Source organism: Streptomyces hundungensis, from assembly GCF_003627815.1.
Taxonomy (GTDB): domain Bacteria; phylum Actinomycetota; class Actinomycetes; order Streptomycetales; family Streptomycetaceae; genus Streptomyces; species Streptomyces hundungensis_A.
Genome location: NZ_CP032698.1, coordinates 6970108 through 7027778, shown reverse-complemented (window position 1 = coordinate 7027778; position 57671 = coordinate 6970108). Strand labels below are relative to the sequence as shown.

At 71.9% G+C, this 57671-nt stretch carries 50 protein-coding genes and 1 pseudogene (2 of these 51 only partly in view); 10 read left to right on the top strand and 41 right to left on the bottom strand.

All coding sequences use genetic code 11. The annotated features are described in order from the left end of the window. Positions 1-1241, bottom strand: the 5' portion of a protein-coding gene (locus DWB77_RS31225) for an alginate lyase family protein (RefSeq protein ID WP_120725270.1). The gene continues 37 nt to the left of window position 1, outside the view; 1241 of the gene's 1278 nt are visible here — the first part of the coding sequence; it begins with the start codon at positions 1239-1241; its stop codon lies off the left edge, out of view. Positions 1242-1518: 277 nt separating this feature from the next. Between DWB77_RS31225 and DWB77_RS31220 the strand changes: the two genes are divergently transcribed. Next, positions 1519-2898, top strand: a complete 1380-nt coding sequence (locus DWB77_RS31220) for a uracil-xanthine permease family protein (RefSeq protein WP_120725268.1) — start codon at positions 1519-1521, stop codon at positions 2896-2898. A 197-nt stretch (positions 2899-3095) separates the two neighbouring features. After that, positions 3096-3860 (top strand): DUF5995 family protein, encoded by a 765-nt coding sequence (locus DWB77_RS31215; protein WP_120725266.1) that lies wholly within the window; start codon positions 3096-3098, stop codon positions 3858-3860. 52 nt (positions 3861-3912) lie between these two features. Here the strand turns inward: DWB77_RS31215 and DWB77_RS31210 are convergent, their stop codons facing one another. From DWB77_RS31210 to DWB77_RS31195, 4 genes are all read right to left on the bottom strand, one after another. Next, on the bottom strand, positions 3913-5604 hold the full coding sequence (locus DWB77_RS31210; RefSeq protein WP_120725264.1) for a flavin monoamine oxidase family protein: 1692 nt from the start codon (positions 5602-5604) through the stop codon (positions 3913-3915). Positions 5605-5751: 147 nt separating this feature from the next. Next, entirely contained in the window at positions 5752-6549 is a 798-nt protein-coding gene (locus DWB77_RS31205; protein WP_120725262.1) for a carbon-nitrogen hydrolase family protein, read from the bottom strand. A gap of 796 nt (positions 6550-7345) precedes the next feature. Beyond that, entirely contained in the window at positions 7346-7801 is a 456-nt protein-coding gene (locus tag DWB77_RS31200) for an Lrp/AsnC family transcriptional regulator (protein WP_120725260.1), read from the bottom strand. Positions 7802-7811: 10 nt separating this feature from the next. Continuing rightward, a complete protein-coding gene (locus tag DWB77_RS31195; protein ID WP_120725258.1) occupies positions 7812-9281 on the bottom strand; it encodes an amino acid permease in 1470 nt (489 codons plus the stop codon). A gap of 360 nt (positions 9282-9641) precedes the next feature. Between DWB77_RS31195 and DWB77_RS31190 the strand changes: the two genes are divergently transcribed. After that, positions 9642-10721, top strand: a complete 1080-nt coding sequence (locus DWB77_RS31190) for a GDSL-type esterase/lipase family protein (protein WP_120725257.1) — start codon at positions 9642-9644, stop codon at positions 10719-10721. Here DWB77_RS31190 and DWB77_RS31185 read toward each other — a convergent pair. The 3 genes from DWB77_RS31185 to DWB77_RS31175 form a co-directional block, all read right to left on the bottom strand. Then, entirely contained in the window at positions 10718-12199 is a 1482-nt protein-coding gene (locus tag DWB77_RS31185) for a GuaB1 family IMP dehydrogenase-related protein (RefSeq protein ID WP_120725255.1), read from the bottom strand. The genes DWB77_RS31190 and DWB77_RS31185 overlap by 4 nt on opposite strands. An 89-nt stretch (positions 12200-12288) precedes the next feature. Further along, entirely contained in the window at positions 12289-12633 is a 345-nt protein-coding gene (locus DWB77_RS31180) for a barstar family protein (RefSeq protein ID WP_120725253.1), read from the bottom strand. Continuing rightward, positions 12630-13052, bottom strand: coding sequence for a ribonuclease domain-containing protein (locus DWB77_RS31175; protein ID WP_120725251.1), 423 nt, complete (start codon positions 13050-13052; stop codon positions 12630-12632). The genes DWB77_RS31180 and DWB77_RS31175 overlap by 4 nt, the downstream gene beginning before the upstream one ends. Before the next feature lie 71 nt (positions 13053-13123). Here DWB77_RS31175 and DWB77_RS31170 point away from each other — a divergent pair, with 71 nt between their 5' ends. The 3 genes from DWB77_RS31170 (at position 13124) to DWB77_RS31160 (ending at position 17156) form a co-directional block, all read left to right on the top strand. Then, positions 13124-14695, top strand: coding sequence for an ATP-dependent DNA ligase (locus DWB77_RS31170; RefSeq protein WP_120725249.1), 1572 nt, complete (start codon positions 13124-13126; stop codon positions 14693-14695). A gap of 85 nt (positions 14696-14780) precedes the next feature. Beyond that, positions 14781-16067, top strand: a complete 1287-nt coding sequence (locus tag DWB77_RS31165; protein ID WP_246033938.1) for a glutamine synthetase family protein — start codon at positions 14781-14783, stop codon at positions 16065-16067. Continuing rightward, the gene (locus DWB77_RS31160; RefSeq protein ID WP_246033689.1) at positions 16068-17156 is read left to right on the top strand and encodes an amidohydrolase; all 1089 of its coding nucleotides are present in this window, start codon (positions 16068-16070) and stop codon (positions 17154-17156) included. A gap of 38 nt (positions 17157-17194) precedes the next feature. Here the strand turns inward: DWB77_RS31160 and DWB77_RS31155 are convergent, their stop codons facing one another. The 4 genes from DWB77_RS31155 to fmt all read right to left on the bottom strand — a co-directional run bounded on the left by DWB77_RS31155 (position 17195) and on the right by fmt (position 21749). Then, the gene (locus DWB77_RS31155; RefSeq protein ID WP_120725247.1) at positions 17195-18244 is read right to left on the bottom strand and encodes a sugar-binding transcriptional regulator; all 1050 of its coding nucleotides are present in this window, start codon (positions 18242-18244) and stop codon (positions 17195-17197) included. A gap of 102 nt (positions 18245-18346) precedes the next feature. Further along, positions 18347-19030, bottom strand: a complete 684-nt coding sequence (gene rpe, locus DWB77_RS31150; protein ID WP_120725245.1) for a ribulose-phosphate 3-epimerase — start codon at positions 19028-19030, stop codon at positions 18347-18349. A 278-nt stretch (positions 19031-19308) separates the two neighbouring features. Beyond that, positions 19309-20766, bottom strand: a complete 1458-nt coding sequence (locus DWB77_RS31145) for an RsmB/NOP family class I SAM-dependent RNA methyltransferase (RefSeq protein ID WP_120725244.1) — start codon at positions 20764-20766, stop codon at positions 19309-19311. Positions 20767-20804: 38 nt separating this feature from the next. Next, positions 20805-21749 carry a methionyl-tRNA formyltransferase gene (gene fmt / locus DWB77_RS31140; RefSeq protein ID WP_120725242.1) on the bottom strand — a complete coding sequence of 315 codons (945 nt, stop codon included), beginning with the start codon at positions 21747-21749 and terminating at the stop codon, positions 20805-20807. Between the two features lie 336 nt (positions 21750-22085). Here fmt and DWB77_RS31135 point away from each other — a divergent pair, with 336 nt between their 5' ends. Continuing rightward, a complete protein-coding gene (locus tag DWB77_RS31135; RefSeq protein ID WP_120725240.1) occupies positions 22086-22625 on the top strand; it encodes a hypothetical protein in 540 nt (179 codons plus the stop codon). Between the two features lie 155 nt (positions 22626-22780). On the opposite strand, the gene DWB77_RS31130 is transcribed toward DWB77_RS31135, so the two are convergent. From DWB77_RS31130 to pyrR, 14 genes are all read right to left on the bottom strand, one after another. Then, positions 22781-24928, bottom strand: coding sequence for a primosomal protein N' (locus DWB77_RS31130; protein ID WP_120725238.1), 2148 nt, complete (start codon positions 24926-24928; stop codon positions 22781-22783). Positions 24929-25041: 113 nt separating this feature from the next. Continuing rightward, entirely contained in the window at positions 25042-26250 is a 1209-nt protein-coding gene (gene metK / locus DWB77_RS31125; protein WP_120725236.1) for a methionine adenosyltransferase, read from the bottom strand. A gap of 220 nt (positions 26251-26470) precedes the next feature. Further along, positions 26471-27748, bottom strand: a complete 1278-nt coding sequence (gene coaBC / locus DWB77_RS31120) for a bifunctional phosphopantothenoylcysteine decarboxylase/phosphopantothenate--cysteine ligase CoaBC (protein ID WP_246033688.1) — start codon at positions 27746-27748, stop codon at positions 26471-26473. 132 nt (positions 27749-27880) lie between these two features. Beyond that, complete coding sequence (gene rpoZ / locus DWB77_RS31115; protein ID WP_005319902.1) at positions 27881-28153, bottom strand: DNA-directed RNA polymerase subunit omega; 273 nt, start codon at positions 28151-28153, stop codon at positions 27881-27883. A gap of 96 nt (positions 28154-28249) precedes the next feature. Beyond that, entirely contained in the window at positions 28250-28843 is a 594-nt protein-coding gene (gene gmk / locus DWB77_RS31110; RefSeq protein ID WP_120725234.1) for a guanylate kinase, read from the bottom strand. A 38-nt stretch (positions 28844-28881) separates the two neighbouring features. Continuing rightward, positions 28882-29205, bottom strand: coding sequence for an integration host factor (locus DWB77_RS31105; RefSeq protein WP_053724505.1), 324 nt, complete (start codon positions 29203-29205; stop codon positions 28882-28884). A gap of 372 nt (positions 29206-29577) precedes the next feature. Next, positions 29578-30411 carry an orotidine-5'-phosphate decarboxylase gene (gene pyrF, locus DWB77_RS31100; RefSeq protein ID WP_120725232.1) on the bottom strand — a complete coding sequence of 278 codons (834 nt, stop codon included), beginning with the start codon at positions 30409-30411 and terminating at the stop codon, positions 29578-29580. Beyond that, on the bottom strand, positions 30408-31520 hold the full coding sequence (locus tag DWB77_RS31095; protein ID WP_120725230.1) for a quinone-dependent dihydroorotate dehydrogenase: 1113 nt from the start codon (positions 31518-31520) through the stop codon (positions 30408-30410). Before DWB77_RS31095 ends, pyrF begins: the two co-directional genes overlap by 4 nt. A gap of 81 nt (positions 31521-31601) precedes the next feature. Further along, positions 31602-34910 (bottom strand): carbamoyl-phosphate synthase large subunit, encoded by a 3309-nt coding sequence (gene carB / locus DWB77_RS31090; protein ID WP_120725228.1) that lies wholly within the window; start codon positions 34908-34910, stop codon positions 31602-31604. Further along, positions 34903-36045, bottom strand: coding sequence for a glutamine-hydrolyzing carbamoyl-phosphate synthase small subunit (gene carA, locus DWB77_RS31085; protein ID WP_120725227.1), 1143 nt, complete (start codon positions 36043-36045; stop codon positions 34903-34905). The genes carB and carA overlap by 8 nt, the downstream gene beginning before the upstream one ends. Next, complete coding sequence (locus tag DWB77_RS31080; RefSeq protein ID WP_120725225.1) at positions 36042-36632, bottom strand: hypothetical protein; 591 nt, start codon at positions 36630-36632, stop codon at positions 36042-36044. Before DWB77_RS31080 ends, carA begins: the two co-directional genes overlap by 4 nt. Further along, positions 36629-37915: a dihydroorotase gene (locus DWB77_RS31075; RefSeq protein ID WP_120725223.1), complete on the bottom strand. Its 1287-nt coding sequence runs from the start codon at positions 37913-37915 to the stop codon at positions 36629-36631. The genes DWB77_RS31080 and DWB77_RS31075 overlap by 4 nt, the downstream gene beginning before the upstream one ends. 2 nt (positions 37916-37917) lie before the next feature. Further along, positions 37918-38901: an aspartate carbamoyltransferase catalytic subunit gene (locus DWB77_RS31070; RefSeq protein ID WP_120725221.1), complete on the bottom strand. Its 984-nt coding sequence runs from the start codon at positions 38899-38901 to the stop codon at positions 37918-37920. Between the two features lie 93 nt (positions 38902-38994). Then, the gene (gene pyrR, locus DWB77_RS31065; protein ID WP_120725219.1) at positions 38995-39597 is read right to left on the bottom strand and encodes a bifunctional pyr operon transcriptional regulator/uracil phosphoribosyltransferase PyrR; all 603 of its coding nucleotides are present in this window, start codon (positions 39595-39597) and stop codon (positions 38995-38997) included. Between the two features lie 296 nt (positions 39598-39893). Between pyrR and DWB77_RS31060 the strand changes: the two genes are divergently transcribed. Continuing rightward, the gene (locus DWB77_RS31060; RefSeq protein ID WP_014044812.1) at positions 39894-40394 is read left to right on the top strand and encodes a transcriptional regulator BldD; all 501 of its coding nucleotides are present in this window, start codon (positions 39894-39896) and stop codon (positions 40392-40394) included. A 171-nt stretch (positions 40395-40565) separates the two neighbouring features. Here DWB77_RS31060 and nusB read toward each other — a convergent pair whose 3' ends face one another. From nusB to DWB77_RS30985, 14 genes are all read right to left on the bottom strand, one after another. Then, complete coding sequence (gene nusB, locus DWB77_RS31055) at positions 40566-40994, bottom strand: transcription antitermination factor NusB (protein WP_120725217.1); 429 nt, start codon at positions 40992-40994, stop codon at positions 40566-40568. Positions 40995-40996: 2 nt separating this feature from the next. Further along, the gene (efp, locus tag DWB77_RS31050) at positions 40997-41563 is read right to left on the bottom strand and encodes an elongation factor P (RefSeq protein WP_120725215.1); all 567 of its coding nucleotides are present in this window, start codon (positions 41561-41563) and stop codon (positions 40997-40999) included. 69 nt (positions 41564-41632) lie between these two features. After that, entirely contained in the window at positions 41633-42739 is a 1107-nt protein-coding gene (locus DWB77_RS31045) for an aminopeptidase P family protein (protein WP_120725213.1), read from the bottom strand. Positions 42740-43269: 530 nt separating this feature from the next. Beyond that, the gene (locus DWB77_RS31040; RefSeq protein WP_120725211.1) at positions 43270-44187 is read right to left on the bottom strand and encodes a Pro-rich N-terminal domain-containing protein; all 918 of its coding nucleotides are present in this window, start codon (positions 44185-44187) and stop codon (positions 43270-43272) included. Between the two features lie 130 nt (positions 44188-44317). Continuing rightward, the gene (gene aroQ / locus DWB77_RS31035) at positions 44318-44767 is read right to left on the bottom strand and encodes a type II 3-dehydroquinate dehydratase (RefSeq protein ID WP_053724517.1); all 450 of its coding nucleotides are present in this window, start codon (positions 44765-44767) and stop codon (positions 44318-44320) included. Next, positions 44764-45858 carry a 3-dehydroquinate synthase gene (gene aroB, locus DWB77_RS31030; RefSeq protein WP_120725209.1) on the bottom strand — a complete coding sequence of 365 codons (1095 nt, stop codon included), beginning with the start codon at positions 45856-45858 and terminating at the stop codon, positions 44764-44766. Before aroB ends, aroQ begins: the two co-directional genes overlap by 4 nt. Continuing rightward, the gene (locus DWB77_RS31025; protein ID WP_281280052.1) at positions 45855-46373 is read right to left on the bottom strand and encodes a shikimate kinase; all 519 of its coding nucleotides are present in this window, start codon (positions 46371-46373) and stop codon (positions 45855-45857) included. Before DWB77_RS31025 ends, aroB begins: the two co-directional genes overlap by 4 nt. Next, entirely contained in the window at positions 46370-47554 is a 1185-nt protein-coding gene (aroC, locus tag DWB77_RS31020) for a chorismate synthase (RefSeq protein ID WP_120725207.1), read from the bottom strand. Before aroC ends, DWB77_RS31025 begins: the two co-directional genes overlap by 4 nt. Before the next feature lie 193 nt (positions 47555-47747). Beyond that, positions 47748-48590, bottom strand: a complete 843-nt coding sequence (locus DWB77_RS31015) for a shikimate dehydrogenase (RefSeq protein ID WP_120725205.1) — start codon at positions 48588-48590, stop codon at positions 47748-47750. Continuing rightward, entirely contained in the window at positions 48571-50304 is a 1734-nt protein-coding gene (mltG, locus tag DWB77_RS31010) for an endolytic transglycosylase MltG (protein ID WP_120725203.1), read from the bottom strand. The genes DWB77_RS31015 and mltG overlap by 20 nt, the downstream gene beginning before the upstream one ends. 101 nt (positions 50305-50405) lie before the next feature. Continuing rightward, positions 50406-50870, bottom strand: coding sequence for a Holliday junction resolvase RuvX (gene ruvX, locus DWB77_RS31000; protein ID WP_120725201.1), 465 nt, complete (start codon positions 50868-50870; stop codon positions 50406-50408). Beyond that, positions 50870-53539: an alanine--tRNA ligase gene (gene alaS, locus DWB77_RS30995; protein ID WP_120725199.1), complete on the bottom strand. Its 2670-nt coding sequence runs from the start codon at positions 53537-53539 to the stop codon at positions 50870-50872. Before alaS ends, ruvX begins: the two co-directional genes overlap by 1 nt. Continuing rightward, positions 53539-53895, bottom strand: a complete 357-nt coding sequence (locus DWB77_RS30990; RefSeq protein ID WP_120725197.1) for a DUF6167 family protein — start codon at positions 53893-53895, stop codon at positions 53539-53541. Before DWB77_RS30990 ends, alaS begins: the two co-directional genes overlap by 1 nt. Positions 53896-53902: 7 nt before the next feature. Next, entirely contained in the window at positions 53903-54343 is a 441-nt protein-coding gene (locus DWB77_RS30985; protein WP_120725195.1) for a DUF948 domain-containing protein, read from the bottom strand. Between the two features lie 176 nt (positions 54344-54519). Here DWB77_RS30985 and DWB77_RS30980 point away from each other — a divergent pair. After that, positions 54520-56677, top strand: a pseudogene (locus DWB77_RS30980) (ATP-binding protein). Between the two features lie 29 nt (positions 56678-56706). Here DWB77_RS30980 and rpsD read toward each other — a convergent pair. Continuing rightward, on the bottom strand, positions 56707-57321 hold the full coding sequence (gene rpsD, locus DWB77_RS30975; protein WP_120728451.1) for a 30S ribosomal protein S4: 615 nt from the start codon (positions 57319-57321) through the stop codon (positions 56707-56709). A 225-nt stretch (positions 57322-57546) separates the two neighbouring features. On the opposite strand from rpsD, the gene DWB77_RS30970 reads away from it, so the two are divergent. Further along, positions 57547-57671: the beginning of a DUF2470 domain-containing protein gene (locus tag DWB77_RS30970; protein WP_120725191.1), read on the top strand. The gene runs 556 nt beyond the window's last position; the window shows 125 of its 681 coding nt (coding positions 1-125); it begins with the start codon at positions 57547-57549; its stop codon lies beyond the right edge, outside the window.

Below are 57671 nucleotides of genomic sequence, written 5' to 3'. Positions count from 1 at the left end.
CGCAGGGCCCACAGGTCGCCGCCGGGCGGCGCCTGGAGCCGAGGAACGGCCGCCTTCGCCGCCCGGTCCCCCGCGTCGGCGGCGGCATGGACGACATCGCTCGCCGCGTACCGATGGAACTCCAGCTCCGGATGGGTCCAGGCGGCCGCTGCCGTGGCGGCGGGCAGCACATAGCGGACGGCCTCGAACAGGCTCTGCCCCTGCGGCCCTCGATAGGTCCAGAGGTGGACGCCGACCTGGTTCCCGATGGCCGCGAGCCGGGTGTAGGCGACGAGGTCGAAGGTCGAGTAGTGCCAGCTGCGGGTCCTGGACAGCTCCTGCGGCTGGCTGCCGTCGGCCGCGATCTGCGGGTCGATGCGCAGCTTCTCGGCGCCGAGCACGGTCCTGCGGGCCAGGCCCCGGTCGCCGGTGGCCAGGGCGAGGGCGGCGATCTGGAGGTCCTGGAAGGTGCCGTGGTTGTTCGCGGCCGCCGACTCCTCCTTGCCGAACGCCGAGTTGACCTCCCAGTCCAGGAACGCCTTGTTCCAGGCGAGCATGGCGGAGCTGTCGCCGGCCGACCAGCCGGGCGCCCCGGTGTCGAGCACGGCGATCGCGTCGAGGACGCTGGAGTACTGCTGGGAGAAGTCGATGATGCCGATGGCCCGGCCGTCGTACGTGCAGGGGATGAACTGGCCGTGGTCCAGGTTCGGGTTCATTCGCGTGGCAGGGTCCAGGAACCAGGTGCGCAGGATGGCGGAGGCGTGCTCGGCGTACTGCCTCCTGCCCGTGTAGTACCAGGCCAGGCTCAGGCTGGTGACCGAGTTGAACACCTTGCCGAGATCGGGCCGGTCGGTGCCGGTGTCGACCTCGGGATTGCGCTGCCCGTCCTTCTGGACGTAGGGACAGCCCCAGGGGTTGGCTGCGGTCTTCGGCTGCGAAGGCCACCAGTACGGCGCCTGGCTGAGGTAGTCGTGCACGTCGCCGCCCGGGGCGGGCTTCGGTTTGTCGACCACGGTCCAGGGCCCCTGGCCGAGCCATCCGTCGGCGGTGGCCGTCAACTGGCTCAGCGCTGCCCGCAGTTGGGGATCGCCGTGGTCGAGGCGCCGCTTGGTGTCCTGGAGCCGCCTGCCGTCGAGGACCACGGTGCGGGGGGCCTTGGCGGTGGCCGGGGCGGCGTACGAGGTCGCGGGTACGAGCGCGGAGGCGATCGCCACCGCGAGGGACAGCACGGCGACGAGCCCGCGCCGGGGTCGTCCACTCATCGGGCACTCCCATCGGGTAGGACAGCGGGGGCAGCGGAGGACCGCTGACGAAAATCACCGGCAGGGTCGGCACGTCAATTCAGCTACATGAACGAGATTCACTCACCGGGCCGTGCGAGCGTAGGGCTCGCTGCTCCGCCTGACAATGCCCTCAACGCCGATTCACGGATGGGACCTTCGGCCCGGTCCGCTTCGGTGCGTGGCCCCGTGATCCGGCATTAATATTTGGCCTGAACTTTTCGCGGTAACGATCCCCTACGGACGAACTGGAGCGACCATGCGTCTCGGCGTGCGCTGGACCCTGCACGGCGACGGGCGGACCCCCGCTCCCGGAGCCGTCGTACGCCCCGACGAACGGCTCTCCTGGCCGCGCACGATCGGGCTCGGCGCCCAGCACGTAGTCGCGATGTTCGGCGCCTCGTTCGTCGCCCCGGTCCTGATGGGCCTCGACCCCAACCTCGCGATCATGATGTCCGGCATCGCGACGGTCATCTTCCTGCTCGCCACCAAGGGCCGGGTGCCCAGCTACCTCGGCTGTTCGCTCTCCTTCGTCGGCGTCGCCGCCGCCATCCGGGCCACCGGAGGCACCAGCGCCACCGTGACCGGCGCGGTCTTCGTGGTGGGCGTGGTGCTCTTCTTCGCGGGCCTCGCGGTGCAGCGGTTCGGCGCGCGGATCATCCACGCCGCGATGCCGCCCATCGTCACGGGCGCCGTCGTCATGCTGATCGGCTTCAACCTGGCGCCGGTGACCGCCGCCACGTACTGGCCCCAGGACCAGTGGACGGCGTTGATGGTGATGCTGTTCACCGGTCTGGCCGTGGTGTGTCTGCGTGGTTTCTGGTCCCGTGTCGCGATCTTTCTCGGGCTGATCTTCGGATACGGCGTCTCCTGGCTCCTGGACCGCGTCTTCGGGAAGATCCACTCGGTGCACGGCGGCACGGAGGCCGTCGACCACTGGCGCCTGGACCTGTCGGGCTTCGCCAAGGCCGACTGGATCGGACTGCCGAGCTTCCACGCGCCCAGCTTCGAATGGTCGGCGATCCTCGTCGCGCTGCCCGTCGTCATCGCCCTGATCGCGGAGAACGCGGGCCACGTCAAGGCCGTCGGCGAGATGACCGGCGCCGACCTCGACGACAAGCTGGGCACCGCCATCGCCGCCGACGGCGCCGCCTCCATGCTCTCCACGGCCGTCGGCGGCCCGCCGAACACCACGTACTCCGAGAACATCGGCGTCATGGCCGCCACCCGCGTCTACTCCACGGCCGCCTACTGGGCCGCCGCCGGATTCGCGCTGCTCTTCGGCGTGTGCCCCAAGTTCGGCGCGGTCGTCGCGGCGATCCCGGGCGGTGTGCTCGGCGGCATCACCGTCATCCTGTACGGCATGATCGGCCTGCTCGGCGCCCAGATCTGGATCAACGCCAAGGTCGATCTGCGCAACCCGCTGAACCTGGTGCCGGCCGCCGCGGGCATCATCATCGGCATCGGCAACGTGACCCTGAAGTTCAGCGAGAACTTCCAGCTCAGCGGCATCGCCCTCGGCACGATCGTGGTGATCACCGGCTATCACGTGCTGCGCGCCTTCGCGCCGGCCCACCTCAAGGAGCAGGAGCCGCTGCTCGATTCGGGCACCTCGTCCTACGAGAAGGACCAGGCCTGAGCGGCTGCTCGCCGTAAGCACCCGGACCCGCTCGGACGTCCCGCCGTGCGGCGGAGCCCGGGCGGGAGCTCGCCCCGCCTGACCGTCCATAGCCGCTCGGCGCGCCAACGGGGGCTCCGCACCGCGCCGTTCATCCGTTTTGGTCATGCCCTCTTACGGCGGTGCTCGCCGCGGCGGCCAACTGGGACGCTGCCCCCATGACGCAGACCGCATGGAGCGAGACCGGACACCTTGCGCACACCCATCGGTTCGCCGCGCCGCTGGACCCGGTGGTCCGGCGGATGCGGGCCCTGCGGGCCGATCTGCCGCCCCGGGACGGCATCGCGGTCTTCAACCGCGTCTATCTGACAGTGACCGAGGAGATCTCCCGGCTCCTCGCGCACGGCGCCTTCGCCGACCCGCGGGCCGCGGCCACCCTGGACGTGCTCTTCGCCGGGCGCTACCTCGCGGCCGTGGAGGGCACGTCCTTCGGCCGTCGGCCACCGGACTGCTGGCGGCCGCTGTTCCAGTACCGGCGCCATCCGGGGGTGCGGCCCCTCCAGTTCGCCCTGGCCGGGATCAACGCGCACATCGGGCACGACCTGACGCTCGCGGTGGTCGACAGCTGCCGAGCCCTGGAGTGCGAACCGGCTTTTCTGGAGCGGGACTTCGACCGCGTCGGCGACACCCTGACGCTGCTGGAGGAACGCATCCGCGAGGAACTCATGCCCGGGCCCGACCTGTTCCAGGTGGCCGACCCCATGACCCATCTCCTTGCGTCCTGGAGCCTGGAGCGGGCGCGGGACGCCTCCTGGTCGGCGGCGAAGGTGCTGTGGCAACTGCGCGAACTCCCCTCCCTGGCCCGGGAGTTCACCGAACGCCTGGACGCGGGCGTGGGGCTTGTGACCCGGTGCCTGCTGACGCCGCTCGCGGCCTCGGCGCACGCTTCGGCCCGTCCGGCGTGGGAGGACGACCACTGGTGAGGCACGGCCGGGCACCCCGGGGCAGAGCCCCCGGGTGCCCGGCCGCGAACACCTAGTCCTCCGGAAGCTCGACCGGGGCGATCTCGTCGTACAGGTCGCCCGGCCCCGGGTTGGACGCGTCCGTGGTGCCACCGAAGTGGTGCATGACGCCCCACACCGCGTTGAGCGCGGTCTGCACGGCGCCCTCGGCCCAGCCGGCCGTCCAGGAGATGTCGTCGCCCGCGAGGAAGATCCCCCGCTTGTCCTCGGGCAGCGAGTCCTGCATGAAGTGCGTGAACAGACGGCGCTGGTAGCGGTAGTGGCCGGGCAGGTTCGCCTTGAACGCGCCCATGAAGTACGGCTCGTTCTCCCACGACACCGTGACCGGGTTGCCGATGATGTGCCGCCGGATGTCGACCTTGGGGTAGATCTCGCCGAGCGACTTGAGCATGACCTCCATGCGCTCGCTCGCCGACAGCGGGAGCCACTTGAGGCTGTCGTCGCACCACGTGTAGGAGAGGCAGATGACGGCGGGCTTGTCGGGGCCGTTGTCGAGCAGATACGTGCCGCGCGTCATCCGGTCGGTGAGCGTCATCGACATGACGTCACGGCCGGTCTCCTCGTCCTTGTCCAGCCAGAACGGCCGGTCCACCGGCACGAACAGCTTGGAGGACTCCATGTAGTGGGTGCGCTCGATCGCCGTCCAGTGGTCGATCGGGAACAGCGAGTCGTCGCAGGCGATCTTGGACAGCAGCATCCAGGACTGCGCGGTGAAGATCGCCGCGCGGAAGGTGCGGATGTCGCCGTCCGCGTCCGTCACGGTGATGCGGTTGCCCGCCGTGCGGTGCAGCCGGGTCACGGCCGGCCTGGGCGCGCCGTCATGGAGCGAGGAGAGCGAGGTGCCGGGCGCCCAGTGCACGAGCTTCTCGGGCTCGCGCTCCCACAGCCGCAGCGGCAGCTGCTGGGAGCCGCCGACGATGCCGCGGTGGAGGTCGTCGGCCTCCGTGTAGACGACCCGCAGGATCTCCAGGATGGAGTTCGGGAAGTCGGTGTCCCAGCCGCCGGTGCCGAAGCCGACCTGGCCGAAGATCTCGCGGTGCCGGAAGGACTTGAAGGCCTCCGAGTCGCAGAGGAAGCCGTAGAAGGTCTGGTTGTCGAACTTCTCGACGAGCTTGGCCCAGATCTCCCGGATGCGCGGGATGTCGCGCTCGCGGATCGCCTGGTTCATGTCGGAGAAGTCGGCGCCCTCTTCGAGACAGGCGTTCCAGGCGTCCATGACCTCGCGGTACACGGCGGGCAGCTCGTCGACCGAGGTCGCGTAGTGGGACTCGCCCTTGAGGTCGACGACCGTCGAGGGGGTGTCGGACGCGAGCGGGTTGGGGAACGGCTTGGTCTCCAGGCCCACCAGGTCGATGTAGTGCTGGAGCGCGGTGGAGCAGGGCGGGAACCGCATGGCGCCCATCTCGGCGGTCAGCTCCGGGTCGCAGCCGGGGAAGCCGACGGTGCGCAGCCGGCCACCGATCTGGTCGGCCTCGTACACGACGGGCTTGAGGCCCATCTTCATCAGCTCGTACGCGGCGACGACGCCGGAGAGGCCGCCGCCGATGACCGCGACCTCCGCGCCGTGCTCGGTCGCGGGTATCTGGCCGAGCCCGGCCGGGTGCGCCAGGAAGTCGTCGTACGCGTAGGGGAAGTCCGGCCCGAACATCGTGACGGGCGGCTGCTCGTCGATGTGCTGGACGGCGGTGGGCACCGTGGACGTCATGGGGTACGGACTCCTTGCGCAGTACGGAAGTTGAGGGGGGCAGGACCTCGGCCCGGGCTCGGGGGTCGGAGCTCGGGGATCAGGGCCGAGGGCTGGGGAGAAGGCTGGAAGCTCAGCGGTCGGGGCTCAGGGCTCAGGGCTCAGGGCTCAGACGAGGGAGGCGTAGAGGCCCGGGCGGCGGTCGCGGAGGTAGGGGTTGTTCGCGCGCGAGGCGGCCAGGAACTCGGGGTCGACGTCGCCCACGACCAGCTCGGTGCCCCGACCGGCGCGGGCCCGCGCGGCCCCGTCCGGCCCGGCCAGGCAGCTCAGGCCGACGAACTCGAACTCGCCCTCGGGGCCGGTCCGGTTGACGTACGCGACGTAGAGCTGGTTCTCGAAGGCGCGGACCGGGACGAGGGACTCCGCGACGAACTGGAAGGGGTGCATCTGGGCGGTGGGCACCAGGAGGAGGTCGGTGCCGGCCAGCGCGTGGGCCCGTACGTTCTCCGGGAACTCCACGTCGTAGCAGATCATCATGCCCACCCGCAGGCCGTTCAGGTCGGCCTGGACGACCGGCTGGTCGCCCGGCGTGAACGCCTCCTGCTCGAAGCAGCCGAAGAGGTGGGTCTTGCGGTAGTTCGCCAGGCGGCTGCCGTCGGGGCCGATGAGCTGGGCCGCGTTGTAGACGGCGTCGCCGTCGCGCTCGGGGTATCCGTAGACGACCGCGAGGCCGTGACGGACCGCGATTTCGGCGATCGCCCGCGCGGAGGGGCCGTCGGCGGCTTCGGCGAGCTTGGCCACGTCGTCGCCGATGGCGTACCCGGTGAGGAACAGCTCGGGGCAGACGATCAGACCGGCGCCGGTCGCGGCCGCCCGCCCGGCCGCCTCGTCCAGCGCCTTCAGGTTCGCGGCTACGTCCGAGAGACTGCCGGAGCTCTGGAGCAGGGCGGTGCGCAACGCGGGCATGGGCAGTCCTCGGCAGTGGCTGAAGTGCGGGGTGGGGTCACTAGACGGTACGTTCCGGCGCTTGGCCGGGACAAGGCGGGAGCGTTGCGCGTGGCCGCGCGATTCGTTGCGCAGGATCGGCGAATCCCGGCGATTCATTGCGCTGGGCCGTGCGGCGCGGGGCGGTCCTGGGGGTGTGGGTCGCGGGCTGCGGGCCGGGGGGCGGGCTGGGTGCGGGGTGCTTGCGCAGTTCCCGCGCCCCCATGAAACCCGTTGGCGGCTGCGGGCCGTGCGCGGCTGGTCGCGCAGTTCCCCGCGCCCCCAAAGGCCCTGGTCGGCTGCGGGCCGTGCCCGCTTCTGGCGCAGTTCGCCGCGCCCCCAAAGGCCCTGGTCGGCTGCGGGCCGTGCCCACGTCTCGCACAGTTCCCCGCGCCCCCAAAGGCCCTGGTCGGCTGCGGGCCGTGCCCACGTCTCGCACAGTTCCCCGCGCCCGCCCTGGCAGGGTCGGGTGTCGGACAGTGCGGGCGTCTGCGGGGCGTCGGGCTTTCGGCCCTGGGGCCGATTTTGCGCTTGCGGCTCGGTGGGGGCTGGTCGCGCAGTTCCCCGCGCCCCTAACTACGCTGCGCCGGCCCGCATCGGCCACCTCAGCCCGTCCGGCGATTGAGGACGAGCGCCGTTCAGGCGCGATACGGGGTCTGGGGCGGAGCCCCAGGGAGCCCGGAGCCGTCCAACCCTGCGCCTACGGGCGGGTGGGCGGGCAAAGGGGCTCGGGGTCTGGGGCGAAGCCCCAGGGGGGCCGGGGCCGCAGGTGGGCCCGTCAGGCTGGGGAGCCTGAGGTGTAGCGGCGTAGGAGGGGCGAGAGGACCAGTACGGACTTCGTACGCTCCACGTACGGCTCCCCCGCGATCCGCTCCAGAACCCGCTCGAAGTGCCGCATGTCCGAGGCGAAGACCTGAATGATCGCGTCCGCCTCACCGGTGACGGTGGAGGCGGACGCGACCTCGGGGTACCGCTCAAGACCCCGCCGGATCGCATCCGGCGAGGTGTTGCGACGGCAGTAGATCTCGATGAACCCCTCGGTCTCCCAGCCCAGCGCCGCCGGATCCACCCGTACGGTGAAGCCGGTGATGGCCCCCTCGGCCCGCAGCCGGTCGACGCGCCGCTTGACGGCCGGCGCGGACAGGCCGATCAGCGAGCCGATGTCGGCGTAGGAGCGCCGGGCGTCTTCGGCGAGCGCGTGGACGATGCGTTCATCGAGGTCATTGAGTCGCACTGCGGGTGGATCACTTCTGTGAGGCGGTGGCCAGCCTGGAACGGCGGTAGCCGTATCCGAAGTAGATCACGAGACCGGCGGCCATCCAGTATCCGAAGTACTCCCAGGTGACCCCGGAGAGGTTCCACATGAGGTAGCCGCAGCTGAGGAAGCCCAGGATGGGGACGAGCCAGCCGAACGGCACCCGGAAGGTGCGCGGCATGTCGGGGCGCGTCCTGCGCAGGATGATGACCGCGACGTTGACCAGCGCGAAGGCGAAGAGCGTGCCGATGCTGGTGGCGTCGGCGAGGTTGCCCAGCGGGACGGCGGCCGCGAGCACACCGCAGAACAGCGAGACGGCGACGGTGTTGGCGACCGGGGTGCCGCTGCGCGGGCTGACCTTGGCGAACACCTTGGGGACGAGGCCGTCGCGGGACATCGCGAACAGGATGCGGGTCTGGCCGTACAGCACGGTCAGGACGACGCTGGCGATGGCGATCACCGCGCAGGCGGCGAGCAGCGTGCCCCAGAAGGAGTGCCCGGTGACGTCCTTCATGATCCCGGCGAGCGCGGCCTCCGAGCCCTCGAACTGCTTCCAGGGGCGGGCGCCGACGGCCACGAAGGCCACCAGGACGTACAGCGCGGTGACGATGATCAGCGAGAGCATGATCGCGCGCGGCAGGTCCTTCTTGGGGTTCTTGGCCTCTTCACCGGCCGTGGAGGCCGCGTCGAAGCCGATGTAGGAGAAGAACAGCGTCGAGGCCGCACCGCTGACACCGGCCGTGCCGAGCGGCATGAAGTTCGAGTAGTTGCCCGACTTGAAGCCCATGAAGCCGATCACGCAGAAGAGCACCAGGGCGGCGATCTTCACCGCGACCATGATCGTGTTGATGCGGGCGGACTCACGGGCGCCGCCAAGCAGCAGGCCCATGGCGAGGACCACCACGATCAGGGCCGGCAGGTTGAATATCCCGCCGTCGCCGGGCGGCGCGGACAGCGCGTCGGGGATGGTGACGCCGATCGTCCCGTCCAGGAACTCGTTGAGGTACTGCCCCCAGCCGACGGCCACGGCGGCCACCGAGACGCCGTACTCCAGGATCAGGCACCAGCCGCAGATCCAGGCGATGAGTTCGCCGAGCGTTGCGTAAGCGTACGAGTACGACGAGCCCGCCACGGGGATGGAGCCCGCGAGCTCGGCGTAGGAGAGGGCGGAGAAGAGCGCCGTGAGGCCGGCGAGGACGAAGGAGAGCGTGACGGCGGGTCCGGCCTTGGGGACGGCCTCGCCGAGCACCACGAAGATACCGGTGCCGAGCGTCGCACCGATGCTGATCATGGTGAGCTGCCACATGCCCAGCGAGCGCTTGAGGGAGCCGCCCTCGCCCTGGCCACCCTCCGCCACCAGCGTTTCCACCGGCTTGCGCCGCATGAGACCGCTACCGGGGCGCGGGCCCCCGGCGGCTGGGGGTTCGGTCGAGGGTGGCGCTGCGCCATGATCCAACACTGAGGTGGCTCCTTTTCGCTGCCAGTCGGACGGCGGGTGACCGCGACGGTCCGGCCGTCCCGCGGGGGGATGTTTCGGGCAGCATGGAGCCTTCCCGTGGCCGGTTCCGCCGAGCAGGCGGTCCCCGCCACTCCACGTACGGCGAGAACCCTATGGGTTTCCGCTTCCCGCTCGTAATGCAGCAACCTTGCGCATCAACGGTAGATCATTGCGCGCGACGGCCAGGGGTGGATGTTTGTTGCACGGCAATGTTCGATCCGTGCGCAAGCCCTGCTCGGGGCCCTTTTCACGGCTCCGCGCAGTGGCTCTGGTCACGGGTCCGCTTGACACCGCATCAGGGCTGTTGCAGGGTCGCGCCCCATGGATCTGGACACACCGCACGAGATCGCCGGAGAGCCGGCCACGGGCTGGCAGGATCCGGCCCCCTTCCTGCGCGGGGTGGCCTGGCTGGATGCCGAGGGGCAGCCGGTCCGCGCGGATCCCGAGGACGCGATGCGGCTTCCCTGGGACACCGGTGAGCGGGCCGCGCTGCCCATCGGGATGCGGATCGAGTTCACCGCGCGGGGCGCGACGGCGGTGGAGATCCGCTACCGCGCGCGGGTGCCGGAGCCGGGCGAGGCGCTGCACGAGCTGGCCCACACCTTCGCGCTCTGGCAGGGTGACCGCTGCCTCGGGGAGACCACGGCCACCCCGCACCGGGAAGGCCGCGTACGCATCCAACTCCCGTGCTCCGCGGGCCCGTTCACCATCCATCCGCCCGAGACGCAGGCGCCGCACATCGACGCGGTGCGGGCTGTCGGCGGCATGATCGCGCCGACCCGGCGCACGGCGCGCTGGCTCGTGCACGGGGACTCCATCACGGAGGGCTGGTGGTCGACCCGGCCCGCGCACGCCTGGCCCGCCGTCGTCGGCCGGACGCTGGGTCTGGACACGGTGAACCTGGGCTATGCGGGCGGGGGCCGCGGCGAGCTGCCCACCGCGGAACAGATCGCCCGGCTCCCGGCAGACGTCCTCACCCTGGCCTTCGGCACCAACTGCTGGTCGGCCATTCCGTTCTCGGCCCCGCTGATGCGCGAGACCACGCTGGCGTTCCTGCGTCTGGTGCGTCGCGGCCACCGAAAGACCCCGCTGCTCCTGGTCTCCCCGCTGCTGCGCCCGGAGGCCGAGCGGACGCCGAACGCCCTGGGCGCGACGCTGGCCGAGCTGCGGGCGGCCATGGAGAGCGCGACCCGGGAGCTGATCGACGCGGGCGACGACGCGCTCCAACTGCTGTCCGGGCAGGGCCTGTTGGAGCCACACCACCTCATGGACGGACTGCATCCCACCGACGAGGGCCACGCCCGGGTCGCCGCCGCGGTGGCGCGGGCGCTGGCCCCGCTCGTGCCGAAGCCCCCGCGAGCGGACTCACGGGGGCTCGGGGCAGAGCAACAGGGCGACTAGCTCCAGCTGGCGTGCAGCGGCTTGCCCTCGGCGTAACCGGCGGCGGACTGGATGCCGACGACGGCCTTCTCCTCGAACTCGGCGAGCGAGGAGGCACCGGCGTAGGTGCAGGAGGAACGCACGCCCGCGATGATCGAGTCGATCAGGTCCTCGACGCCCGGACGGGTCGGGTCGAGGAACATGCGCGAGGTGGAGATGCCCTCCTCGAACAGGGCCTTGCGGGCCCGGTCGTAGGCCGACTCCTCGCTCGTACGGTTCTTGACCGCGCGGGCGGAGGCCATGCCGAAGGACTCCTTGTAGAGGTGGCCCTCGGCGGAGGTGTGGAGGTCGCCCGGGGACTCGTAGGTGCCCGCGAACCAGGAACCGATCATGACGTTGGAGGCGCCGGCGGCGAGCGCCATGGCGACGTCGCGCGGGTGGCGCACCCCGCCGTCGGCCCAGACGTGCTTGCCGAACTTCTTGGCCTCGGCGGCGCACTCCAGGACGGCGGAGAACTGGGGGCGTCCCACGCCGGTCATCATCCGGGTGGTGCACATGGCGCCGGGGCCCACACCGACCTTGATGATGTCCGCGCCCGCCTCGATGAGGTCGCGCACGCCCTCGGCGGCGACGATGTTGCCCGCGACGATCGGGACGTGCGGGTCCAGGCCGCGGACGGCCTTGATCGCGGCGATCATCGACTCCTGGTGGCCGTGCGCGGTGTCCACCACCAGGGTGTCGGCGCCGGCGTCCAGGAGCTGCTTGGCCTTGCCGGCCACGTCGCCGTTGATGCCGACGGCGGCCGCGATGCGCAGCTTGCCCCGGGCGTCGGTGGCCGGCGTGTACAGCGTGGCGCGCAGGGCGCCCTTGCGGGTCAGGATGCCCGCGAGGCGGCCGTCGGCGTCCACGGCCGGGGCGTAGCGGCGGTTGGCGTTGTCGAGGCGGTTGAAGGCCTCGCGCGGGTCGATGTCGGCGTCGAGGAGCAGCAGGTCCTTGGACATGACCTCGGAGAGCCGGGTGAAGCGGTCGACGCCGGTGAGGTCCTGGTCGGTGACGACACCGATCGGCTTCTGGTCGGCGTCGACGACGACGCCCGCGTTGTGGGCCCGCTTGGGCAGCAGGGCGAGCGCGTCGGCGACGGTCTGGCTCGGAGCCAGGACGATCGGGGTGTCGAGCACCAGGTGGCGCGTCTTGACCCACGAGATCACGTCGGTGACGACCTCGATCGGGATGTCCTGGGGGATCACGACGATGCCGCCGCGCCGGGCCACGGTCTCGGCCATGCGGCGGCCGGCGATCGCGGTCATGTTGGCCACGACGAGCGGGATGGTGGTCCCGGTGCCGTCGGGGGAGGCGAGGTCCACGCCCTGGCGGGAGCCCACCGCGGAGCGGCTCGGCACCATGAACACATCGTCGTACGTCAGGTCGTACGGCGGCTTGATGTCGTTGAGGAAACGCACGTGCTGAACATCCCAGTCGATCGAGGTGGCCCCAGGCATTTCAGCCAGGGGAAAAGCACGTAGTTCATTGTCCCATGTTCGTACGATCGCGCCGCCCGGGCCGATCGTCCAGGGACCGGGGAGCGGGCCTAGTGCGATCCTCCGAGCGCGAGGTGCACGGCGAGCGTCCCGTGCGGCCCGGTCCCCGCCGCACCGCCCAGGACGTCCAGGGCGAGCGCCCACTCCTCGGGCCGCTCCACCGCGTACTCCTGCCAGCCGGTCACCACGACGAGCCGGCCGGGGCGGGCCGGGCCCCAGTCGGGGTCACCCAGACAGTCGGCGAGGGCGTCCCAGTTGCGGCCGAACCAGTCGGGCAGGCGCAGCGCGGTGGCCACGCGGTCCATGAAGGCGGCCTTGTCGCCCACCCCGTCGAGGTCGACGCGGTCGACCAGCCACCCCGCGGGCCGTACGGAGTCGAACGGTTGGGCCGTCATCGCAGCACCGCCTTGAACGTCTTGTAGTGGTCGTCGGTGTAATAGAACTCGCCGCCCTGCCCGGTGATCAGGCGCCGAGCGCCGCGGTCCCGGGAGTTCGGGGTGTCCACGGTGTACTCGTGGTAGTAACCGCGCTTCTGCCGGGGCAGCAGCTTCTCGACGTTGCCGAACACCACACCGTCCTTGCTGTACGGGAACGGGCCGCCCTTGTCGATCAGGGTCAGCGTGTGCCGTGCTTCGGGCGGCAGCCGGTCCGCGGGGACCGTGGCCATGCCCTTGGCCCAGGCGGGGGTGGAGACGGACGCGGAGGCGCTGGGCCCCGCGGTTCGCGCGCTGTCCTTGCCGCCGCAGCCGACGAGCAGCACGGCCAGACACGCCAGCACCGCGGCGAGGGCGATCCGGGCAAACCTGGTGATCATGTGCCGATGCTCCCATCCGGCGGGGGCCCGAGCGAATGCGTGGGCGGCCGATTCCGGGTCACGATGGAGTCATGCTGCTCGCCGACGTGGCCACGACCTCGGCCGACATCGCCGCCACCGCCTCGCGCTCGGAGAAGTCCGCGCTGCTGGCCCGGCTGTTCTCGGCCACCGAACCGGACGAGGCGCCGCTGGTGGTGACCTATCTGGCGGGGCGGCTCCCGCAGCGGCGCACCGGGCTCGGCTGGAACACCCTGAAGGACCTTCCGCCGCCCGCCGACTCGCCCACCCTGACCGTCCGGGAGGTCGACGAGCGCCTGGAGGCCATCTCGGCGGTCGCCGGCAAGGGCGCCCAGGGCGAGCGCAGACGGCTGGTCGGTGAGCTGATGGCGGCGGCCACCCGAGGGGAGCAGCGCTTCCTGGTCGCGCTGATCACCGGAGAGGTCCGCCAGGGCGCGCTGGACGCGGCGGCCGTCGAGGGGCTCGCGGCGGCGGCCGGCGCCCCGCCCGCCGAGGTGCGGCGCGCCGTGATGCTCGGAGGTTCGCTCGGCACGGTCGCCCGGGCGCTGCTCGCCGAGGGGCCGGCCGCGCTCGCCGCGTTCCGCCTGGAGGTGGGCCGGCCCGTGCTGCCCATGCTGGCGCACAGCGCGAAGGACGTCGCCGAGGCGCTCGACCGGCTGGGCCCGTGCGTCGTCGAGGAGAAGCTCGACGGCATCCGCGCCCAGGTGCACAAGGACGGCGACGCGGTACGGGTCTTCACCCGCACCCTCGACGAGATCACCGAGCGGCTCCCCGAAGTGGTGGACGCCGCACGGGAGTTGGCGGCCGAGCGCGCCGTGCTCGACGGCGAGGTGATCGCGCTCGGGCCCGACCGCCGGCCGCGCTCCTTCCAGGACATCGCGGGACGCGTCGGCTCCCGGCTCGATGTCGCGGGCGCCCAGGAGCGCCTGCCGCTCTCCCCCGTCTTCTTCGACCTGTTGTCGGTGGACGGACGGGACCTGCTCGATCTGTCGGTGCGGGAGCGGCACACGGAGCTGGCCCGCATCGCGCCCGAGCCACGGCGCGTACGGCGGTATGTGGTGGAGGACCCCGCCGATCCCGAACAGCGGCGCGGCGCCGAGGAGTTCGCCGCCGAGACCCTGGACCTGGGGCACGAGGGGGTGGTGCTCAAGGCGCTCGACTCGACGTACGCGGCGGGCCGGCGCGGTGCCTCGTGGCTGAAGGTCAAGCCCGTGCACACCCTCGATCTGGTGGTTCTGGCCGCCGAGTGGGGCCACGGCCGGCGCACCGGCAAGCTCTCCAATCTGCACCTCGGGGCGCGCCGTGAGGACGGCACGTTCGCCATGCTCGGCAAGACGTTCAAGGGGCTCACCGACGCGCTCCTCACCTGGCAGACCGAACGGCTGCGGGAGTTGACGGTGGCCGAGGAGCCATGGGGGGTGCGGGTGCGGCCGGAACTCGTCGTCGAGGTGGCCTATGACGGCGTACAAAGATCATCGCGTTACCCGGAAGGGGTCACACTGCGTTTCGCACGGGTAGTGCGCTATCGCGAGGACAAGAGGGCCTCGGAAGCGGACACGGTCGCGTCGGTGACCGCTCCCCCCGGTTCTCGGCCTGGGTCGAACGGGGAGGACGGGGACGCCTGACGCGGCGGGAGGGATTGAACCGGTGGAGCAGGGTCACAGCGCGGGGCTGCGGGAGCAGGCACAACGGCGGGCGCAGGAGGCCGGGTTGGCGGCCGCCCGACTGACCGCGGAGGGAGTGCGGGCGATCGCGCTGACATGGGTGGACGTCGCGGGCCTGACCCGCGTCAAGGCCGTGCCGACCACACGGCTCGCGCAGGTCGGGGCGCACGGCGTCGGCATGTCGCCGGTCTTCGACGTGTATCTGGTGGACGACTCGGTCACCACCAGCCCCCTCATCGGCGGCCCCGACGGCGACCTGCGCCTGATCCCCGACCTCGACCGGCTCACCGTGCTCGCCGCCCAGCCCGGCTGGGCCTGGGCGCCGGCCGAACGCTTCGAGCAGTCGGGGCAGCCCTACGACGCCTGCCAGCGGCAGTTCGCGCGCCGGATGACGCGGCGGGCCGCGGAGCGCGGCATCGAGCTGCGGATGGGCTTCGAGACGGAGTGGGTCGTCGACCCGCCGCTGGCCGGGCCGGCGTACGGGATGGCGCGGATCGTCGAGCGCTCGGCGTACGTGGGCGATGTGCTGGCCGCGCTGGAGGCGCAGGGCGTCGAGGTGCTCCAGATCCACCCGGAATACACGCCGGGCCAGTTCGAGGTGTCGGTGGCCCCGGCCGATCCGGTGGGCGCGGCCGATCTCGCGGTGCTCGTGCGCGAGACGATCCGGGCGGTGTCGCTCCAGCACGGCCTCACCCCCTGGTTCGGGCCGGTCGTCGATCCCGAGGGCGTCGGCAACGGCGGCCATCTGCACCTCAGCCTCTGGCAGGACGGCCGCAACCTGTGCCGGGGCGGCGAGGGCCCCTCGGGGATGAGTACGACCAGCGAGTCCTTCCTCGCCGGCATCCTCGACGCGCTGCCCGCGCTGCTCGCCATCGGCGCCCCCACCCCCGCGAGCTATCTGCGCCTGGCGCCGTCGCGCTGGGCCGGCGCCTTCCAGTGCTGGGGGCCCGAGAACCGGGAGGCCGCGCTGCGCTTCGTGCCGGGGCCGCCCGGCGCCGAGGAGGCGGCCAACGCGGAGGTCAAGTCGTTCGACCCGGCCGCCAACCCCTATCTGGTGACCGGCGCGGTGATCGCCGCCGGACTCGCCGGGCTCGACGCGGGCCTGCGGCTGCCGCCGCCGGTGGCGGGCGACCCGGTGCACTCGGTCGGTGCCCGGCGGCTGCCCACCTCGCTGCCCGAGGCGCTCGGCCGCTTCACGGAGTCGGCGGTGCTGCGCGAGGCGCTCGGCGACCGGCTCTTCGAGGCGATCGTCGCGGTGCGCCAGGCCGAGACGAAGCTCTTCGACGGCCAAACCCCCGGGGAGATCGCCGCGGCCACCCGCGGGAGGTACTGAGTGCTGCCCCTCGTCGACCACCACTGTCACGGCGTGCTGCGCTCGGACCCCGACGACGCCGCCTTCGAGGCGCTCCTCACCGAGTCCGACGCGCCGGCCGCACCCGGCACCAGCTTCTTCGACACCCAGCTCGGCTTCGCGGTGCGCCGCTGGTGCCCGCCGCTGCTCGGCCTGGAACCGCACTGCCCACCGGAGCGCTATCTGACCCGCCGTCGCGAACTGGGCGCCGAGGAGGCCAACCGGCTGCTCCTGCGGGCCACCGGCATCGGCACCTATCTGGTGGACACCGGCCTGCCCGGAGATCTGACCGGCCCGGCCGAGCTCGCGAGGCTCGCCGGGGCCCGGGCGCGCGAGATCGTACGCCTGGAACACCTCGCGGAACGCGCCGCCGAGGGGGTACGGGATCCGGACAAGTTCCTGGCGGTCCTCGCCGACGCGATCGCCACCGCGGCGGACACCGCCGCCGGCTTCAAGTCGGTCGTCGGATACCGCCACGGTCTGGACTTCGCGCCGGAGCCGCCGGGCCCGGCCGAAGTGCGCGCGGCCACCGCCGACTGGCTGGCCTCGGGGGCCGGCCGGATCACCTCGCCGGTCCTGCTGCGCCACCTGCTGTGGTCGGCGGCCGGGACGGGGACGGCGCTCCAGCTCCACACCGGGTTCGGCGACCCGGACCTCACCCTGCACCGCTGCGACCCGCTGCTGCTCACCGACTTCATCCGGGCGATCCGCCCGACGGGCTGCCGACTGGTCCTGCTGCACGGCTACCCCTACCACCGGGGCGCGGGATATCTGGCGCACGTGTACCCGCACGTCTACGCCGACGTGGGGCTCTCGCTGGGGCACACGGGGGCGCGGGCCGAGGCGGTGCTCGCCGAGTTCCTGGAGCTCGCGCCCTTCGGCAAGCTGTTGTTCTCGACGGACGCCTACGGCCTCGCGGAGCTGTACGTGGTGGGGGCCCGGCTCTTCCAGGAGGGCCTGGACCGGTTGCTCAACGGCTGGACCGCCTCCGGCGCGTGGTCGGCGGCGGACGCGGAACGGGTGGCCGCGCTGGTGTCGGCGGGCAACGCCGAGCGGGTCTACGGCAGATGAGCGGCCGGGGCTCCGGGGGGGGTGAGCCCCCCGGAGCCTCAGACGCCGTCCGGGTCCGCGCGGTTGAGGGCGGGCCGGGGCTTGGGGCCCGTCTCGCCCAGCAGGAAGTCGGCGGCGGCGGTGTCCGTGACGAGGCTGGTCACCAGGCCGGACCGCAGCACCGCGTCGATCGCTGCGGCCTTGCGCTGGCCTCCGGCGATCGCGACGACCTCCGGGATGCGGCGCAGCCGGTCCGCCTCGACCGTGATGCACCGCTCCCCCAGGTCTCGGCCGACCCGCCGGCCCTGGGCGTCGAAGAGGTGCGCGGACATCTCGGCGGCGACGCCGAGCGAGGCGTAGTGCGCCCGCTCCTCGTCGCTCAGCATGTCGTGCACGGTGGAGATGCCGGGCTCCCACGAGCCGATGGACACCGCGGCGACGGTGACCTTGTCGAAGTACTCGAAGGCGCGGGCGATCCCGGTCTGGTTGCGCAGGGCCGCGGCGGTCGCCGGGTCGGGAAGGAGCATCGGGGCGTAGATGGGGTGGGCCTCGCCGCCGGAGACCTGGGCGGCCCTGCGTACCGCCTCGACGGAGCCGCGCTCGGCGGTGCCCGCGTCATAGACGCCGGTGAGCTGCACGACGGTGCAGGGCGGCAGCCGGTCGAGGGCGGCGGCCATGTGGATGGTGGAGCGGCCCCACGCCAGGCCCAGCACATCGCCCTCGCTGACCAGCTCGCCGAGCAGGTCGGCGGCGACCTCGCCGAGGTTCTCCGGGTCTGGCGAGGTCTCCTCGCCCTCCGCCGGGGACTCGACGACGACCGCGTGCCTGAGCCCGTACCGGGCCCGCAGGGCGTCGGAGCGCTCCGCGTCCAGTTCGGCGGGGACCCGGATCTCGATCCGTACCAGATCGCGTTCGAGGGCGGTCTCCAGGACCCGGGCCACCTTGAAGCGGCTCACGCCGAACTCCTCGGCGATCTGGATCTTGGACTTCCCCTCCAGGTAGAAGCGGCGGGCCATGGCCGCCGCCTGCACCAGCTCCGCGGGTCCCATCCGCAGGGCTGACCGACCCGCCGACATTGCAGACACCGCGATCTCCTCACTGCTGTTCACAACTGCTGTTCACGCACCGGACTCGCTGTTCATCCTGTCAGATCCCACGGTCCTTGATCAGCCCGGAGGGTTCCGTCGCCGCGGTGGCGGCTCAGTGGCGGCTCAGTGGGCGCACGCCCAGGGTGCGCCCGCAGTCGCCCCTTGTGCCAGGGAGCGCAGGGACCGCACGGCTTCGGCCGGGTCCTGGGCGCCGTAGACGGCCGAACCGGCGACAAAGACATCCGCCCCGGCCTCGGCGCAGCGCTCGATGGTGGAGGCCGAGACGCCGCCGTCGACCTGGAGCCAGAGTTCAAGTCCGTGTTTGGCGATCAGCTCACGGGTCCGGCGGATCTTCGGCAGCATGATGTCGAGGAAGGACTGGCCGCCGAAGCCGGGCTCGACCGTCATGATCAACAGCATGTCGAGCTCGGGGAGCAGGTCCTCGTACGGCTCGATGGGCGTGGCGGGCTTCAGTGCCATCGAGGCGCGGGCGCCCTTCGCGCGGATCTCGCGGGCCAGCCGTACGGGAGCGGCCGCCGCCTCCGCGTGGAAGGTGACCGAACCGGCCCCGGCCTCCACGTACTGCGGGGCCCAGCGGTCGGGGTCCTCGATCATCAGGTGGCAGTCCAGCGGTGTGCCCGTCGCCCGGCTGAGGGATTCCACGATGGGAACCCCCAGCGTGAGGTTGGGCACGAAGTGGTTGTCCATGACGTCGACGTGCAGCCAGTCGGCGCCTTCGACGGCCTTGGCCTCCTCGGCCAGCCGGGCGAAGTCCGCGGAGAGGATGCTGGGGTTGATCTGAGCCATGCCCCAAGCCTGCCATGCCCTGGGCGACTTGCCTGCCACGGCGGCGGACGAAGCCTGTTCGGTTCCGCGCCGGGCGGGCGATCCTGCCCCGCGCGCGGGGCTTCGCCGCACGATCCTTCGCGCGGACGCCGGACGGCCGCAGCCCCTTCGGTGGGACGACGGCGCGACGGCGACCGAACCGTGATTCGCCCAACTGCCGCTCCCCGGGGCCGAGTTCGGGAGCGTCGCACTGCGCGCACGGGATGCGACGCCCCGCGGTCACGGGGCGCCGCCCGGCGTCAGGCCGTGCGCCTGAGCAGCGCCAGATACATGGCGTCCGTGCCGTGCAGATGCGGCCAGAGCTGGACGTCGGGGCCGTCGCCGAGGCCCGCGACCCCGGGCATCAGCGGTCGGACATCGATCCACTCGGCCTCGACGGGCTCGGCGCCGCCGCGGCCCTTGAGGACGTCCTCGACGACGATCCGGGTCTCGGCCAGGTGCGGCGAGCAGGTGGCGTACCCGACGACACCGCCGACGCGGACCGCCGAGAGGGCCTCGCGCAGCAGCGAGCGCTGGAGCGGCGCGAAGCCGTCCAGGTCCTCCGGACGGCGACGCCAGCGGGCCTCGGGACGGCGGCGCAGGGCGCCGAGACCCGAGCACGGCACGTCGACCAGGACCCGGTCGAAGGACTCCGGGAGCCACGGCGGGCGGGTGCCGTCGGCCGCGATGACCTGGTACGGGCCCGGGTTGCCGGCCAGCGCACGCTCGACCAGCCGGGCCCGGTGCGGCTGCTTCTCGGAGGCGAGCAGGGCCGCCCCGCGCCCCGCCGCGAGCGCGGCGAGCAGCGCGGCCTTGCCGCCGGGGCCCGCGCAGCCGTCCAGCCAGCGCTCGTCGCGGCCTTCGAGGGGGGCGTTGGCGAGGGCGGCGGCCACCAGCTGGCTGCCCTCGTCCTGGACACCCGCCCGGCCGTCGCGCACGGCGTCGAGGGCTCCGGGCTCGCCGCCCTCGGCCATCCGCACGGCATACGGCGACCAGCGGCCGGGCAGGCCGCCGTCCTCGCCGAGCGCGTCGAGGAGTTCGTCGGTGGTGGAGCGGCCCGGGCGGGCGACCAGGGTCACCTCGGGGCGCTCGTTGTCGGCCTCCAGGAGGTCCTCGATGCCGGCCCGGCCGCCGCCGAGCGCGTCCCACAGCGCCGAGACGACCCAGCGCGGGTGCGAGTGGACGACCGCGAGATGGTCCTCGGCGTCGTCCTCGTAGGAGGGCGCGACCTTCTCCAGCCAGCCGTCGAGGTCGTTCGCCGCGACCTTGCGCAGCACCGCGTTGACGAACTTGGCCCGTCCGTCGCCGAGCACCACCCGGGCCAGCTCCACGCTCGCGGAGACCGCCGCGTGCGTGGGGATCCGGGTGCCGAGCAACTGGTGCGCGCCGAGGGCGAGCACATCGAGCACCGGCGGGTCGACCTCGCGCAGCGGCCGGTCGATGCAGGCCGCGATGACCGCGTCGTAGGTGCCCTGGCGGCGCAGCGTGCCGTAGACCAGCTCGGTGGCGAGCGCCGCGTCCCGGGTGTCGAAGTTCCCGCCCTCGCGCGCCTTGCGCAGCAGCGGGGGCAGCACGAGGTTGGCGTAGGCGTCGCGTTCGTCGACGGCCCGCAGCGCCTCGAAGGCGAGGATGCGGACCGGGTCCTTCTTCGGACGGCGGTACGGCTTGCCGCCCTTGCCCGGGTGGGGGGCCGGGCTGCGACGTGGCGAATCGTTCACGTGAAAGGTGCTCCGCGGATCAGATGGGGCGAACCCCCTCAGCGTACGTCCGCCGCCCCGAGGCGCTCACCCGGGGCGATGCGCACCCCGCGCGCCCAGTCCGCGCCGCGCATCGGCTTCTTGCCCTGCGGCTGCACCCAGAGCAGCTCCACGGCGTGCGAGCCGGTGCCCACGTACACGTTGTTCTTGGCGGCCGAGAGCTCGCCGGGCGCGAGGTCGGTGCGGTCGGTGACCAGGGCCGCCTGGATGAGCTTGAGGCGCTCGCCGCGGAACACCGTCCAGGCGCCGGGGGCCGGGGTGCAGCCGCGCACCACGCGGTCCACGCGCAGCGCGGGCGCCGCCCAGTCCACGTGGGCCATCTCCACGGTGATCTTCGGGGCGAGCGAGATGCCGTCGGCGGGCTGTGGAACGGCCTTGAGGGTGCCGTCCTCGATGCCGTCCATGGTCGCCGCGAGCAGCCCGGCGCCCGCGAACGCGAGCCGGGTGAGCAGGTCGCCGCTGGTGTCCGTGGGCCGGACCTCCTCGGTGACCGTGCCGTACACCGGGCCCGAGTCGAGCCCTTCCTCGATGAGGAAGGTGGCGGCGCCGGTGATCTCGTCGCCCGCCATGACGGCGTGCTGGACGGGCGCGGCTCCGCGCCAGGCGGGCAGCAGCGAGAAGTGCAGATTGACCCAGCCGCGGGCCGGGATGTCGAGGGCGACCTTGGGCAGCAGCGCGCCGTACGCGACGACCGGGCAGCAGTCCGGCGCGATCTCGCGCAGCCGGGCCAGGAACTGCTCGTCCCGCGGCTTCGCCGGCTTGAGCACCTCGATGCCGGCCTCCGCGGCGCGCTCGGCGACCGGGCTCGCCACCAGGCGGCGGCCGCGTCCGGCGGGTGCGTCGGGCCGGGTGACGACCGCGGCGACCTCGTGCCGGCCGGAGGCGATCAGGGCGTCCAGGGCGGGGACGGCGACCTCGGGGGTGCCTGCGAAGACGAGCTTCACTGGGGGTTACCTCGCTTTGTCGAGAGCAGCGTCTCAGTCTATGGGCCCTCGCTCGGCTGCCGTACGCGCAGGTGCGCCCGACCCCGCGGGGCCTCGCGCCTCCCCGTACGGCAGGGGCGTACGGGGGCTCGCGCGCCCTGCGCATATGCCCATACGCCCCCGCAGCGTGACCACAACAGGAGGTGGCGCGTTGGTCAAGAGAGATTGACCGCATCGGGCCGCTTGCGCGGCCCGCGCCTTTTCAGCACCCGCACCACGTCAACCCAGCAGACAGCACCACGCGGTACCAGTACCGCACTCACCCTCCCTTTCACCGCCGGTTCGAGAGGCTTGCCCATGGCCGACCACGCAACCCACGACGCCCAAGCGCGGGCCAGCCTGCACCTGTTGGTGCGGGACATCGAGCGGGTCCGCCGACAGGTGGACGCACTGCGCACCCTCACCGCGCAGCTGGGCAACGTCTACCGCCCCCGCCGCTCGGGGCCTTCCACGGGCTTCGTCGTGTACGGACGCGCCCCGGCCCCGACCGTACGGCTCGCCCAGGAGTTGCGGGACAGCGTCGAGACCCTGGTGACCGCCGCCGTCGACTTCGACCGCTCCCTCGGTTTCTCCTGGGACGCGGTGGGCTCCGCGCTCGGCGTCACCAAGCAGGCGGTGCACCGCCGTTACGGGTCCCGCCGGGCGAGCGCCCAGGCCACGGGCCCGGTCGACGCCGAGCGTCCGGCCGAGGCCGTGCCGCCCCGGGCGCTGCCGCCGCTGCCCCCCATGCCCTCGGTGCCCGCCGCCCGTTCCATGCCGCCGCAGCCGACGGCGACCAGCCAGTCCCTTCGCGAGGAGGTCCGCACCAGCGCCTTCCCCGGCCCCCGCAACGGCTGACCCCTCGCTCGTCGGCCCTTCGTGCCCTCGCGTCCCGGAGTACGGGGTATCGCGAGGGCACACCTCTGTGCACGCCCGGGCCCTGCGCGCCGGGCCCGCGAGGGCACACCCGGTGGCGCGGCTCGCGGACCGGACATCGGCTCAGCCGGTGCGGCTCAGCCGATGTCCGGCGGGTCGATCCTGATCCGTACCGGGTCGCCGCCGCCCCGCGCCAGCCGCGAGGCCTGAGCGGCCTTGAGGGCGGCGGCGAGCGCGGCGCCACTGCCCGGCGGCACCCGCACCAGCGCCCGCTCCCAGTGCTCCCCCACGGGCGGGTCGCCGGGTCTGCGGGGCCTTCCGGGACCGGGCACCGGGAGCGGGACCGGCCCCAACACCTGTGCTTCGGGCGGCAGTTGGGCCGCCTTCAAGAAGGCCTCGACCGCCTCGGGGCGGCCGATCGCCTCGGCCATCCGGGAGACCGGCGGGAAGTTGAGCTCGGCGCGCTCGGCCAGTTCGCGCAGGGCGTGGCCCACCGGGTCCCAGCGGACCAGCGCCTGCACGGGACGCAGTGTCGGCTCGGCGACCACGACCACGGTGCCGCCCGCGTCCTGCCCCCGTACCAGCGAGGACGCCGAGATCCAGCGGCGCAGCGCTTCCTCGCCGGCCCGGATATCGGGACGGCTGAGCATCGCCCAGCCGTCGAGGAGCAGCGCCGCCGCGTAGCCGCCCTCGGCGACCGGCTCGGCGCCCGGCGTGCACACCACCAGGGCGGGCTGTCCCGGCACGCTGTCCAGGACGTGGTCCCGCCCGGAGGTGCGCACGGGGACCGCGGGGAAGGCCCGGCCCAGCTCCTCGGCGGTCCGCCGCGCGCCGACGATCTGGGCGCGCAGCCGGTTCGCGCCGCACTCCGCGCAGTGCCAGTCCGCCTCGGGTGTGCCGCACCACGCGCAGCTCAGCTCGCGCTCGTCCGGCGCCTCCAGGGGACCCGCGCACCGCCCACAGCGGGCGGGGGCGCGGCAGCGCGCGCAGGCGAGGCGGGGCGCGTACCCCCTTCTCGGCACCTGCACGAGGACCGGGCCGGTCTTCAGTCCTTCCCGTACGGCCTGCCAGGCCAGGCTCGGCAGGCGGGCCGCGCGGGCCGCCTCGTCCCGGGCCAGTTCGCCGTCGCCGACGGTACGCACCAGGGGGGCGGCGGCGCGGACCACCGTGCGGTCGGCGACCAGGGGCGCGGCCCAGCCGCTCTCCACGAGCTGGGCGGCCTCGACCGTGCAGCTCGTACTCCCGAGCAGAAAGCCGCACTTGTCGTGCGCCGCCCGCAGTTCGAGCACCTCGCGCACATGAGGGAAGGGCGCGTTGTCGTCGCTGTGGCTGGAGTCCCCGTCCTCCCACACCACGACCAGGCCCAGGTTCTCGACGGGCGCGAACATGGCCGCGCGGGTGCCGACCACGGCCCGCACCGCGCCGCGCCGCACCGCGAGCCACTGCCGATAGCGCCGCTCGGGGCCGGAGTCGGCGGTGAGCAGCGCGTGGCGGCCCTCGCCGAGGAGGGCGGTCAGGGCCGCGTCGACGCGGCCGGCACTGCGCCCGTCCGGCACGACGACGAGGGCGCCGCGCCCCGAGGCGAGCGTCGCGGCGACGGCCCGGGCGATCTCCTCGCACCAGTGCGGCCCGGGCAGCGCGGTCCACACCGCGCGGGGTGCGCCGCCGGTGCCCAACGCCTGGAGGAACGCGGGCCCTTGGGGGTAGCGCGCCCAGGTGCCGGGCTCCGGCGGGGCCGGGCGCGGCGGCGGCTCGGGCGACGGCTTGGCCTCGGCGCGGGCGTTTCTGGGCGGCACGGCGAGCTGGAGCACATCGGCGAGGCTGCCCGCGTACCGGTCGGCGACGGCCCGGGCGAGCGAGAGCATCTCCGCGCTGAGCACCCGCTCCGGTGAGACGACGCCGGCCAGCGCGGCCAGCGGACCGGAGTAGTCGGACTCGGCGCGGCGCTCGACGAGGAACCCGTCGATCAGCCCGCCGCCCTCCCGGCGCCCGTCCCGGACGTGGCGCGCCCCGGCCCCGAACCGCACCCGCACCCGCACCCCGGGCTGCGCGTCGGCGTCCAGCTCCTCGGGCACGGCGTAGTCGAAGAACTGGTCGAGGTGGAGCACCCCTTTGTTGACCACGACCCGGGCGACCGGCAGCTCCTTGGCGAGCGCGGCCCCCCGCCAGGTCCGCGGCTTGGCCTTGGGCACCTTGGCCTTGCGCACCGTCTCCCGAATCAGCGCAAGCTGCTCCGGCGCCCCACCCTCGGGGCCCCCGCCCTGCCGTTCGTTCTCGCTGCTCACAGCCAAATTCCTACCAGACCGTACTGACAACGGCGGTCGGCGGCCGACGCCGGTACGCGCGCGAGGGCCCCGGACCGGCTTCGGTCCGAGGCCCTCGCTGGGTGCCTGGTGTCCTACAGACCCGCGGCGCTGCGCAGCGCGTCCACGCGGTCCGTGCGCTCCCAGGTGAAGTCGGGGAGCTCACGGCCGAAGTGGCCGTAGGCGGCGGTCTGGGCGTAGATCGGGCGGAGCAGGTCGAGGTCGCGGATGATCGCGGCCGGGCGCAGGTCGAAGACCTGGGTGATGGCGGTCTCGATCTTCTCGTTCTCGACGGTGTTGGTGCCGAAGGTCTCGACGAACAGACCGACCGGCTCGGCCTTGCCGATCGCGTACGCGACCTGGACCTCGCAGCGGGAGGCGAGGCCGGCCGCCACGACGTTCTTGGCGACCCAGCGCATGGCGTAGGCGGCCGAGCGGTCCACCTTCGACGGGTCCTTGCCGGAGAAGGCACCGCCGCCGTGCCGGGCCATGCCGCCGTACGTGTCGATGATGATCTTGCGGCCGGTCAGGCCGGCGTCGCCCATCGGGCCGCCGATCTCGAAGCGGCCGGTCGGGTTCACCAGGAGGCGGTAGGCGTCAGTGTCCAGCTTGATGCCGTCCTCGACGAGCTGCTTGAGGACGTGCTCGACGACGAACTCGCGGATGTCGGGGGCGAGCAGCGACTCCAGGTCGATGTCGCTCGCGTGCTGCGTGGAGACCACGACCGTGTCGAGGCGGACGGCCTTGTCGCCGTCGTACTCGATGGTGACCTGGGTCTTGCCGTCGGGGCGCAGGTAGGGGATGGTCCCGTTCTTGCGGACCTCGGTCAGGCGGCGCGAGAGGCGGTGCGCGAGGTGGATCGGCAGCGGCATCAGCTCGGGCGTCTCGTCCGTGGCGTAGCCGAACATCAGGCCCTGGTCGCCGGCACCCTGCTTGTCCAGCTCGTCCTCGTCGCCCTCGACGCGCTTCTCGTACGCCGTGTCGACGCCCTGCGCGATGTCCGGGGACTGGGCGCCGATGGAGACCGAGACGCCGCAGGAGGCGCCGTCGAAGCCCTTCTTCGACGAGTCGTAGCCGATTTCCAGGATCTTGTCGCGCACGAGCTGGGCGATCGGGGCGTACGCCTTGGTCGTGACCTCTCCGGCCACGTGCACCAGGCCCGTGGTGATGAGGGTCTCCACGGCGACGCGCGAGGTCGGGTCCTCGCGCAGGAGCGCGTCGAGGATCGTGTCGCTGATCTGGTCAGCGATCTTGTCGGGGTGACCCTCGGTCACGGACTCCGAGGTGAACAGACGACGGGACACAATGCTCCCTGGGGTTGCAGCGGCTGCTGGCTGATCATGGTAGGTCGCGCCGGGAGCTGCGCCCGGCTGCGTTCCGAGACCAGTTTATCGGTCGGTTCTGCTCGTGGGACCACGTGTCTCGATCCGTGGAGTGCGGAGATCTCCGGATCCGGTCGTTCCGGCGTCCGATCCGCACGGCACGGGACCCGCGCGCGGACCCCGGGGCACGGGTCCCGCGGGTCTAGGGACGGTCGGTCCCGCGGGGCTGGGGACGGTCGGACCCGGCCTGGGGACGGTTGGCGGAAAGGGTGTCCGGCCGGACGAGACGAGGACCCACCAGATCCCAGACCGTGTCCGCGAGGGCTTCTTTCGGACCGTACGGGACCGGAGTCTCCGAGCCGTCGGCGCCCAGGACGACGGCCTCGTTCTCCTCGGAGCCGAACGTCTTGCGCTCGCCGACCTCGTTCACGACCAGCAGGTCGCATCCCTTGCGGCGGAGCTTGAGGCGGCCGTTGGCCAGCACGTCGTCGGTCTCGGCGGCGAAACCGACCACCACCTGGTCCGGCCGGGCCCGCTCGGCCGAGATCTCGGCGAGGATGTCCGGATTGCGGACCAGGGTGAGCGGCGCGGGCTCCTCGCCGTCCTTCTTCTTGATCTTTCCGGCGGCGTACGTCTCCGGCCGGAAGTCGGCGACGGCGGCCGCCATCACCACGGCGTCGGCGTCCGCCGCGGCCTTCAGGACGGCCTCCCGCAGCTGTACGGCGGTGCCGACGCGGACCACGTCCGCACCGGCCGGGTCGGGCAGCCCGGTGTTGGCCTCGATCAGGGTGACCCGGGCCCCGCGCGCGACGGCCGTCCGGGCGAGCGCGTACCCCTGCTTGCCGGAGGAGCGGTTGCCGAGATAGCGGACGGGGTCGAGCGGCTCGCGCGTGCCCCCCGCGCTGACCACCACATGCCGCCCGGCCAGATCCCGCTCGGCGCTCCCCCGCGCGAGCACCCGGCGGCACACCTCGAACAGCTCGCCCGGGTCGGGCAGCCGGCCCTTGCCGGTGTCGACGCCGGTGAGCCGGCCGACCGCGGGCTCGACGACGACCGCGCCCCGGCGGCGCAGGGTGGCGACGTTCTCCTGGGTCGCGGGGTGTTCCCACATCTCGGTGTGCATCGCGGGCGCGAAGACGACCGGACAGCGCGCGGTGAGCAGGGTGTTGGTGAGCAGGTCGTCGGCGAGACCGTGGGCGGCCTTGGCCAGCATGTCGGCGGTGGCGGGCGCCACGATCACCAGGTCCGCGCCCTGCCCGATGCGGACGTGCGGCACTTCGTGGACGTCCGACCAGACCTCGGTCGAGACGGGGTGGCCGGAGAGCGCCGACCAGGTGGCGGCGCCGACGAAGTGGAGCGCCGAGGCGGTCGGCACCACCCGGACGTCGTGCCCCGACTCGGTCAGCCGGCGCAGCAGTTCGCACGCCTTGTAGGCGGCGATGCCGCCGCTGACCCCCAGAACGACCTTCGGCTTGGCCATTAAAAAACTCTCCTCTCCCCGCGCGCGTGATGCGTGTACGTACCTGCGTGTGTGTCTGCGTGTCCGTACCCATGACACACCACGGGCCCGGCAGTCGCGCTGCCGGGCCCGGGGTGGGAAACGTCTCGCTGCCTACTGGGCGGGGCCCTCGATGGCCTCGGAGGTCAGCAGACCCGCGTTGATCTCACGCAGCGCGATCGAGAGCGGCTTCTCGTGGACGTGGGTGTCCACCAGCGGGCCGACGTACTCGAGCAGGCCCTCACCGAGCTGCGAGTAGTACGCGTTGATCTGGCGGGCACGCTTGGCCGCGTAGATCACCAGGCTGTACTTCGAGTCGGTTGCCTCGAGGAGCTCATCAATCGGAGGGTTGATGATGCCCTCGGGGGCGGTAATGGAAGAGGACACTCTCTGCCTTCCGATGGGGATCGAAGATGCGTGTCGCACGATGCCGGTCGTCTCGGCGTCATCGGTATGACCTACGGATGACGTCATACGACAGGATCAAACAACTCGCATCAAGGCTAGCAGCTCGCGGGCCACGTCCTCGACCGAGGTGTTGACCAGGGTGGTGTCGAACTCCGCCTCGGCGGCCAGTTCGACCTTCGCGGCGGTGAGCCGGCGCTCGATGACGTCGGGTGCCTCGGTGCCGCGGCCGGTGAGCCGGCGGACCAGTTCGTCCCAGCTCGGCGGCGCGAGGAAGACGAGCTGCGCCTCGGGCATCGACTCGCGGACGAGCCGGGCACCCTGGAGATCGATCTCCAGGAGGACGGGCTCGCCCGCCTCGAGACGTTCCAGAACCGCCTGGCGCGGGGTCCCGTAGCGGTTGCCCGCGAACTCGGCCCACTCGAGCAGTTCGCCGTTGGCGACGAGCTTGTCGAACTCCTCGTCGTCCACGAAGAGGTACTGCACGCCGTGCCGCTCGCCGGGGCGGGGCTTGCGGGTCGTCGCCGACACCGAGAGCCAGACCTCGGGGTGGACCTTGCGCATATGAGCGACGACCGTGCTCTTGCCGACCCCGGAGGGGCCGGAGAGCACGGTCAGCCGCGGACGTGCGTCCGGGGGTACGGGGGTGGTCCCCCGGGGGGTTACTGCCATGCGGCGATTATTCCAGCTTCTCGGGCATGCCCGAGACGTCAGGCCCCGGAGCCGCCGAACTCACGCTCAAGGGACGCGATCTGATTGGAGCCGAGCCCCCGCACGCGGCGGCTCTCGGAGATCCCGAGCCGCTCCATGATCTGCTTGGCACGGACCTTGCCCACGCCGGGCAGGGACTCAAGGAGGGCGGAGACCTTCATCTTCCCGATGACGTCGTTCTCCTGGCCCGACTTGATGACCTCGTGGAGGGAGGCGCCGGAGTGCTTGAGTCGATTCTTGACCTCGGCCCGCTCCCGGCGAGCCGCGGCGGCCTTTTCGAGCGCGGCTGCGCGCTGTTCAGGGGTAAGGGGCGGAAGAGCCACGCCTACGTCACCTCGGATGTCGAACTGTCGGATACGGACCGGTGAGGAACCTAATCGCCCCACACCAGGCGAGCAACGAACAACGCACTCGCGCACGTGCTCGTCTGCTCTCGTCGGAGACTAGCGGCCAAGGCCGCTCCAGTCAGCGAGAACAGACGAAAAGTCCTGGTCAGCCTCAACCGACCGGGACTTTCCGGACATAACACCCTGGTTTCGTGTAAGGAAAATGTCAACGATCGCCGCCCGCGCACCGCGGAGCCTCCCGCGAGGGGCGGATTCCGGGTTCCGGGGGCCGCGCACCGGGCGTCGCCGCATGTCGGGGAAGCACGGCGCCCCGGTGCGACACATGTCACACCGGGGCGCCGGCGTGGATCAGGCCCGCTCGATCGCCTCGCGGACCTCGTCGGCGTACCGGGCCGCCGCCTCGCGCAGGGCGCTCACGTCGGGGCCGTGGCGCAGCACACCGCGGCTGACGCTCGGGACCACGTTGGCGACGGCCGAGCCGAAGACGCCGGGCAGATCGGCCGGGGTCGCGCCCTGGGCGCCGATGCCGGGGGCGAGCAGGGGGCCGTTGATGTCGAGGTCCACCCCGGCGTCGCCGAGCGTGGCCCCGACCACGGCACCGACCGAGCCGAGCGGCGAGGCGCCCGCGTTCTCGGCCCTCATATGGTCCAGCATCAGCTGGGCCAGGGGCCTGCCGTCGGCGGCCGTCGAGCGCTGCACCTCGGCGCCCTCCGGGTTGGAGGTCAGGGCGAGCACGAAGACGCCCGAGCCGGACGCGGCCGCCAGGTCCAGCGCGGGGCGCAGCGAGCCGAAGCCCAGGTAGGGCGAGACCGTCACGGCGTCCGAGAAGAGCGGGGAGGCGGGGTCGAGATAGGTGGCCGCGTACGCCGCCATCGTGGAGCCGATGTCGCCGCGCTTGGCGTCCATCAGGACCAGCGCCCCGGCCGCGCGGGCGTCCTCGACCGCCTTCTCCAGGACCGCGATCCCGCGCGAGCCGAACCGCTCGAAGAACGCGGACTGCGGCTTGAGCATCGCGACCCGGTCGGCGAGGGCCTCGACCGTGGTGCGGGTGAAGCGCTCCAGGCCCGCGATGTCGTCGTTCAGGCCCCAGTCGGCCAGCAGCGAGGCGTGCGGGTCGATGCCCACGCACAGCGGGCCGCGGGTGTCCATCGCCTCGCGCAGTCGGGTACCGAAGGGGGTCATGCGGCGGCCTTCTTCCGGGTCTCGGCGCCGACGGCCTCGGCGAGGGTTGCGTACGGGGAGGTGGCGAGCCGGGCGGCGAGGCCCTTGTGGATGGCGCGGGACCAGAAGGGGCCCTCGTAGACGAAGGCGCTGTAGCCCTGCACCAGGGTGGCTCCGGCGAGGATGCGCTGCCAGGCGTCCTCGGCGTTCTCGATGCCGCCCACCCCGATCAGGACGAGCCGGTCGCCGACCCGGGCGTACAGGCGGCCGAGCACCTCCAGGGAGCGCTCCTTGAGGGGGGCGCCGGACAGGCCGCCGGTCTCCTGGACGAGGGCGGCGGGCGACGTCAGGCCGAGGCCGTCGCGGGCGATGGTGGTGTTGGTGGCGATGATGCCGTCCAGGCCGAGTTCGACGGCGAGGTCGGCGACCGCGTCGATGTCGGCGTCGGCGAGATCGGGGGCGATCTTGACGAGCAGCGGGACGCGGCGGCCGGTCACGCTGCGGTCGGCGGCCTCGCGCACGGCGGTCAGGAGCGGGCGCAGCGACTCGGTGGCCTGGAGGTTGCGCAGGCCCGGGGTGTTGGGGGAGGAGACGTTCACGACGAGGTAGTCGGCGTGGGCGGCCAGGCGCTCGGTCGACTTCACGTAGTCGGCGGCGGCGTCGGCCTCCGGGACCACCTTGGTCTTGCCGATGTTCACGCCGACCGTGGTGCGGAAGACGGCCTTGCGGGCCGCCAAGCGCTCGGCCACGGCCGCCGAACCCTCGTTGTTGAAGCCCATGCGGTTGATGAGCGCGCGGTCCGGCACGAGGCGGAACAGACGTTTCTTGGGGTTGCCCGGCTGGGGTTCGCCGGTGACCGTGCCGATCTCGATGTGGTCGAAGCCCAGCATCGCCATGCCGTCGATCGCGACGGCGTTCTTGTCGAAGCCCGCCGCGAGGCCGAACGGGCCGTGCATGCGCAGGCCGAGCGCCTCGGTGCGCAGCTCCTTGTGGCGGGGTGCGAGCACGGCGGCGACGAAGGTGCGCAGGACGGGGACGCGGGCCGCGAGACGGATCCAGCGGAAGGCCAGGTAGTGGGCCTGCTCCGGGTCCATCCGCTGGAAGACGAGGTGGAAGAAGAGCTTGTACATGGTCGGTGTCCTCAGGGGCTCTGGGAGAGGGCTCATGAAGAGGGGGACACCGTTTCCGGTGTCCCCCTGCTTCCCCGTCTGCTAGTCGCGGGCCGCGGTCAGGTGCTCCGCGTGTTCCTGGAGCGAACGCACCCCCACGTCACCGCGGTTGAGGGCGTCGATGCCCTGGACGGCGGCGGCGAGCGCCTGGACCGTGGTCAGGCAGGGCACGGAGCGGGCGACGGCCGCCGTGCGGATCTCGTAGCCGTCGAGCCGGCCGCCGGTGCCGTACGGCGTGTTGACGATGAGGTCGACCTCGCCGTCGTGGATCAGCTGGACGATCGTCTTCTCGCCGTTGGGGCCCTCGCCCTCGCTGAGCTTGCGCACGACGGTGGCGTTGATGCCGTTGCGGCGCAGGACCTCGGCGGTGCCGGAGGTGGCCATCAACTCGAAGCCGTGGGCGACCAGTTCCCGCGCCGGGAAGATCATCGTGCGCTTGTCCCGGTTGGCGACCGAGATGAAGGCGCGGCCCTTGGTCGGCAGCGGACCGTAGGCGCCGGCCTGCGACTTGGCGTACGCGGTGCCGAACACCGAGTCGATGCCCATGACTTCACCGGTGGAGCGCATCTCCGGGCCGAGCACCGTGTCGACGCCGCGCCCGTGGACGTCGCGGAAGCGGCTCCACGGCATCACGGCCTCCTTGACGGAGATCGGCGCGTCCAGCGGCAGGGTGCCGCCGTCACCCTCCTTGGGCAGCATGCCCTCGGCGCGCAGCTCGGCGACGGTGGCGCCGAGCGAGATGCGCGCGGCGGCCTTCGCGAGCGGCACCGCGGTCGCCTTCGAGGTGAAGGGGACGGTGCGCGAGGCGCGCGGGTTGGCTTCGAGGACGTACAGGATGTCGCCCGCCATCGCGAACTGGATGTTGATCAGTCCGCGGACGCCGACTCCCTTGGCGATGGCCTCCGTCGAGGCGCGCAGCCGCTTGATGTCGAAGCCGCCGAGGGTGATCGGGGGCAGCGCGCAGGCCGAGTCGCCGGAGTGGATGCCGGCCTCCTCGATGTGCTCCATGACGCCGCCGAGGTAGAGCTCGGTGCCGTCGTAGAGCGCGTCCACGTCGATCTCGATCGCGTCGTCGAGGAAGCGGTCGACCAGGACCGGCCGGGTGGGGCTGATCTCGGTGGACTCCGCGATGTACGAGGACAGCCGCTCCTCGTCGTACACGATCTCCATGCCGCGTCCGCCCAGCACGTACGACGGGCGTACGAGGACGGGGTAGCCGATCTCGTCGGCGATGGCCTTGGCACCCGCGAAGGTGGTGGCGGTGCCGTGCTTGGGCGCGGGCAGACCGGCCTCGGCGAGCACGCGGCCGAAGGCGCCGCGGTCCTCGGCGGCGTGGATGGCCTCGGGCGAGGTGCCCACCACCGGGACGCCGTTGTCCTTGAGCGCCTGCGCCAGACCCAGCGGGGTCTGGCCGCCGAGCTGGACCACGACGCCCGCGACCGGGCCCGCGAGGGTCTCGGCGTGGACGATCTCCAGGACGTCTTCGAGCGTGAGGGGCTCGAAGTACAGGCGGTCGGAGGTGTCGTAGTCGGTGGAGACGGTCTCCGGGTTGCAGTTGACCATCACCGTCTCGTAGCCCGCGTCGCTCAGCGCGAAGGAGGCGTGGACGCAGGAGTAGTCGAACTCGATGCCCTGGCCGATGCGGTTGGGGCCCGAACCCAGGATGATCACGGCGGGCTTCTCGCGCGGCGCGACCTCGCTCTCCTCGTCGTAGGAGGAGTAGAAGTACGGGGTCTTGGCGGCGAACTCGGCGGCGCAGGTGTCGACCGTCTTGTAGACCGGGCGCACGCCGAGCGCGTGGCGGACCTCGCGCACCACGTCCTCGCGCAGGCCCCGGATGTCGGCGATCTGGGCGTCCGAGAAGCCGTGCCGCTTGGCCTCGGCGAGCAGCTCGGGGTCGAGCTTGTCGGCGGCGGCGAGCTCGTCGGCGATCTCCTTGATGAGGAAGAGCTGGTCGACGAACCACGGGTCGATCTTCGTGGACTCGAAGACCTCCTCGGGGGTGGCGCCCGCCCGGATCGCGTACATGACCGTGTTGATCCGGCCGTCGGTCGGGCGCTGGGCCTGCTCCAGGAGGGCGGCCTTGTCGCCGACGGGGCTCGTGAAGTCGAACTGCGAGCCCTTCTTCTCCAGGGAGCGCAGCGCCTTCTGGAGCGCCTCGGTGAAGTTGCGGCCGATCGCCATGGCCTCGCCCACCGACTTCATGGTGGTGGTGAGGGTGGAGTCGGCGGAGGGGAACTTCTCGAAGGCGAAGCGCGGGGCCTTCACCACGACGTAGTCGAGGCTCGGCTCGAAGGAGGCCGGCGTCTTCTCGGTGATGTCGTTGGGGACCTCGTCGAGGGTGTAGCCGATGGCGAGCTTGGCCGCGATCTTGGCGATCGGGAAGCCGGTGGCCTTCGAGGCGAGCGCCGAGGAGCGCGAGACGCGCGGGTTCATCTCGATGACGATGACCCGGCCGTCTTCGGGGTTGATCGCGAACTGGATGTTGCAGCCGCCGGTGTCGACGCCGACCTCGCGGATGATCGCGATGCCGATGTCGCGCAGGCGCTGGTACTCGCGGTCGGTCAGCGTCATCGAGGGCGCGACGGTGATCGAGTCGCCGGTGTGCACGCCCATCGGGTCGAAGTTCTCGATGGAGCAGACGACCACGACGTTGTCGTTCTTGTCGCGCATCAGCTCCAGCTCGTACTCCTTCCAGCCGAGGATGGACTCCTCAAGGAGCACCTCGGTGGTCGGCGAGAGCGTGAGGCCCTGTCCGGCGATGCGGCGCAGCTCCTCCTCGTCGTGGGCGAAGCCGGATCCGGCGCCGCCCATGGTGAAGGAGGGACGCACGACGACCGGGTAGCCGCCGAGGGTGTCGACGCCCTTGATGACGTCGTCCATGGAGTGGCAGATGACCGAGCGGGCGGACTCGCCGTAGCCGATCTTCTCCTTGACGGCCTCGACGACGCCCTTGAACAGATCGCGGTCCTCGCCCTTGTTGATGGCCTCGACGTTGGCGCCGATCAGCTCTACGCCGTACTTCTCCAGGACGCCCTGCTCGTGCATGGAGATCGCGGTGTTGAGCGCGGTCTGGCCGCCGAGGGTGGGCAGGAGGGCGTCGGGGCGCTCCTTGGCGATGATCTTCTCGACGAACTCGGGGGTGATCGGCTCGACGTAGGTGGCGTCGGCGATCTCCGGGTCGGTCATGATCGTGGCCGGGTTGGAGTTGACCAGGATGACCCGCAGGCCCTCGGCCTTGAGGATGCGGCAGGCCTGGGTGCCCGAGTAGTCGAACTCGGCGGCCTGGCCGATCACGATCGGGCCGGAGCCGATGACCAGGACGGACTGGATGTCGGTGCGCTTAGGCACGCTCGGCCTCCATCAAAGATACGAAGCGGTCGAAGAGGTACGCGGCGTCGTGCGGGCCCGCGGCCGCCTCGGGGTGGTACTGGACGCTGAAGGCGGGCTGGTCGAGCAGCTGGAGGCCTTCGACGACCTGGTCGTTCAGACAGACGTGGGAGACCTCGGCGCGCCCGTAGGGCGTCTCGGAGACCTTGTCGAGCGGCGCGTCCACGGCGAAACCGTGGTTGTGCGCGGTGACCTCGACCTTGCCGGTGGTGCGGTCCTGCACCGGCTGGTTGATGCCGCGGTGGCCGTACTTCAGCTTGTACGTGCCGAAGCCGAGCGCGCGGCCGAGGATCTGGTTGCCGAAGCAGATGCCGAACAGCGGCGTCCTGCGGGCCAGGACGGCCTGCATCACGGCGACGGGGCCGTCGGCGGTGGCCGGGTCGCCCGGGCCGTTGGAGAAGAACACGCCGTCGGGGTTGACGGCGAAGACGTCCTCGGCGGTGGCGGTGGCGGGCAGCACGTGCACCTCGATGCCGCGCTCGGCCATGCGGTGCGGGGTCATGCCCTTGATGCCGAGGTCGACGGCGGCGACGGTGAAGCGCTTCTCACCGATCGCGGGGACCACGTAGGTCTCCTTGGTGGCGACCTCCGCGGAGAGGTCGGCGCCGACCATCTGGGGCGCTTCCTTCACCCGGGCCAGCAGCGCCGCGTCGTCCGCGACGGCCTCGCCGGAGAAGATGCCGACGCGCATGGCGCCGCGCTCGCGCAGGTGGCGGGTGAGGGCGCGGGTGTCGACGCCGGAGATCCCGACGACGCCCTGCTGGACGAGTTCGTCGTCGAGGGAGCGGCGCGAGCGCCAGTTGGACGGCATGCGGGCGGGGTCGCGCACCACGTAGCCGGCCACCCAGATCCGCTCTGATTCGGGGTCCTCGTCGTTCACGCCGGTGTTGCCGACGTGCGGGGCGGTCATCACGACGACCTGGCGGTGGTACGACGGGTCGGTGAGGGTCTCCTGGTAGCCGGTCATGCCGGTGGAGAACACGGCCTCGCCGAAGGTCTCCCCCACGGCCCCGTAGGCGCGGCCGCGGAAGATGCGGCCGTCCTCCAGGACGAGTACGGCGGGAGTCTTGGCGGCTCCCCGGGTGGAGGTCGTCATCGTGCGGCGCCTTCCGTCGTGGTGGTGGGTTGTTCGAACGTCTTGGTCATGGGGTTGATGGCCTGGACCCAGGCCGGGTGCTGCTCGGCCCGGTCGGAGCGGAAGCCCGAGTCGATGAGGCGGTCGCCGTGGCTCCAGGTGACGACGAGCAGGCCGCCCTCGGTGAGGACCTTGCCCGCGATGCCCTTGTCGAGCCGGGCCCCGCGGAGCCGGTCGGCCGGGACGAAGAAGTCGTTCGCCCCGGGGCGTACGACGTCCAGACCCGCGTCCGTCAGGGTGAGCTCGACCTTGCTGCGTACGCCCAGGCCGTGCGCCACGATGCGGTCGAGCCACTGCCCGGCGGTGGTGGAGCCGTGGTAGCGGCCGCTCAGCTCCAGTCTCGCCTCGCCGGGCGCTTCGGGCGCGGTGGCGAGCTCGGGCAGGTCGGCCTGGAGGCGCCGGCGCCACTGCCAGCCCTGGCGCATCAGCCAGTAGACGAGGGCCACGAAGAGCGCGAGCCCGACGAGCCAGCCGATGCGTCCGCCCCAGTTGGTCACCTCGGCGGATTTCTCCTCGGCGGCCAGATCGATCAGTGATGCGTACGTCACGCGAGCTTCCCGTCCACAAGCGTTGCCCGGCCCCGCAGGAAGGTGTGGGTGACGCGTCCGGGCAGCTCGCGGCCCTCGTAGGGGGTGTTGCGGCTGCGGGAGGCGAAGCCCGCGGGGTTCACCTCTCCACGGTATGCCGGATCCACCAGGGTCAGGTTGGCGGGTTCGCCTGCCGAGACGGGGCGTCCGTGGCCCTGGGCCCGGCCGATCTCGGCGGGCTTGTGCGCCATGCGGTCGGCGACGCCGGCCCAGTCGAGCAGTCCGGTCTCCACCATCGTGTGCTGGACGACGGAGAGCGCGGTCTCCAGGCCGACCATGCCCATGGCGGCCGCGGCCCACTCGCAGTCCTTGTCCTCGTGCGGGTGCGGGGCGTGGTCGGTGGCGACGATGTCGATGGTGCCGTCGGCGAGCGCCTCGCGCAGCGCCATGACGTCCTTCTCGGTGCGCAGCGGGGGGTTGACCTTGTAGACCGGGTTGTACGAGCGGACCAGCTCGTCGGTGAGGAGCAGGTGGTGCGGGGTGACCTCGGCGGTCACGTCGATGCCGCGGGACTTGGCCCAGCGGACGATCTCGACCGAGCCGGCCGTCGAGAGGTGGCAGATGTGCACACGGGAGCCGACGTGCTCGGCGAGCAGCACATCGCGGGCGATGATCGACTCCTCGGCGACGGCGGGCCAGCCGCCGAGGCCGAGCTCCGCCGAGACGACGCCCTCGTTCATCTGGGCGCCCTCGGTCAGCCGGGGCTCCTGGGCGTGCTGGGCGACGACGCCGCCGAAGGCCTTCACGTACTCCAGGGCGCGGCGCATGATCACCGCGTCGTGGACGCACTTGCCGTCGTCGGAGAAGACGGTGACGCCGGCGGCCGAGTCGTGCATGGCGCCGAGCTCGGCGAGCTGCTTGCCCTCGAGGCCGACGGTGACGGCGCCGATGGGCTGTACGTCGCAGTAGCCGGACTCCCTGCCGAGCCGCCAGACCTGCTCGACGACGCCCGCGGTGTCGGCGACGGGGAAGGTGTTGGCCATGGCGAACACCGAGGTGTAGCCGCCGCGCGCGGCGGCCCGGGTGCCGGTGAGGACGGTCTCGGAGTCCTCGCGGCCCGGCTCGCGCAGATGGGTGTGGAGGTCGACGAGGCCGGGCAGCAGGATCTGGCCCTCGGCGTCGACGACGGTGGCGTCTCCCGCGTCCAGGCCGGTGCCGACCGCTGCGATGGTCTCGCCGTCGATCAGTACGTCCTGGACGTCACCGCCGAGGACCTTCGCACCACGGATAAGGATCGTGCTCATGGTTACTTGTTCTCCGAATCGGTGGGGCGGGCGTGGCTGACGGCGGGCTCGTTGCCGCCGAGCAGCAGGTACAGGACCGCCATGCGGGTGTGGACGCCGTTGGCGACCTGTTCGACGACCGTGCAGCGGTCGGAGTCGGCGACCTCGGCGGTGATCTCCATGCCGCGGACCATCGGGCCGGGGTGCATCACGATGCCGTGCTCCGGCATCTTGGCCATGCGTTCGCCGTCCAGACCGTAGCGGCGCGAGTACTCGCGCTCGGTCGGGAAGAAGGCGGCGTTCATGCGTTCGCGCTGCACACGCAGCATCATCACCGCGTCGGACTTCAGCAGCACGGCGTCCAGGTCGTACGACACGTCGCAGGTCCAGTGCTCGACGCCGACCGGGAGCAGCGTCGGCGGGGCCACCAGGGTGACGTCGGCGCCGAGCGTGTGCAGCAGGTCGACGTTGGAGCGGGCGACCCGGCTGTGCAGCACGTCGCCGACGAGGGTGATGCGCTTGCCGGTCAGGTCCTGGCCGAGCGCGTCCTCGCCGACCAGGCGCCGGCGCATGGTGAACGCGTCGAGCAGCGCCTGGGTGGGGTGCTGGTGGGTGCCGTCGCCGGCGTTGATGACGGGGGCGTCGATCCAGCCGGAGGTGGCGAGGCGGTAGGGGGCGCCGGAGGCGCTGTGCCGGATGACGACGGCGTCGACGCCCATCGCCTCCAGGGTCTGCGCGGTGTCCTTCAGGGACTCGCCCTTGGAGACCGAGGAGCCCTTGGCGGCGAAGTTGATGACGTCGGCCGACAGGCGCTTCTCGGCGGCCTCGAAGGAGATCCGGGTGCGGGTGGAGTCCTCGAAGAAGAGGTTGCAGATGGTCCGGCCGCGCAGCGCGGGGAGCTTCTTTATCGGCCGGTCGGAGACCCGGGCCATCTCCTCGGTGGTGTCGAGGATGAGCACGGCGTCGTCGCGGGTGAGGTCGGCGGCCGAGATGAGGTGACGCATCATCGGGGGTTCTCCAGGTGTGGTGGAGGGTGGGGCGTGCGGGCGCGCAGAAGCAGGCCGTACGGCTCGGTGGGGGCCGTACGGAGTCGTGTGGGCTTACTGCTCGCCGGCCGGAGCGGTCTGCTGGACACCGAGCAGCACGGCGTCGCGGCCGTCCTCCTCGGCGAGCTGGACCTTGACCGTCTCCCGCAGCGACGTGGGGAGGTTCTTGCCGACGTAGTCGGCGCGGATCGGGAGTTCGCGGTGGCCGCGGTCGACGAGGACCGCGAGCTGCACGGCGCGGGGGCGGCCGATGTCGCCGAGCGCGTCGAGGGCGGCGCGGATGGTGCGGCCGGAGAAGAGGACGTCGTCGACGAGGACGACCAGGCGGCCGTCGACGCCTTCGCCGGGGATCTCGGTGCGGCCGAGCGCCCGGGCGGGCTTCATCCGCAGGTCGTCGCGGTACATGGTGATGTCGAGGGAGCCGACCGGGGTCTTGCGCCCGGTGATGCCCTCCAGCTTCACGGCGAGCCGCTCGGCGAGGAAGACGCCGCGGGTCGGGATGCCGAGGAGCACGACGTCGTCGGCGCCCTTGGCGCGTTCGACGATCTCGTGGGCGATGCGGGTCAGGACGCGGGCGATGTCGGGGCCTTCGAGAACGGGCCGCGCCGCATCGGGGTGCGCCGGATCCTGCTGGTTCTGCGGGTGCTGCGTGTCCATATGAAACGGACCTCCTTCTCCGCCTCACGGGACGGACCTTAAAGGACGTCGAAATTGCGTCCCCACGGTACCAGGGGCGGGGGGCCGCCCCACACCAGGGCCATCACTCGAACGGGTGAGTCGGGCCGGGGAACCGCCGTGCCCCGTGGGGGCGCGCCCCACGCGGAGCGTGTCACTCCTGCGGGGCGGGGGTGTGGACCATTCGGCTTGACGCGGCCAAGTAACGCTGCGTAACCTCACAGTGAGTTACAGCCGCGCGGCGGAGCCGCACGTTGTCACAGCGTCCGGGGAGCTATATGTCCAGCGAATACGCAAAACAGCTCGGGGCCAAGCTCCGCGCCATCCGCACCCAGCAGGGCCTCTCCCTCCACGGCGTGGAGGAGAAGTCCCAGGGCCGCTGGAAGGCCGTCGTGGTCGGTTCGTACGAGCGCGGCGACCGTGCCGTGACCGTGCAGCGCCTTGCCGAGCTGGCGGACTTCTACGGCGTTCCGGTGCAGGAGCTGCTGCCGGGCACCACACCGGGCGGGGCCGCCGAGCCGCCGCCGAAGCTGGTCCTCGACCTGGAGCGCCTCGCGCACGTCCCGCCGGAGAAGGCGGGCCCGTTGCAGCGTTACGCGGCGACCATCCAGTCGCAGCGCGGGGACTACAACGGCAAGGTCCTGTCGATCCGTCAGGACGATCTGCGCACTCTTGCCGTCATTTACGACCAGTCGCCCTCGGTCCTCACCGAGCAGCTGATCAGCTGGGGCGTCCTGGACGCGGACGCGCGCCGCGCGGTCGCCCACGAAGAGGGCTGACGCCCCTTCAGCAGAAACGTGCCGTCGGGCCCGTCGGGAGCACTTGCTCCCGACGGGCCCGACGGCGTTGTGGCGGGCGACGAGGTCGAGGCGCCTGACCGCGGACACGCCGAAGGGCCCGCGGCACGGTAGGTGCCGCGGGCCCTTCGTAGGCCTTGTCCTCGCCGGAGGCTAGTCGCGGCGCAGGCTCGGCTTGAGGTCCTTGAAACGGGCCAGCAGCCCGTTCACGAAGGCCGGGGAGTCGTCCGTGGAGAACTCCTTCGCCAACTGGACGGCCTCGTCGATGACGACCGCGTCGGGCGTCTCGTCCTCCCAGACCAGCTCGTACGCGCCGAGCCGCAGGATGTTCCGGTCGACGACCGGCATCCGGTCGAGCGTCCAGCCCACCGCGTACGTGGAGATCAGGTCGTCGATGCGGTCCACATGACCCGCGTAGCCCTCGACGAGCTGCATCGTGTACTCGGTGACCGGCGGCTGACGGTCGTCGGACCGCGAGTGCCGCACCCAGTCCGCGAGGACCGTCTGCACGGACTCGCCGCGCTGGTCGGCCTCGAACAGGATCTGGAAGGCGCGCTTGCGAGCCTTGTTCCGGGCAGCCACGGTTAGCTGTTCACCCGGCCGAGGTAGTCGCCGGTGCGGGTGTCGACCTTGATCTTCTCACCGGTGGTGATGAAGAGCGGGACACCGATCTCGTAACCGGTCTCCAGGGTGGCCGGCTTGGTGCCGCCGGTGGAGCGGTCGCCCTGGACGCCCGGGTCGGTGTGCTGGATGGTCAGCTCGACGGCGGCCGGGAGCTCGACGTAGAGCACCGCGCCGTCGTGCTGCGCGACCGAGGCGGTGAAGCCCTCGATCAGGAAGTTGGCGGCGTCGCCGACGGCCTTGCGGTCGACCATCAGCTGGTCGTACGTGTCCATGTCCATGAAGACGAAGTACTCGCCGTCCATGTACGAGAACTGCATGTCGCGGCGGTCGATGTTGGCCGTTTCGACCTTCACACCGGCGTTGAAGGTCTTGTCGACCACCTTGCCGGAGAGCACGTTCTTGAGCTTGGTGCGCACGAAGGCCGGGCCCTTACCGGGCTTGACGTGCTGGACCTCGACGACGGACCAGAGCTGGCCTCCGTCGAGCTTGAGCACCAGGCCGTTCTTGAGGTCGTTCGTGGAAGCCACGGTTGCGGAATCTCCTGGACTGAAAGCTGGTGGACGACCGAGGGTACGCACCTGGGGCGCGTACGCGTGCTAGAGCGCTAGCAGCTCCTTGGTCGTGATGGTGAGTAGCTCGGGGCCGCCGTCCGCCTCGGGGCGTACGACGAGCGTGTCATCGATCCGGACTCCGCCCCGGCCCGGGAGGTGGACCCCCGGTTCGACGGTGACCGGCACGCAAGTGTCCAGTTTACCCATGGCTCCAGGTGCGAGCTGCGGCTCCTCGTCGATTTCGATCCCGACCCCGTGCCCGGTGAGCGGTCCGAAGGCCTCCGCATGACCCGCGGCGTCCAGCACCTGGCGGGCGGCGCGGTCCACCGCGCGGTACTCGGCCCCCGGCAGCAGGGCCTCGCGGCCGGCCCGCTGGGCTGCGAAAACGGCGTCGTACAGCTCGATCTGCCAGTCCGCGGGGGTGGTCCCGATCACGAAGGTGCGGCCGATCTCGCAGCGGTATCCGCGGTAGGTGGCGCCCAGGCAGACCGACAGGAAGTCGCCCTCCTCGACCCGGCGGTCGGCCGGACGGTGGCCCGCGCGGCCGGAGTTGGGGCCGGTGCCGACCGAGGTCATGAAGGCCGGCCCGTCGGCGCCGTGGTCGACCAGGCGCCGCTCCAGCTCCAGCGCGAGGTGGCGTTCGGTGCGGCCCACCAGGATCGACTCAAGGAGCTCGCCCAGCGCCTGGTCGGTGATCTCGGCGGCGATGCGCAGACAGGCGATCTCTTCCTCGTCCTTGACCAGCCTGCGCTGCTCCACCGCTCCCCCGAGGTCGTTCAGGAGCAGCCGGGGCGCCACCGAGCCGAGCGCGCGGTGGCGGGCCACGGACAGGTGGTGCTCCTCGACGGCGAGGGAGTCGGCGCCGCTGGCCTGGGCGAGGTCGGCCGCCGCGACGGCCGGGTCGCCGTCCGGGGCGGGCAGCACGGTGAGCCGCAACTGCTCGTCCAGGTGGCCCTCGATGAGGTCGCCCGAGGGGGTGCGCGGGCACAGCAGGACGTCCTCGGCGGGCCCGAGGAGCAGGACCGCGCCGGGCGGGGCGCCGCCGGCGAGATAGCGGACGTTGGCCGGGCGCGAGACCAGGGCGGCCGCGCTGCCTGCGGCCGCCGAGCGGTCCCGCAGCCAGCCGCGGCGTGCCGCGAACACCTCTGACATGACCCGAGCGTATGAGGGGGGCGGGGGTTCGGCTGGTTCTGCGCGTCCGACCGGGGGCCGCCCCGGTAGTCGGCCCGCCCTTGCCCTCAATCGCCGGGCGAGCTGAGGTGCTGGCCAGCACCGAGTACTCAAGGGGCGCGGGGAACCTGGGGCTCCGCCCCAGACCCCGATCGCGCCTGAACGGCGCTCGTCCTCAAACGCCGGACAGGCTGAAATGCCTCCGAAGCGGGCCAGCACCAGTACTGCCAGGGGCGCGAGGAACTGCGCGACCAGCCACGCACGACCCACAGACGAAACCGGGCCCCTGGGGCTGAGGTGCCGGCCAGCACCGAGTAGCTAAGGGGCGCGGGGAACTGCGCGACCAGCCACGCACGGCCCGCAGACGAAAACGGGCCCCCGGGGCTCAGGTACTGGCCAGCACCGAGTACTTAAGGGGCGCGGGGAACTGCGCGACCAGCCATCCACAGCCCGCACCGGACAGACACCCCCGGAGGGTTTCGGGAAGGGGCGGGGTGGGGAGAACCCGGCCCCTACCAGCTTGGCGGGCTCGCGATGGTTCGGGCCAGGACGTCGTCCAGGAGGCGGGCCGTGGTGGGGACGTCGTACTGGGAGTTGTCGATGATCGGCAGCCCCGAGCCGTACCAGCCGGCCATCCGGCCATGGATGCCGGCCACCTCCTCGTCCGAGAGCCGACGATTGCCGCTGCGCTCCGCGTTGCGCTCCAGGACCACCTCGAGCCCCGGAAGCAGCACGACCGGCAGCAGCCCGGGCCCCACGTGCCGCTTCCAGCCGCCGAGCCCCACGACCGGCCGGTCGGGGAAGACCGCGTCGTCGAGGATGCAGGAGATCCCGTTGGCCAGGAAGTTGCGCGCGGCGAAGCCGCAGGTGCGGCGGGCCAGGCGGTACTGGGCCTCGGAGTGGTCGTTCCAGCCGGACTGGGGGTCGGCGAACCCCGAGCACACCCATTCGCGTACGTCGTCGAGGCTGATGTGGGCGGTGGGCACCCGGCGGTGCTGCGCCCAGTAGCGGGCCACGGTCGTCTTGCCCGCCCCGGCGGGGCCGATGAGCAGCGCCGCGAGCGTGGTCGCCCCGGTGCCCTCCGGCGCCTGCGGCATCGGGACCGGCCCGCCGGGCGGCAAGGCGACGTGGCCCGTGGTGTCGCGGGACGGCGGCCGGGCCGAGGCGTGCTGCGGCGCGGGCCCGTGCCAGCCCTGGCCGGGCGGCTGCGCCGCTGCGGGGTGGTGCGGGGCCGGGAGCCCCGCGGCCCCGGATCCCGGTGGCGGCCCCGGCTGGTAGGGCGGGGCGGCGCCGGGCGCGGGCGGATGGGCCGGGGGCGCCCCCGGCCTCAGCGGAGCCGTGCCCTCCGGCTCGATCGCCCGGGCCCAGTCGTGCGGGGGCTGCCCCGGGGCGTGGGGCGGCGGCAGTGGAGCCCCCCCTGCGTGCTGCATCCGGTGCCACTCCGTCTCGTACAGGCAACTGGCGCTGGTCGGGCGCCCGTCGGTGTGGGCGGCCCGGTGCAGAACCGTACCTCCCCCGGCCGCCACAGTGTGAACGGCCGAGGGACGCGGACCGTGCCCGTCAGCCGAGTTCGTCGGCCAGTTCGTCGGCGAGGGCCCGCAGTGCCAGGCGGTAGGAGCCGATGCCGAAGCCCGCGACGGTGCCGGTGGCGACGGGCGCGATCACCGAGGTGTGGCGGAATTCCTCACGGGCGTACGGGTTCGAGATGTGCACCTCGATGAGCGGCGCGGTGCGCTGGGCCGCCGCGTCGCGCATTCCGTACGAGTAGTGCGTGAAGGCGCCCGGGTTGATGACGACCGGAATTCGACCGTCCGCGGCTTCGTGGAGCCAGCGGATGAGCTCCCCTTCGTCGTTGGTCTCGCGGACCGAGACCTCGAAGCCGAGCTCCTTGCCGAGCGCCTCGCAGACCTCGACGAGACCGGCGTAGGTCGTGGCGCCGTAGACGTCGGGCTCGCGGGAGCCGAGGCGCCCCAGGTTGGGGCCGTTGAGGACGAACACCCGCCGGGTCACGCGGAGACCTCGCCGTAGGCGGCGAGCAGCACCGACGGGTCGGGGCCCTCCAGGACGGTCGGCTTGGCGAGGCCGTCCAGGACGATGAAGCGGAGCAGGTTGCCGCGGGACTTCTTGTCCAGCTTCATGTTCTCCAGGAGCTTGGGCCACTGGTCGCCGCGGTAGGTGAGCGGCAGGCCGACCGACTCCAGGATCGCGCTGTGCCGGTCGGCGGTCGCGTCGTCCAACCGCCCTGCCAGACGGCCGAGTTCGGCCGCGAAGACCATGCCGACGGAGACGGCCGCGCCGTGCCGCCACTTGTAGCGCTCGTTCTTCTCGATGGCGTGCGCCAGGGTGTGGCCGTAGTTGAGGATCTCGCGCAGACCCGATTCCTTCAGGTCGCTGGAGACCACGTCCGCCTTGACCCTGATGGAGCGCTCGATGAGCTCGGCGGCGTGCGGGCCCTGCGGGGTGCGGGCGCCGGCCGGGTCGGCCTCGATCAGGTCGAGGATGACCGGGTCGGCGATGAAGCCGGCCTTGATGATCTCGGCCAGGCCCGACACGTAGTCGTTGACCGGCAGCGACTCCAGCGCCGCCAAGTCGCACAGGACGCCGACGGGCGGGTGGAAGGAGCCCACCAGGTTCTTGCCCTCGGCGGTGTTGATGCCGGTCTTGCCGCCGACGGCCGCGTCCACCATGCCGAGCACGGTGGTCGGCACCGAGATCCAGCGCACCCCGCGCAGCCAGGTGGCCGCGACGAAGCCGGCGAGGTCGGTGGTGGCCCCGCCGCCCACGCCGATGACGACATCGGTGCGGGTGAAGCCGGACTGGCCGAGCGCCTTCCAGCAGTAGGCGGCGACCTCGGCGGTCTTGGCCTCCTCGGCGTTGGGGACCTGGATGGCGATGGCCTCATAGCCCTGGGCCGCGAGGTCCTCGCGGATCGCGTCACCGGTGCCGGCCAGCGCCTCGGGGTGGATGATCGCGATCCGCTGTGCCCGGTCGCCGATGAGTCCGGCCAGCTCGCCCAGCAGGTTGCGGCCGACGAGCACGTCGTACGGGTCCGTCCCGGCGGCGGCGCCGACCTGGATCCGGGTGGGTGCCTGCTCCGTCATGCGTCCTTCAACTCCAGTGCGTCGAGGACCGCCTGGGCGACCTCTTCGGGGGTGCGCTCGTCGGTCGCGACGACCACACGGGCGACTTCGGTGTACAGATGGCGCCGCGCGTCCATCAGCTCGCGCCACTGCCGGCGCGGGTTGACCGCGAGCAGCGGGCGGGCGGTGTTCAGGCCGACGCGCCTGACCGCCTCCTCGACGTCCATCGACAGATAGACCACGGGGTGCGGCGCGAGCAGGGCGCGGGTGTCGGCGTCGAGGATCGCGCCGCCGCCCAGCGCGAGCACGCCGGGGTGCTCGGCGAGCGCGCGCCGTACCGCGTCCCGCTCCAGGGCGCGGAAGTGCGGCTCGCCGTCCTCGATGAAGATGTCCGAGATCGGGCGGCCGTCGGCGGCCACGATGTCGGCGTCGGTGTCCCGGTAGGGCGCGCCGAGCCGTTCGGCGAGCAGCGCGCCCACGGTGGACTTGCCGGAGCCCATCGGCCCGACCAGGACGACCAGGGGTGAGGTGCTCACCGGATCTGGAGGTTGTCGAGGTAGGACGCGACGTTGCGACGGGTCTCGGGCACGCTGTCGCCGCCGAACTTCTCGGCGACGGCGTCCGCGAGGACGAGCGCGACCATGGCCTCGGCGACGATGCCAGCGGCCGGTACGGCACAGACGTCGGAGCGCTGGTGGTGGGCCTTGGCGGCCTCGCCGGTGGCGACGTCGATGGTGGCGAGCGCGCGGGGCACGGTCGCGATCGGCTTCATCGCGGCGCGCACGCGCAGCAGTTCGCCGGTGGTCAGGCCGCCCTCGGTGCCGCCGGAGCGGCCGGAGGTGCGCTTGACGCCCTCGTCGGTGTTGACGATCTCGTCGTGCGCCTGCGAGCCGGGCACCCGGGCGAGCCCGAAGCCGTCGCCGACCTCGACGCCCTTGATCGCCTGGATGCCCATGAGGGCGGCGGCGAGCCGCGCGTCCAGACGGCGGTCCCAGTGGACGTGCGAGCCGAGGCCCACGGGCACTCCGTAGGCGAGCACCTCGACGACTCCGCCGAGGGTGTCGCCGTCCTTGTGGGCCTGGTCGATCTCGGCGACCATCGCCTTCGAGGCGTCCGCGTCCAGGCAGCGCACCGGGTCGGCGTCCAGCTTCTCGACGTCGGCGGGGGTCGGCACGACGCCGTAGGGCGCCTTGGCCGCGGCCAGCTCCACCACATGGCTGACGATCTCGATGCCGGCCGTCTCCTTGAGGTAGGAGCGCGCCACCGCGCCGAGCGCGACGCGGGCGGCGGTCTCCCGGGCGCTGGCGCGCTCCAGGATCGGCCGGGCCTCGTCGAAGCCGTACTTCTGCATGCCGGCGAGGTCGGCGTGGCCGGGCCTCGGGCGGGTCAGCGGCGCGTTGCGGGCGAGCTCCGCGAGGATCTCGGGGTCGACCGGGTCGGCCGACATGACCTGCTCCCACTTGGGCCACTCGGTGTTGCCCACCATGACCGCGATCGGCGAGCCCATGGACAGGCCGTGTCGTACGCCGCCGAGGAAGGTCACCTCGTCGCGCTCGAACTTCATGCGGGCGCCGCGCCCATAGCCGAGCCGCCGCCGGGCCAGGTGGTCGGCCACCATCTCCGTGGTGATCGGTACGCCGGCGGGAAGGCCCTCCAGCGTCGCGACAAGTGCGGGTCCGTGGGACTCCCCCGCGGTCAGCCAGCGCAACCTGCTCAACGGTGCTCCTCGTTGCTCGCGCGTCCTGGACACTACGGCGCGGCCGGGTGCGCGGCCCTGGCCCGCCACCCCTGATCCTCCCACGTCCGCATGGTGGGCCGGGCCCCGGTCCAGCAACCGGACGAGAGGGGGCCACGGCCGACCGGTCGCGCGCGTCCCCGTACGCCTTACGGGGCCGGACGGCACGGCTGACTCAACGGCCCGCCAGCGCCGCCTCGCCCGCCTTGCGCATGGCGTCGAGCGGCGCGTTCGCACAGCCCGTCATCTGCTCGACCTGGAGCACGGCCTGGTGCACGAGCAGGTCGAGGCCGCCGACGACGGCTCCCCCGCGCGCCGACCAGGCGGCCGCGAGCGCGGTCGGCCAGGGCTCGTACAGCACGTCGAAGAGGGTGCCGGCCCGCTCGGGAACGGCCGCGGCCAGCGCGTCGGTGGTGCCGGCCGGGGTGGTGGCGATGACGAGCGGCGCCGCGAAGGCCTCGGCCGCCCGCGACCAGTCGGCGGTGCGGACGTCGACTTCCAGCCGCTCGCCCCAGCCGCGCATCTCCGCGGCCCGCTCCTCGCTGCGTACGTACGCCGTGACCGGGCCGACGCAGATCCGGGCGAGGGCGGCGAGCGCCGAGGAGGCGGTCGCGCCCGCGCCGAGGACGGCGGCGGACTCGACCCGGGTCACCCCGCGCTCCCCCAGGGCCGCGATCATGCCCGGGATGTCGGTGTTGTCGCCCAGGCGACGGCCGTCGTCCGTGAAGACGACGGTGTTGACCGCCTCGACGGAGGCCGCCGTCGCGCTCACCGCGTCGAGCAGCGGGATGACCGCCCGCTTCAGCGGCATCGTGAGCGAGAGACCGGCCCAGGAGGTGTCGAGCCCCGCGAAGAAGCCGGAGAGCCCGGCCTCGTCGATCTCGAACCGGTCGTAGGACCAGTGCCGGAGGCCGAGTTCGGCGTACGCGGCCCGGTGCAGGACCGGGGAGAGGGAGTGCGCGATGGGCGACCCGAGCACGGCCGCCCGTCGCGCGCCCTCACTGGCCGGACTGGGCATTGAACTCGTCCTTCAGCTTGTTGAACTCGCTCAGCGTCTTGGCGAATTCGGTCTTGTGCTGGCCGTCGGTGGCCACGAAGTACATCCAGCCCTCGCTCGTCGGGTCCAGCGCCGCGGCCATCGCCTCGCTGCCGGGGTTGCCGATCGGCCCGGGCGTCAGACCCCGCCACTTGTAGGTGTTGTACGGGTCCGGGTTGCTGTTGATCTCGGACAGGCCGATCTTGATGTTGCTCTGGTTGGTGAGGTAGTTGTACGCCGAGTCGAACTGGAGCTTCTGGTTGGTCTGGGTGTTGTCCGGCTTGAGGCGGTTGTAGACGACCTCGGACATCCTGCGGAAGTCGTCGGGCGTCTTGCCCTCGGCCTGCACCAGGCTCGCGACGGTGAGGAGCTGCCAGGGGCCGTCCAGATGCAGCTTCTTGGCCTCGGCGGCCAGGTCCTGCTTGCCGTACTCGGAGGTGGCCCGGTTGACCATCTTCTTGAGCACGTCCTCGGGCTTCATGCCCTTGGCGACCGGGTAGCTCGCCGGGTAGAGGAACCCTTCCAGCGGGTCCTTGACGTTCTTGTGGCCCTTGGCCCAGTCCGGCAGACCCATGCTGTCGGCGTTCTTGAGCGCGATCTCCTTGGTCGTGCCGGAGGAGACGCCGAGCCGCTTGTCGATCTCGCCGTAGACCCAGGCGTTTCGTTTGCCTTCGGGAATGATGAGCGAGTTGCGGCTGGCCGGGTTGAGCATCAACTTGATCGCGCTCGCCGCCGACATGCCCTTCTTCAGCGTGTAGGCGCCGGCCTGGATCGTCTTGCCCTTGGGGTCGTCGTTCTGCGCCTGGACGAAGGCGTCGATGCTCTTGACGACACCGGCCTGCTTGAGGAGCTGGCCGATCTCGGAGCCGCCGGCGCCGGTCGGCACCTCGATGGTGACGCTCTCGCCCGCGCCCTCACCCACGTAGTCGGGGGCCGAGCCGAACTTCTTCTGGTAGAAGTCGTAGCCCACGTAACCGATTCCGCCGGCCCCCACCGCGAAGATCACCGCGAGGACGAGGCAGGCGCGCCCGCTCTTGCCCTTCTTCTTGGTCTTGCTCCGCCGGTCGCGGCCGCCGCCGCCCGCGGAGGCGCGGCGGGACTCGCGCGGCTCGTCGTCGTCCCGTTCGCTGTCGTCAACGCCGGTGAAGAACGGGTGGTTCTCCTCCTGCGGTTCGGCGTTCCACTCGTGGCCCTGTTCGGGCACCTCGGGCACGGTGGGGGCCTGCCGCTGGCCGGGCGGCTGCGGCGGCGGATACGCCTCGGGCGTGCCGTAGAGGTCGTGGCCCTCTTCGGCGTAGCCGTGGGGGTACGGGTCCGGCTGCTGACCCGCGTAGGGCATGGCGGCCTGCCGGCCGGTGGCGTCCCAGCCCCCGTCGTAGTGCTGCGGCTGCTGCGGCGGGGCCGCGTACTGCTGCGCGTACTGCTGCTGGGGGTAGCCCTGTTGGGGCTGTTCGACGTAGCCCTGCTGCTCGGCGTAGTGCGGCTGCGGCTGCGGCTGCTCGGCGTAGGGCTGCTGCCCGTACGGGTCCTGCGGCTGCTGCGGGTGGTACTGCTGCGGGTACTGCTCCTGCTGCTGGTGGCCGTCGTACGAAGCCTGACCGGAGGCAGCCTGCTGCGCTCCCCACCCCTGGTCCCCGAAGAGGGGGTCCTCTGGGTGCCACGGTTCGGAGCCTTGGCCCCGGCCATACTCAGTCATCGGTCCCCTAGAGCCGCGAGGCATCCGGACGGTCCGCCTCTTTTGCTGTGCGGTGACTGTTCGAATGCCTCCGCATCGGCCGGAACGTTACCGTATCGCGATCAGATAACCACTTCGACGCCTTCGCCCGGAGCGTTACCTGACACCCGTTCGGCCTCAAGGGCGTTCTGAAGGATGACCACGGCGGCCGCCTGGTCGATGAAGGAACGTCCCTTCTTGGACTTCACCCCGGAGGCGCGCAGTCCCTGGCTGGCGGTCACCGTCGTCATCCGCTCGTCCACGAGCCGCACCCCGATCGGGGCGATGCCGCGCGCCAACTCCCGCGTGAAGACGCGGACCTTGGCCGCCGCCGGGCCCTCGCCCCCGTTGAGGGAGCGGGGCAGTCCGACGATCACCTCGATCGGCTCGTACTCCTCGACGAGCTGGCGCAGCCGCCGGTGGGCGGCCGGGACGTCACGTCCCGGCACGGTCTCCACCGGCGTGGCGAGCACCCCGTCGGGGTCGCACGAGGCGACCCCGATGCGTGCGTCCCCGACATCGATCGCGAGCCGGCGTCCTCGTCTCATCAGGCGGTCTCGGCGACCTGGCGCTCGACGGCGTCCATGGCGTCGCCGATCGCGTCCGGGTTCTGGCCGCCGCCCTGGGCGACGTCCGGCTTGCCGCCGCCTCCGCCTCCGAGGGTCTTCGCGGCGGTGCGGACCAGCTCGCCGGCCTTGAGGCCGCGCTCGCGGGCGGCCTCGTTGGTGGCGATGACGGTGACCGGGCGGCCGTTGGCCGTGGTGAACAGGGCGACGACGGCCGGGCGGTCACCCGGGATGCGGCCGCGCACGTCGAGGACCAGCTTGCGCAGGTCGTCGGCGGAGGTGCCGTCCGGCACCTGGCCGGTGACGAGCGCGGTGCCGCGGACGTCCTTGGCGGAGTCGACCAGACCGGCGGCGGCCTGGAGCACCTTCTCCGCGCGGAACTTCTCGATCTCCTTCTCGGCGTCCTTCAACTTGCCGAGCATGGCGGAGATCTTCTCCGGCAGCTCCTCGGAGCGTCCCTTGACCAGCTCCTGGAGCTGGGCGACGACGGTGTGCTCACGCGCCAGGAAGTTGTACGCGTCGACGCCGACCAGGGCCTCGATGCGGCGCACCCCGGAGCCGATGGACGACTCGCCGAGCAGCTTCACCAGACCCAGCTGGGCGGTGTTGTGGACGTGGGTGCCGCCGCACAGCTCCTTGGAGAAGTCGCCGATGGTGACCACACGGACCCGCTCGCCGTACTTCTCGCCGAACTCGGCGATGGCGCCCTGCTTCTTGGCCTCGTCGATCGACATGACCTCGGCCTGCACGTCGAGTTCGCGGGCGAGGACCTCGTTGATCTTCTGCTCGACATCGGTGAGGACCGTGCCGGGGACGGCGGCGGGCGAGCCGAAGTCGAAGCGGAAGCGGCCCGGCGAGTTCTCCGAGCCGGCCTGGGCGGCGGTCGGGCCGAGCGCGTCGCGCAGCGCCTGGTGGGTGAGGTGGGTCGCGGAGTGGGCGCGGGCGATGGCCCGGCGGCGCCTGGTGTCGATGGCGGCGTACGCGGACGCGCCGACCGTCACCTCGCCGACCTGGACGACACCCTTGTGCACGTGCACGCCGGGGACCGGCTTCTGCACGTCGCGGACCTCGATGACCGCGCCGCTGTCGAGCTTGATGCGGCCCTGGTCGGCGAGCTGGCCGCCGCCCTCGGCGTAGAACGGCGAGCGGTCGAGGACGACCTCGACCTCGTCGCCCTCGGTGGCGGCGGGCGAGGGCACGCCGTCGACGAGCAGGCCGACGATGGTCGACTCGTTCTCGGTGGCGGTGTAGCCGGTGAAGTCGGTGGCGCCGGAGGCGTCGGCCACCTCGCGGTAGGCGGACAGGTCGGCGTGACCGGTCTTCTTGGCGCGGGCGTCGGCCTTGGCCTGGTCGCGCTGCTGCTTCATCAGGCGGCGGAAGCCGTCCTCGTCCACGGACAGGCCCTGTTCGGCGGCCATCTCCAGGGTGAGGTCGATCGGGAAGCCCCAGGTGTCGTGGAGCAGGAACGCCTTGTCGCCGGCGAGGACCGTGCCACCGGTGGCCTTGGTCTCGGTGATGGCGGTGTCCAGGATGTTGGTGCCGCCGCGCAGCGCCTTGAGGAACGCGGCCTCCTCAGCGAGCGCGACCGTCTCGATGCGCTTGCGGTCGGTGACGAGCTCCGGGTACTGCTGGCCCATCGTCTTGATGACGACGTCGATCAGTTCCTGAACGACGGGGCCGGTGGCGCCCATGAGCCGCATGTTGCGGATGGCGCGGCGCATGATGCGGCGCAGCACATAGCCGCGGCCCTCGTTGCCGGGGGTCACGCCGTCGCCGATGAGCATCACGGAGGTACGGATGTGGTCGGCGACCACCCGCATCGACACGTCTGACTCGTGCTTGTCGCCGTAGCGCACACCGGTCAGCTCGGTGGCCTTGTCCATGACGACGCGCAGGGTGTCGGTCTCGTACATGTTCTGCACGCCTTGCAGGATCATCGCGAGGCGTTCGAGGCCGAGGCCGGTGTCGATGTTCTGGGAGGGGAGGTCACCCAGGATCGGGAAGTCCTCCTTGCCGTCACCGGCGCCGCGCTCGTACTGCATGAAGACCAGGTTCCAGATCTCCACGTACCGCTCGTCGTTGACGGCCGGGCCGCCCTCGGCGCCGAACTCGGGGCCGCGGTCGTAGTTGATCTCGGAGCAGGGCCCGCACGGTCCGGGCACGCCCATGGACCAGAAGTTGTCCTTCTTGCCCAGGCGCTGGATGCGCTCCTTGGGCACGCCGACGACCTCGTGCCAGATGCGCTCGGCCTCGTCGTCGTCGAGGTAGACGGTGATCCAGAGCTTCTCGGGCTCCAGGCCGTAGCCGCCGTCCGCCACGGAGCTGGTGAGCAGCTCCCAGGCGTACGTGATGGCGCCTTCCTTGAAGTAGTCCCCGAAGGAGAAGTTGCCGCACATCTGGAAGAACGTGCCGTGCCGGGTGGTCTTGCCGACCTCTTCGATGTCCGGCGTGCGCACGCACTTCTGCACGCTGGTGGCGCGCGGGGCGGGCGGCTTGGTCTCACCCAGGAAGTACGGCTTGAAGGGGACCATGCCCGCGTTGACGAGCAGCAGAGTCGGGTCGTCCGCGATGAGCGACGCCGAAGGGACGACGGTGTGCCCGCGCTCCTCGAAGAAGCTCAGCCAGCGGCGGCGAATCTCGGCCGACTCCATCAGTGGTCCTCATTCCGGTCGTACGAATGCTTGGTGTGCTGTTGCTTGGTGTGCTGCTGCTTCGTGTACTGCTGTGAGGTGGTGTCGAGGGCGACGAGGCGGCGCCGCGCGGGGAGTTCGCGCGGCTCGCTCCCGTCGATGCCCAGGACGTCGTTGAGTTCGGCCTCGCGCTGTGCCATGCCGGACTTGATGTCGAGGGCGAAGTCCTTGAGCCGGTGGCCGGCTTCGACCGCCTTGTCGGCGGTGCGCGCGGCCAGGCTCTCCGGGGTGAGCTGTTTCAGCTTCCGGTTGACCTTGGTGGTGGCCCAGACCCCGGCGGCCGCGCCCGCGGTGAACCAGAACGTACGGCGGAACATCGCAGCGTCAGCCCTTTCGCTTCGAGCGCCGCGCGGGGGGCACGGTCCGCCCGACGATCACGGTACGTCGTGCCGACTTGGCGGGCACATCGGCCGGGGCGGCACTCTTGCGCCCCATCGCCCGGCGCACCCCGTACCCGAACGCGGCCACCTTCACCAGCGGGCCACCGAAGGTGGAGGCCACGGTGGTGGAGAGCGCGGACGCGTTGGCGGTGACTTCCTGGACGTCGGAGGCGATGGCGTCGACCCGGTCGAGCTGGGTCTGCGCGGAGCGCACCGCGAGGGAGGCGTCCGCGAGCAGCGGGACGGCCTGGTCCGTCACCTCCGCCACCAGCTTGGTCGTCGCCCTCAGCGTCTGGGCCAGCCTCACGAGAACGACCGCGAGGAAGGACACCAGGATCGCCCAGAAGACGGCCACCAGGATCCCGGCCACCTCTCCACCGGACACTTGCACCGCTCCCCGCAACCCGTCGGAACTCGAAAACCTCGAAAACCTCGAAAAAGGTAGTCCTCCGAGCCTATCGCGCCACCGATGGCTTCCCGTACCGCGTTCCCCGCCGCCACAAGCGGAGTTGTGCAAGCCGATTGTACGCAGTGCATACCCTTGAGTACGCTGCGTGTTCCATGCGCTCCCATCTGCCCGCAGAGTTGAACCGCTTCGTCGGGCGCGACCGAGAACTGGCCCGTGTCGACCGGCTGCTCCTCGATGCGCGCCTGGTCACCGTGACCGGCGTCGGCGGAGTGGGCAAGACCCGCCTCGCGCTGCGGGCCGCGGCCACCACGGCGGAGCAGGAACGGTACTGCGACGGCGTCCGCCTGGTGGAGCTGTCCTCGCTCACCGACCCCGCCCTCCTTGACCACGCCGTCGTCGAGGCGCTGGGGCTGACCGACCACACGGCCCGGCCTCCGCGCCGACTGCTCCTCGACCACCTCGCGGAGCGTGAACTCCTGCTGGTGCTCGACGGGTTCGAGCAGGTGGTGGTGGACTGCGCCGAGCTGGTACGGGAGCTCCTGCGGGGCTGCCCGCGCCTGCGGGTCCTCGCCGCGGGGCGGCTGCCGCTCAGGATCGACGGCGAGCGGGTGTTCACACTGGCGCCGATGAACGAGCGGGACGCGCTGGCGCTGTTCGCCGAGCGGGCGGCCGAATCGCGGGGCGCCGAGCGGCCGTCCGAGGGGGACGGGCCGGCCGCCGCCGAGCTGTGCCGGCGTCTCGACGGGATCCCGCTGGCCCTGGAGCTGGCGGCCGGGCGGCTCGGCACGCTCTCCGTGGAGCAGTTGCTGCGCCGCCTGGACGACCGATTCCGGCTGCTCACCGGGGGCGGGCGGGGAGCGCTGCCCCGCCATCAGACCCTGCGCACGACCATCGGCTGGAGCCATGAGCTGTGCACGGGGGCGCAGCGGCTGCTGTGGGCGCGGCTGTCGGTGTTCGCGGGGGCCTTCGATCTGGAGGCCGTCGAGTACATCTGCGTGGGCCCCGATCTGCCGCAGCAGGACGTGCTGGACGTCCTCGGTGAGCTGCTCGACCAGTCGGTGGTGGTGCGCGAGGACGGCGCGGGCGGCCTGCGCTACCGGCTGCTCGACACGGTCCGCGAGTACGGTGCCGAGTGGCTTGCGGCGACGGGTGACGCGGAGCGGCTGCACCGGCGCCACCGCGACTGGTACCTGGGGCTCGCCACCTGGTGCGAGCTGGACTGGTTCAGCCCGCGCCAGGCCGAGGTGGCGGCCCGCGTCGAGGCAGAGCTGCCCAACGTGCGGGCCGCGATGGAGTTTTCGCTCGCCTCGCCCGAGGACACGCACCTGGCCCAGTACCTGGCGGGCACGCTCTGGTTCTACTGGGCCGGCTGCGGGCGGCTCGCGGAGGGCCGGCACTGGCTGACCCAGGTCCTGGACGCCGAGAGCGAGCACGACAGTTCACGGCTGAAGGCGCTGTGGGTGCTCGGCTATGTGGCGGTGCTCCAGGGCGACGCGGTGGCGGCGATCGCCGCCTTGCAGGAGTGCCGTGAGGAGGCCGAGTCGCGCGCGGACGCGGTGGCCGTGGCGTACGCCGTGCACCGCTGCGGGTGTCTGGCGCTGGTCACCGACGACATGCCGCGCGCCGAGGAGCTGCTGCGCGAGGCCCTCGCCGGATATGAGGAGGTCGGTGAGCTCAACAGCAATGTGCTGATGGGCCGGGTCGAGATGGCGATGGCGGTGGGGTTCCGGGGCCGGCTCGACGAGGCCGTCGCGATCTGCGAGCACGTCGTGGAGGTCTGCGACGAGCACGGCGAGCGCTGGGCGCGCGCGTATGCGCTGTACGTCCTGGCGTACGCGGCCTGGTACGGGGGCGATCCGGTGCGTGCGCGCACCTTGCTGCGCGAGACGCTCGCCGTCAGTCACACCTTCCACGACCTGGTCGGCACGGTACTCACCCTGGAAATGTTGGCGCTGGTCGAGGTGGACGCCGGTGACCCGGCGGAGGCCGCCGTGCTCCAGGGCGCGGCCGAGCGGATCTGGCCCTCGGTGGGTCTGCCCCTATTCGGTTCGGCGTACTTCTACGCCGCGCACGTGCTCTGCGAGGAGCGGACGCGGGAGCGGCTGGGCGACGCGGCGTACGAGAAGCACCGTCGGCGCGGCGCCCGGATCGAGACGGACGCGGCGGTGGCGCGGGCCCTGGCCGGCGGCCAAGAGGCCGACGGCGTACGGGAGTTGCCGCCCGCACGCGAGGGGCAGCAGCCCGAGGGCCCCGGACATGCGGAAGCCCGCCGCCTCCCGCTCCGTGCGGAGCGGGGGGACGGCGGGCTGAAGCGCTGAGGCTCCGGAGTTACGCCTGGATCAGCGGGCGTAGTACTCGACGACGAGCTGCTCGTCGCAGATGACCGGGATTTCCTTGCGGTTCGGGTCGCGGTCCAGGCGGAAGGCCAGGGCCTTCAGGTTCACCTGGAGGTAGCGCGGGGTCTCGCCCTCGCCGGCGTAGCCACCCTCGCGGGCAACCTGGAAGGGGACCTTCTCGCGGCTGCGCTCGCGGACCGTCACGACGTCGTCCGGACGGACGCGGAACGACGGCTTGTCGACCTTGGCGCCGTTGACCTGGATGTGACCGTGCACGACCATCTGGCGGGCCTGGTAGATGGTGCGGGCGATGCCCGAACGCAGGACCAGGGCGTCGAGGCGACGCTCGAGCTCGACGACCAGCGCCTCGCCCGTCTTGCCCTCGGCCTTCTTGGCGCGGTCGTAGGCACGCGCCATCTGGCGCTCGCTGATGTCGTACTGGGCGCGCAGACGCTGCTTCTCGAGCAGACGGACCTTGTAGTCCGAGTTCTGCTTGCGGCCACGGCCGTGCTCGCCCGGCGGGTAGGGGCGGGCCTCGAAGTACTTGACGGCCTTCGGCGTCAGCGCGATGCCGAGCGCACGAGACTTCTTGACCTTGGGACGCGACTGGTTAGGCACGTTCTCCAAACCTCCATGGTTGGGTTAGGTTAGGCTCACCTTACTCAAGGAGATCGCATGTCTCGTCCGGGGAACACCAGTCACATCACGGACAGCACGAAGAAGGTCGGCCAAACGCCGCTTTCGCGGGAGGCCGACTCCCCCGACTCCTCTGGAGCCGGGCACGTGACGGAGGTCCGATCAGATCGTGGTCAGCCGCGTCCCAGCGGACTTGAAATCGCGCGGATGCCGTCAGCAGCCGAGCGCACACGAACTCTCGTACATAGTACCTGCTCGGCGGTGCTGCTCCTACCGGGCCCCGGGGGCGGCCGTCCGGAGCAGCTCCTGACCGGCGAACGGGGCGTCGGCCC

What these genes read in the sequence shown, in the direction of transcription:
- DWB77_RS31220 (WP_120725268.1), top strand. Translation starts at nt 1,519, where the DNA reads ATGCGTCTCGGCGTGCGCTGGACCCTGCACGGCGACGGGCGGACCCCC.
- DWB77_RS31215 (WP_120725266.1), top strand. Translation starts at nt 3,096, where the DNA reads ATGACGCAGACCGCATGGAGCGAGACCGGACACCTTGCGCACACCCAT.
- DWB77_RS31210 (WP_120725264.1), bottom strand. Translation starts at nt 5,604, where the DNA reads ATGACGTCCACGGTGCCCACCGCCGTCCAGCACATCGACGAGCAGCCG.
- DWB77_RS31205 (WP_120725262.1), bottom strand. Translation starts at nt 6,549, where the DNA reads ATGCCCGCGTTGCGCACCGCCCTGCTCCAGAGCTCCGGCAGTCTCTCG.
- DWB77_RS31190 (WP_120725257.1), top strand. Translation starts at nt 9,642, where the DNA reads ATGGATCTGGACACACCGCACGAGATCGCCGGAGAGCCGGCCACGGGC.
- DWB77_RS31185 (WP_120725255.1), bottom strand. Translation starts at nt 12,199, where the DNA reads ATGCCTGGGGCCACCTCGATCGACTGGGATGTTCAGCACGTGCGTTTC.
- DWB77_RS31180 (WP_120725253.1), bottom strand. Translation starts at nt 12,633, where the DNA reads ATGACGGCCCAACCGTTCGACTCCGTACGGCCCGCGGGGTGGCTGGTC.
- DWB77_RS31175 (WP_120725251.1), bottom strand. Translation starts at nt 13,052, where the DNA reads ATGATCACCAGGTTTGCCCGGATCGCCCTCGCCGCGGTGCTGGCGTGT.
- DWB77_RS31170 (WP_120725249.1), top strand. Translation starts at nt 13,124, where the DNA reads ATGCTGCTCGCCGACGTGGCCACGACCTCGGCCGACATCGCCGCCACC.
- rpe (WP_120725245.1), bottom strand. Translation starts at nt 19,030, where the DNA reads ATGGCTCAGATCAACCCCAGCATCCTCTCCGCGGACTTCGCCCGGCTG.
- DWB77_RS31135 (WP_120725240.1), top strand. Translation starts at nt 22,086, where the DNA reads ATGGCCGACCACGCAACCCACGACGCCCAAGCGCGGGCCAGCCTGCAC.
- coaBC (WP_246033688.1), bottom strand. Translation starts at nt 27,748, where the DNA reads ATGGCCAAGCCGAAGGTCGTTCTGGGGGTCAGCGGCGGCATCGCCGCC.
- gmk (WP_120725234.1), bottom strand. Translation starts at nt 28,843, where the DNA reads ATGGCAGTAACCCCCCGGGGGACCACCCCCGTACCCCCGGACGCACGT.
- pyrF (WP_120725232.1), bottom strand. Translation starts at nt 30,411, where the DNA reads ATGACCCCCTTCGGTACCCGACTGCGCGAGGCGATGGACACCCGCGGC.
- DWB77_RS31095 (WP_120725230.1), bottom strand. Translation starts at nt 31,520, where the DNA reads ATGTACAAGCTCTTCTTCCACCTCGTCTTCCAGCGGATGGACCCGGAG.
- carA (WP_120725227.1), bottom strand. Translation starts at nt 36,045, where the DNA reads ATGACGACCTCCACCCGGGGAGCCGCCAAGACTCCCGCCGTACTCGTC.
- DWB77_RS31075 (WP_120725223.1), bottom strand. Translation starts at nt 37,915, where the DNA reads ATGAGCACGATCCTTATCCGTGGTGCGAAGGTCCTCGGCGGTGACGTC.
- DWB77_RS31070 (WP_120725221.1), bottom strand. Translation starts at nt 38,901, where the DNA reads ATGATGCGTCACCTCATCTCGGCCGCCGACCTCACCCGCGACGACGCC.
- pyrR (WP_120725219.1), bottom strand. Translation starts at nt 39,597, where the DNA reads ATGGACACGCAGCACCCGCAGAACCAGCAGGATCCGGCGCACCCCGAT.
- DWB77_RS31060 (WP_014044812.1), top strand. Translation starts at nt 39,894, where the DNA reads ATGTCCAGCGAATACGCAAAACAGCTCGGGGCCAAGCTCCGCGCCATC.
- DWB77_RS31045 (WP_120725213.1), bottom strand. Translation starts at nt 42,739, where the DNA reads ATGTCAGAGGTGTTCGCGGCACGCCGCGGCTGGCTGCGGGACCGCTCG.
- DWB77_RS31040 (WP_120725211.1), bottom strand. Translation starts at nt 44,187, where the DNA reads ATGCAGCACGCAGGGGGGGCTCCACTGCCGCCGCCCCACGCCCCGGGG.
- aroB (WP_120725209.1), bottom strand. Translation starts at nt 45,858, where the DNA reads ATGACGGAGCAGGCACCCACCCGGATCCAGGTCGGCGCCGCCGCCGGG.
- DWB77_RS31015 (WP_120725205.1), bottom strand. Translation starts at nt 48,590, where the DNA reads ATGCCCAGTCCGGCCAGTGAGGGCGCGCGACGGGCGGCCGTGCTCGGG.
- mltG (WP_120725203.1), bottom strand. Translation starts at nt 50,304, where the DNA reads ATGACTGAGTATGGCCGGGGCCAAGGCTCCGAACCGTGGCACCCAGAG.
- ruvX (WP_120725201.1), bottom strand. Translation starts at nt 50,870, where the DNA reads ATGAGACGAGGACGCCGGCTCGCGATCGATGTCGGGGACGCACGCATC.
- alaS (WP_120725199.1), bottom strand. Translation starts at nt 53,539, where the DNA reads ATGGAGTCGGCCGAGATTCGCCGCCGCTGGCTGAGCTTCTTCGAGGAG.
- DWB77_RS30990 (WP_120725197.1), bottom strand. Translation starts at nt 53,895, where the DNA reads ATGTTCCGCCGTACGTTCTGGTTCACCGCGGGCGCGGCCGCCGGGGTC.